Origin of the sequence: Haloarcula japonica DSM 6131 (assembly GCF_000336635.1) — an archaeon.
Taxonomy (GTDB): Archaea; Halobacteriota; Halobacteria; order Halobacteriales; family Haloarculaceae; genus Haloarcula; species Haloarcula japonica.
Window position 1 is genome coordinate 1 of sequence record NZ_AOLY01000011.1, and the last position, 51,137, is coordinate 51,137.

The following is a 51,137-nucleotide window of genomic DNA, read 5'->3' on the forward strand; positions in this document are numbered from 1 at the left end:
GCTGCTCAAGACGAGGGTGACGCTCGGAAGGCAATCGACTTGCTCAGAAAGGCAGGTGAGATGGCCGACCGCGAAGGAAGCGGGACCGTCGAGGAGCGCCATGTTCGAACTGCACAGGGGAAACTCGACGTCGACCAAGCACAGAAGACGATCAACGGGCTCTCCGCGCAGAAAAAATACACTCTGTACGCCTTGACGTCGGTCGCTGTTCACGCGACTCGTTCACTCGATTCGATCCCCGGTCCAGTCGCCTATGAGGTCTACAGCTACGTGACCGAGAGCATCGATGCGGTCACGAAATCGGACGATTCCTTCCGACGGTATGCAAAGGAATTAGCGTCGTACAACATCATCTCGAAGGATCGGAGCGGCCGCGGGCGCGGACGTGGTGTTCACAACGAGTACGCCTTCGCTATCGATCCCGAGACTGTCGAAGAGACGATTGAGCGGGACAGCCGGATAACTGAGATCGAACAGGATTCCCTCCAGCTTGTCGTGGAATCCCAGCTCGACGAATTCAATAGCACGTGACATCCTCTCCGCCGTAAACGGCGGGGCTTCCCACGACAGTGGGATTCCGGCTGTGCCGTAGGTTTCAGTCCGAGTAGGCCGCGAGCGTCATCTGCGAGTATTTCTCGCTCGTCTCCCGGTAGACTGTGGCGCTGTCACAGGCGCTCCCGTTCCGAGGCGAGTCATCGCGTTCCGGTTCCCAAGGAACGCTCTCTCCCCACGGATCTACGCGACTGGCGATATTCGCCGCCGCGTTGATGTCTGCTTGGAACTCAGTTACGTGACAGTCGTCGTTCGTACACTCGAACTCCGCTTGTGAATTACGAGATCCAATGTGTCCGCATTCATGGCACGTCTGGCTTGTATAGCGCGGGTTCACGTACTCGACCGGGACACCGGCCTCGGTGGCCTTATCTTCGACCCGGCCTTGAAGCCGAGCGAACGCCCATGCGTGAAGGCGTCGGTTCATGTACTCCCCGTAGTCCAAGTTCTCGCGGATGAAGGACAAGTCCTCCATCACAATCACGGGATCGTCGAACTGTCGGGCGTACTCGACGGCTTTTCGAGACGCCTTCTCGACGATATCTGTCAGCGCGTTCTGATAGTGGTTGAATCGTTCACCGATCCGCCACTCGGCAGCGTCGCGCTCTTGGAGCCGCCGGAGTGTCGTGAACATCTCTTTGCGAAGTGCTCGAGCACGACTGCCACTCTCGAGCATCGGCTTCGTCGGCGTGTTCCGCTTGAGGGCACAGCCCGTAATCAACGTAGATTCGCCGGTATCGAACCCGATGTACGTCTCGTCACCGTCCATCTCGGGTTCTTCGACCGAGTACGTGACGGTAATGTGCAACACCCAGCTACTCCGGTTCTGCTGGAGCCGGATCTGTCCGGCCTTGGCACCCTCGTTGAGGAGATCGTGCCACAACGATTCTTGCTCGGGGTTGATTCGCAGCGGAATCCAGAAGTTCGTCCCGTAGCCCGGCAGGGGCACGTTCCAGCAAATCTCGTGGTGGCGAGATTCATCGCGGTCGAACTTCGCGGCTTGATTTGTGAGCCGGATCGGGTGTTCGTCGTCTAACTCGCTGGCGTTGTACATTTTTCGGAGCTTCGGGACGTAGCTGCACAGTGCAGCCTTCGCCTGGTAAGGCAGGTCGAACGGCGTTACTACGTCGGACACGCCGTTCATCGTATCCGCACCGGAGTCGAACGCATCGTGCAACGCCTCGCGGTAGGTGGAGAGAAGGCGACGGAGACGCACCGCCTTCCCCTCCGTCGGTGGGGCAAGTGTCGCCTCGAGAGTTTTCGTCACCTCCCCTGCCATACCACACGATACACATCCTACACACTTTTTGGTTCCGATGCTGTAGAACCGTCTGTGAACCGAAGAAACGTTACAATCCGGGAAGAGCAAGACGAATGGATCCGGGAGAATCATATCAACCTGTCGAGCCTCGTCAGAGAGTGTATCGACGAACGTATGGAATCCAGTTCCGCCGATTAACGGCGGTTGCGTAGTCGAGTGACGCGATTCACGCCTGCCCTTTGGGGCAAGATTCTTCACTGTTTAAAAGATGGGACTGGTCGAGGCGATACGTAGCCACCCCCCGTTTGCTGATTGTATACTGTGAGAGGCCCCATGTGCAGAATGTATTCTCTCGATCTGGGGTCCGAGCATCATCGACGAACGTCTGACAGACGTCATCCCCCCATTTACTGATTGTATCTCGCTACACCAGAGGAAGTCGGAGGTGGTATCGGAGGCAAGAGAACGTTCCCGCATTACTCATCGAGGAAATATTCGATAGACCAGCCGTAACAGCCCAGAGCGGCTGTTGAGAACTGAAATCTTCCCAAGCGAACAGTCGCAACCCACCCTCTCCCCCCATTTACTGATTGTATCTCACCAAAAGGCGGGTGGGGGTTGAGAGGAGAATCACGACAAGAATATCTAAAACCGGGAAAATCGCGCTTATAGACTTTGAGATAGCTGATTTGGTGAATATCTGCAATTAGGTTTGTAGATGGAAGGTTTTATGTAAAGGGGCTAGTAACAGTATCCGTAATACAGCAAGAGCATAATGGAAAGAAAGATATAATTTCTATATGGAGAGGAATGGCTTCGGAACTGTTCTTCGTCTTTATCTCCTCTAAACGTCTTCTAACAGTTGATCTCGACATTTTGGTCATTCTCGATGTTAGGATGTCCCCGACCCTTTCTCAAGATACATTCCGCAAATGGGGGGAGGGGGAGCAATACAATCAGCAAAGCAGTCGCTATATTCTCTCCTGCTCAACGTTACCCCACGAAAGCGATCTATGATTGAATGCGTGGGGTAACTACAGGGAGAACCCTTCGAGAATATCTAGAGCAATCAAGACTCTTGGTTCGCGTTCACCGGTGCGATATACTCGTTTTTCCAGGAGTCGCCGTCACGCCATTGCCAGTAAAAGTAGTGATAGCCCGGCTTCGTCTCTTTAATCGTGATATAGGCACCACCAGCTGGGACATCATCGTAGTTTGCTGGATCAGTCGAGATGTCTCGTTCCTCGAGCTCGTTCTGTTGGGCCTCGCTGATCGATTCCTCTTCCTGTTTTTGATCAGCCATACGCTCGCGTTCGGCGCGTTTCCAAGCCGCCAGCTTCGTGGCATACGTTGCAATCGCATCGAGTCGATCGGGCGACTGCTTGTCCAGTGGTTCGAGAATATAGTTCGGTAGCTCTGGCGCTTGCGGTTCTGTTGTGGGCGGCTCTGAAGATTCGTCCATAGTTACCCCACGTCTCGCTTTGAATATCAATCTGTGGGGTAACTCAAACGGCAAGAGACCGAAACGCGTCTGACGTAGTTATTTGAAGTCACAGAAAGCACAGAACGGATGGAAGCCATGACTCGGAGAATCGGGATCACGAATCAGAAGGGAGGCGTGAGTAAAACCACGAATACAATCAACGTCGCTGGCGCGCTCGCTGCCGATGGTGTAGACGTTCTCGCCGTCGATATGGACCCTCAGGGATACCTCACGCATCGGCTTGGGTTCGAAGACGAGTACACTTCGGACCCACCGTCGCTATACGATGCGCTTCAGTCGCCCGCCGACCACGACGTCGACGATCTCGTTGTCGCTCACGAGGAATTCGATCTCCTTCCGGCCAACATCGATATGTTCCATCTTGAGCAGGATCTCATCGCGAGCGGGATGCGTCCCCGGCTGCGGTTGAAGACGGTCCTGGAGAACGCGACCGCGTGGGACGTCGTCCTGATCGATGCGCCGCCGTCGCTCGGCCCACTGAATGATAACGTCGTTCTTGCCACCGAGGAACTGCTCGTCCCGGTCGAAGCCGACGAAAGTTCCCAGCTCGCGCTCAACCATCTACTCCGCCAGCTGGACACGCTCGAGGACAACTACGACACGCACGTCGATGTCCTCGGTCTCATCGTCTCGAACGTGGCCTATCCGCTGGACAATGAACAGCAGGCGGCCATTGACTGGTTCAACGAGCGCTTCGAAGGACGCGTCGCAGTATGGACCGTGCGCAGTCGGGCAGCAATCAAGCGGGCAGTGAAAGACCAGGGGTCGGTGTTCGCAGAAGACGCCGAGGAAGTCGATATGACCGACGTGTATGCGCAGATAGCTGCGGAGGTGGCCGATGAGTGACGAAATCGACGACCGTCTGAGCCGCCGGTTTGACGACGACCAGGACGACGAGGACGAGACCCCTTCTGAAGAGTCACAGAACGACATGGCTTCTGTTCAATCAGGGAACGAAGGGAAATCACAGGCTTCACAGAAGGCACAGAACATCAAGAAGGAATGGAACGTACGGAGTTTCTACCTCGATGACGGCCTCGATAGTGATCTCACGACGGCGTTCAAACGACTGGATCTCTCACTATCAGAAGCTGATGCCGAGGTCAATCTCAAGAAGACGCGCCACTTCTACCCGCTGATCGTCGAACTCGGTCTAGGACGATTGGAGGAAATGGACGTCACAGAAGTCACAGAACGGTTGGAAGGAGAGGATTCAGTATAGAGTGATTCCGATTACTCTCCCACGACACTCTTATGTATGACTGGGACGAAGTAATGAATTGAGAGAGTATGAGTAAAGCAGAGTCTGAAAAAGTAGTGTCTGTATCGGCGCGCGGCCAAGCGACCATCCCCAAAGAGTTCCGGGAAGAGCTCGACATCGACACACCCGGTCGCGTGAAGTTCGTTCGCACCGAAGAGGGCGAAATCGTCGTTCGTCCCATCCACTCGGTCACAGACCTGCGTGGAGTCTTGGAAGGGAAAACAGACGAGCAGGGTCGTTCAGCAGTCGAACGACTGCGGGAGGACCGCGAGCAGGACAAGGCTAGTGAAGAGGAGTTGCGGCAGCGCTACGCCAGTGATGACGAGGCCGACACATGACAGAGCGGACTGACATTCCCGAGACGATTATCTTCGACGCCGAACCACTCATCGCCTATTTCTGCAACGAACCGGGAAGTGACACCGTCGAGACGTACGTCGACGCCGTCGAAGGCGCGGCTGATGGATACATCTCAGCGATCAACCTTGCTGAAGTCCACTACGTCGTGCGTGCAATCGACGGCGAGGAACGCGCTGATGCTGTCGTCGACGTCCTCGAGGAGAGCGGTATCCGCCGGGTTGACACCGAACAGACGTGGCCTGTTGCGGCCGACTTCAAGTTCCGCTACTCGCCGGCACTCGGTGATGCCTTCGCATTGGGCACTGCAGCGCACGTCGACGGGATGCTCCTGGTCGGTGCCGACGACGACTACGACGACGTCACCGACATCCCAATCGAACGGTTCCGGGCGGAACCGGCATAGATGCTGGCTCTCGTCCCATATTGGCCGCTATGAGTGATCTGCTGCCTGCTCTTCGAGAAACTCTCGCAGGTTCGATTCGAAAGATGGCGGAGTAGCCCCGAACGTTGCGGCTGCAGATTCGACCACTTCGTCAGTCTCGGCTTCCTCTTGCACCGTTCCCAGCTCATAGAATGCCGAGCGGGCAACTTCACTGTAATAGTCGTCTTCGTCGTAGCAGAACTGGCAGTCCTGTCGCCAGTAGTCGGGGACGAACTGCACACCGAGCGCGTGATGTTTGGGGCAGATTCCTTTCCGAACCTGCCCGATGTTTCGGAAATCGACTTCCCACGTACCGTCAGGTGCGATTTCGACGACGAAGTACGCGCCGAGAAGAGCATCAGCACCATGATCAGCCGTTCGGTAGAGGAACGCGGTGTTGAGCGTCTTATTCTTGTAGCGGCCGGTATGTACATGACCGGAGAAGTACGCCTTTCCCTCGAAGTGTTCCAGCAATTCGGGATACCAGTAGTGATTGACGAGGATCGTCTCGTCGTCTACTAATTCGAGAGCTTGGGTGAACGTCTCTCCAGCAACGGTAATCACGTCGTCTTCGGGGATGAACGTCCCTGGGAAATCGTAGTCTTGGAACGGCTGTTCCGGACCGATTGCTCCGTCACGATTCCCCCATATATAGAGGAGCTCTCCTCGCTCGTGGAGCGTCTCGAAATACGGCGTGACCGCATCAAGCTGTTCCCGGCCCTCGTTGACGCCGTCGAACCACGCGTTCGTGATATCGCCGACGTGAATTACGAAGTCAAATTCCTCGCCTTCAGTACCGTCGACGACCCGCTCCAGTGAGTCGACATCCCCGTGGTTGTCTCCCATACAGAGAAGCCGGAGCGTCTCATCGTCGTTAGTCGTCATTAGTTGACTCCCCGTACTCACTCAGGTGTATAGAAGACCACGTTCACCGTCAAGGAGATATCTCATAACACTCTCTCACTCCTATTCTTGCTAGTCCTTCTCTCCTTAGTGCGAAGCCCTTCCCTGGTTCTTCTGCAAGATACATACAGCAAATGGGGGGTGCGATAGACGCCAGCCGACCCCAGTACATCTTCACGCTGCCCCGCCTCGAGCTGGTGCAAATCCTGGTGGATGAGCCGGCCAATTCCGCATTTTCACCGATTTCCGCTATGCGTGATCAGTGAACCACTTGCTGTGAACTCACGAAGATGTGCCACTTCTACCCGCTGATCGTCGAACTCGGCTTGGAACGCTTGGAGGAAATGGACGTCACAGAAGTCACAGAACGATTAGAAAGCAAGGATTTGGGATAATCGCAGAGGGCGGATACCAGCGTTGTTCACCCACCACAACAACCCTCTACCATACGCTCGTTGTCCTACATGGACAACACAGGTGCCCCGATGTAGGCGTCAAAAATCCTCGAAGAGGTCGATCCCATCCATGAGCAAGCATTCGCCTGACCACCTGCACGAATCCCCGGCGGACGCCGAGTATCCCTCGACGCTCCGAATCACGTCGACGCCGTTCGAGGAGCACACGGAGAGTGCGCTGAACCGCGCTGAGCGCTGGGAGCAGGGCGAAGCGGTGCCCACGTCGTCAACTTCCAGGACGCCAGCCGGCTCCAGCGCGTTCTCACGCCGCGCCGCCTGGAGCTGGTACGGAGTCTGATGGAGGAGCCAGCCGAGAGCATCCGCGCCCTTACCGACCGCCTCGACCGGGACGTCCGCCAGGTTCACGACGACCTGCAGATCCTGAGCGAGTACCGTATCGTTCACTTCCGCGAAGCGGGCAGCGCGAAGCAGCCCCACGTTCCCTACGACACGGTGAAGATCGAGGTTGAACTCACCAAGTCGGTCGGTGACACGTCCGAGTCACCGGCATCTGCGTAGCGGGCGGTCTGGACGCCCATCTTCTCGGTCTGTTGAATAGGGTACGGCGGTGGAATGAATGAGCTACGACGAGAGGCTTCACTTATCGTTCTCGTCTTTTTCGAAGGTCAGCTCCGTCCACGCTTCAGCGCCGCAATCGCAGCCGTCGTGCATTAGCGTGTGCGAATCCTCCCATTCGCCGCAGAATGGACACTCGACGGCGATTCCGTTTCGACGCTCCTCGGTCGCCTCGTTGTCGCGGTGCAGATGCACACGACGTCTCTCGGTCATCGTTCACCGTGCTCCGCTGCCGGAGCAGACTCGATCACGGAACAGTCGCACTCGATTCGATGCGTGCTCTGGCCGTCTTTCATCCCGAGCGGCGTGTACTCGATTTCTGTCCCACACATCGGGCAGGTGTCGCCGACTCGTTCGTTCGCCCAGGTGGCGAATTCGGAACCGAGAACGGTTCGCTCACTCATCGGCACTGACCTCTTCCATATGGACCCGGTGACGGAGTCCTTCGTCGTAGTCACGGAATTCTGACGCGGCGTGGTTATCTCGGTTTCCCTTCGCCGCCGATTTCGCAGACCACTGCTCACGCGCCTTCTCGATACTTCCCCAGTAATTCACCTCTCTCTTCGGTGGCTCCTCGGAGTCGTAGATCTCGTCGAGGCCACAGTCCTCACAGTACACGCGGTACGCCTTACTCATCGTTCTCACCGTATTCGAGTGAGATGCCTTCAACCTCTGGGAAGAGGGCGGTTCGAAGAAGCCCCATGTTCCCTACGACACGTTCACGATTGAGGTCGAACTCACCAAGTCGGTCGGTGACACGTCCGAGTCACCGGCATCCGTGTAGTGGATGTTCTGGACGCCCATCTTCTCGGTCTGAACCTACTCCTTGGTTACGTTGAATCACTAGCCAGCGTTGGGCAGGTCGTAACTGTGGATATACAATATGCTCACCGTCCATCTCCCTCACGTGACTCTTCAGTTCCGATACTATTTTGGTAATAAGATCCGACTTTGTAGTCGTATGGCAAGTAAGAACAAAGACAAATACATCAAAGAGCTAGAAGAAAGAGTAGAAGAGCTAGAGGATAGAATGAGCGCCATCGAAGACATATTCGCTCCAGCTATTCTCGACCGGCAGACAGCTCACGTCGAGGCGAAACAGGGGGATGCACGAGATACGCTCTCCCAAGGTGATGTGAAAACGGTCAAAATTTTCGATCCGCCAGGTCAGGGAAGCGATCCGGATAGCGGAGTCGGAAAGATAGACGGCATTGTGACGTTTGTCAACTGTGACGGACTCGCCGTAGAGCAGGACGATGTCGTCCACTGCCGAATCACGAATGTGCTGCCGAATGCAGCTCATGGCGTTGCGACGCAGATGGCCGAGTACGACGAGTAGACATCGTGAACCGCACGTCGATTGTGATGTGCATGGGGCACCTCTCGGGTGGACACCAGAGGTGGCCCGTTCTTATGGGAGTCAGGTGCTACTGAACTATAGATGACTTTGCGCCACGATCAAGAAAGTGTGCGACGACTATGGGGAGTAACAACAGTGCTCTCCGAGACAACCCTCAGGGACGACCGTTGTTTGAGAAGCGGGTCAGCGCTCTCTCGTGCCGTTCGTTAAAGCGAATTCGTTAAAGAGAACGCCTCTAACGCCTGAAATAGGACAAAACGTCGATGTGGATTAAGTCCCCTCGTGATACACTATTCAGTGTGATGTACGACCATCATCGAACATGCGATGACAGCTACAAGGGAGGCAGCCAACGATGAGCGGGGTCGCGGATGCACTCCGTGCCGCCGGCGCTTTGGCGTTCGGCGGTTTCCTCTTCATCGTCGTCGGCGGAATCTTTGCGTCCTCCTCCGCTCTGGAACCGATGATCGACCTCCGCTTCTGGGGATTTATTTATATCCTCGTAGCAATCCTGTTAGCAGGAGGAACGGTGTACGCTGCTCTAGTGAGTATCTTTTCATGACCATGGTCCCGAGCCCGACAGATGAGGACGTTCTGAACGTCTTCCGAGAGTTGGATGAGCCGTACGAGGATACTCTCACGACTAATGAGGTCACAGAGGAGCTCCCGGTCCAACGACGAGCGGTTCAAGGCTACGTGAAGGACCTCGAAGGTGCGAACCGACTCGTACTGGACCACGAGGGAAAGCCGAACCACTGGCGGCTTGCGAGAACAGAGCCGTCGGAACCCGTGTACGACCCACGATTGGGGAAGGCAAAGCGGTGGGGGAACAAAGCGAAATTCGTCGGGAATTGGACGACCCTATTCGGAATCGCCATCTTGGCTGCTGTCGGGATCATCACCTCAAACCACGTCTTCTCTGCAGTCGCTGATATTGGGTTGCCGATGTCGAGCGCACAGAGCGCGATAACAGCCGGACTTACTGGAGTACTGGGGAGCGGTCTCTTCCTAATCGGCTTCGCAGCATACATATTTTCGTTCAGTGTACCACGGCTGGCGGAGTGGTGGATAAACAGAACCTCTTGTTCCGACGCCGAATGAACGCTTCTCGGTATCTGACTCTGTAATACCCGTACCGTTTGTGAGCGTCACCGAGGGGTAGCACTTCGAGGGAGTAGAGCAGTCAGAGGTAGTCAGTGAACCATTCGGGAGCGCCGTACGCTTCGGCCCAGCAGCGCCTGTGACACGGCTCTCCTTGGCCGTTCGGAATCGCCCGTTCGAAATCGACCATCTCGCCACAGAGGTCACACTCTGCGCGGTGGCCCATCTGCCGGGTCTCGACGTCGAGGCCCTTCGTCTCGATGTAAAGCTCGTGGAGCGCGCGTGGCGTCAGCCGGACGAGGACTTTCTCGCGGTCGTCCTCATCTCGCCGCTCCGGCGTGTACGTGAGCACCCAGTCTTGGCCGTCTTCGCCGTCGCCGCCCGGCCCGAGCGAGATCGTCTGTGCGAGGTCGTCCGGAACGTAATGCCACTCGTTATCTCTAAACCGGGGATAGTGCCCGTTCGGTCGCGGGTTCTCGGGGTCGACGTCGTCCTCGGTCATGCGAGCCCGGCCTCCTCGAAGGCAGCGTTGACGACGTCGGCGGTCGGGGCATTGAGGTAGGGTTCGATAGCCTGGAAGCTTTCCCAACCGCCGACGGCCATCACGACGCGGGGGTTCATCTGGCGGTCGACGAGGAGTCGCTGCGCGAAGCGTCGGCGGAGGTCGTGGGAACTCACGTACTGGTAGTCGTCGTCGCCGGTTTCGGCGGCCGCACGCTCGGCTGTGCGCTTCACGACATCGCGGATACCGCGCTCGGTGAGATCGATCAATAAATCGTGTGGCGCTATATCTTCGGCAGTCTGGTAGCGGTGAACGTCGCCCTCGACGTCTGCGGGGAGGTAGGCATCACGGGGTTTCCCGCCGTTCCCGGTCGTGTCCTTTCCCTCTGGTACCCGGAGTCGGTAGTGATCGCCGTCGGGCGTGCGTTTCACGTGTTCTGGGCGGATTTGCGGGATTTCGAAGGCTCGGAGGCCGACGTAGCCACCGAGTTGGATGATGAGATCGTCGCGATGATTCATAGCGGCCCGCCGCAGCTCCTCGAGTTCGGCGTCGGTCATCCAGACCTTGTATTCGTCCTGCTTTGCGGTCGCTTCCAGTCGCATAGGAGCTTCTAAAACAAGCTTACACTAAATATCTGTCGAGCATCAGAAACGGTGGTGTGTCACCCCCCGATTAGACCGCTTGAGCGGAGCATAGCAGTGTTTCAGTGACGACTTCTCTGATAAACCGGCACTTTATAGATTTGATGATTATCTTACCTCTTTTGACTACCTGAATGCCGGGAGTTAGATGTGTATCAGATAGATGGTCGCGTCAAACCGAAGTTGAGTTCGGTATACCGACAGTTAAGCCGGAATACCGAAGTACAATTTGTCGGTCTTCGTGGTGACTTCTTGGCTGGCGAGTTCGTCGATGATGAACGAACGAATTTCGGACTTGCTCATCGACTTGACCTTGTCGAACTCTGAGATGCGATAGGTTTTGACGACCTCAAGGAGTTGGTCTCTATCGTCGGTTAGGACGACGAAGTTCCCGAATAACACAACTCCATATATCTCTTTGTAACGACGTTCTCTCTCAACATTGGTATCGCCATCAGCCAGTTCGTGGAGGTACGTTCGCACGTGGCCCTCACTGTAGTTCGTCACCGCCGCAACGATATCGGCCGTGAGAAAGAGGCCCTTGTTTGCTTCCAGAACTTTACGGACTTCTTTTTTCACTTCTAATCGATCCGTCTTGTCGGGTAGTGAGGGGACACTAACATCCGTGTCGGTTTGGTCAATTAACTCAACCTCGTCTTGATGGGGTGAATCTCCTTTGGACATATTTCACTCCCCGATATGTACCCTCGGAAGGGCCGTCAGCGAGCAACATATGAACCGATCTGGCTGTGGCTCAGAGAACGAGAGGTGCCAGCAACAACCGGCATTCGCTCTCAAGCAGCTGTTTCCAGCAAGGGCTCACAACCACGGTTCTTGCTGCCGTGGACGTAGTTTGTTCACCCGTTCTGCCGCCCGATAAGTTGGACCACGCCAACGGATCAGGCGGTTGGCTACGAACTGGTGGCGGTCTTCTCGGACCATTTCAATGGTGCAGACGGAATCATAAAAACCCTTTCTCTAAGAAGAACCTCTCTACCTGCTGGATTCAACATCTACAGCGAGCTATGGAGGGTAGTACTTAAAACTATCGCCCCGTATAAACAAACGTCGCTCTTGTGAAGTACATTGTTGGTGAGTCAGAGAGCTTCTCGAATAATCTGTTTCAGTGCTTCTCGCCCGGGTTTGCGGAGGATTCGTCGCCGAAGTTGGAACGGTCTGAGATACGCTGTCAGTTTGTCCTTTGAGACGCCTCGATGTGGCGAGAGCCACCGTCGCGCAAGCGACGCGTGGCTCTCGCACGTGTTCACGTGCGCGTCTCCATCAACGTACTCACCGTCACCGTGAATTACTGATTCTCGGTGGAAGCTCTCGTCATCGTCAAGCGGATCGTAGGCCCGAAATCCGTCCGTATAGACGGTCAGCGACTCCTTCTCGTGGTTGTCGAGAAGGAGTCGCACCGTCGCTTCATCGGCGGATTTCGCCGGGATGACGTATCGCTGACTGGTGCCGCGATCAACGAGCGTGAACACCGGCGGTTTGTCCTCTTCATACGTTCCTCGTCCGCGTTTCGAGAGGGCACGCGAGCGCGACTCTCGGTCGCGCTCGCGGCCTTTCTTCCCGGCAGAGACGTAGAACTCNGTTCCTCGTCCGCGTTTCGAGAGGGCACGCGAGCGCGACTCTCGGTCGCGCTCGCGGCCTTTCTTCCCGGCAGAGACGTAGAACTCGTCGATCTCGACTGGGCCAACGAGGTTGATGGCTGGCGCGTCGAGCGTTCTGGCGAACTGCTCGACGCGCCGGCGGAGCGAGCGATACGAAACGTCGAGTTCAGCGTCTAACTGGCGGATACTCGTGTTGAACCGGAGGAACGAGTAGAACGCGAATAAGAGCTTGTCGAGGCCGATCTTCGCGTGCGCGAAGATCGTGCCGGTCTTGTCGTTGAACGTGCGGTCGCAATCCTTACAGAGATACCGCTGGTACTCCCGATAGCTGCCGTGTTTGATCACCGACTCAGACCGGCAGCGCGGGCAACAGAGGCCCTCGCGCCAGCGAACCTGCTCCAGCAGGTTCGCGGCGCTCGCCTCCGAGCTCAGCAATTCAAATGGGAACATTGCGTTCGGGTGACGCGTTCGCGTCACCCTTGCCCGCTACGCTTTCACAGCGGCAGCTCTACCCGACCAACAATCTGCTTCCGAAGAGCGTAATCATGAAGACACGCCGATTGACCGGCATAGCGCGACGTTTTCCGATGCGCACTCACTCGTCATCCTTGATGACCGACTACAGGAGTTTCCGACGGCGGTAGAGGCGATTCGCTGGGAGAATGGGACGCCCTCGCTCCCCACTTGGCCCGTCTAGACAGCGAGTTCATCGAGTGTTTCGTGATTAAGTCGCTATCGGATGGTTTGGGGGCAATTGACAACAGTTATTTGTTCCACTCCTTTTGTGCGAACTACTTGCTGATCTCAAACGGATGTCTGAAGATATCGATACGTCTCGACTGACTGCCCTCTTCAACAAGTCTCCAGACGCCATCATTCTCGTTGATTCGGATGGAGAGATTCTCCGTGCCAACGAGCGCCTCGAAGAGATGTTTGGCTACGAGCCAACCAATCTTGAAGGTGAATCCATCGAAGTACTTGTTCCGGAAGCCGATCGGGATCACCATCCCGCCCAACGAGACTCGTATATGGAGAATCCCACGACGCGTCCGATGGGTGCCGATCTCGATCTCCGTGGCCGACGAAAAGACGGCTCGACCTTTCCTGTGGATATCAGCCTCAGTCCGATCGAAACCGATGACGATCTTGAGGTGATGGCTGCTATCCGCGATATCACCAAACGTGAGACGCTCCGACGCAAATACCGGACAGTGATGGATGCCGCCCCGGATGCGATGTTCATCGCTGACGCCAAAACGGGTGAGGTTCTCGAAGTCAACCAGCGAGCGCTAGACCTTATGGAGATGTCTGAGGATGAACTCGTGGGACGTGATCAAACTGATCTCCATCCACGCGAGGACAAAAAACGGTACCGCGAACTGTTCCAACGGCACGTTGATAACGAGGAAGGAACTGTGGCACGGTTTTCAGATGGAGAGGAACTGTTCGTTGAGACGACCTCCGGCGATCGTATCCCTATCGAGATCAGTGCCCAAGCGACGGAGTTGAACGGCGACAAGAGAGTCATCGGCGTGTTCCGTGATATCTCCGATCGACGAGAGCACGAACGTGAACTCCAGCGGCAGATTGCGCGACTTGAAACGCTAGCTGAAGTGCTTTCGCATGACCTTCGCAATCCGCTCAATGTCGCGGAGGCGGGCGTCGATCTCGCACAAGAAACGGGCGACCTTGAGCGATTAGAGATGGTCGAAACTTCTCATACGCGTATGGAGAGTCTCATCGACGACGCGTTGACACTCATTCAAGAGGGATACGAAGTTGAATCAGTCGGACCGATCGAACTGGCATCGATTGCTTCGGATTGCTGGCAACACGTGCAAACGACAAATGCCACCCTACAGATCGCGGACGAGGGTATCATCTATGCCGACTCCCGTCGTGTGAAGAATCTGTTCGAGAATCTCTTTCGAAATGCCATCGAACACGGCGGAGACACGGTAACTGTACGGGTTGGCGTGTCTGAAGATGGGTTCTTTGTCGCGGATGATGGTCCCGGAATTCCTGCCGATGAGCGCGACGATGTGCTCGAACCGGGATGGACGACCGCCGCAGATGGAACCGGCCTCGGACTGAATATCGTCTCGGAAATAGCGTCCGCACATAGCTGGGATATTGACGTGTCTGAGAGCGATGACGGCGGCGCCCGATTCGACTTCACGGGCGTCAAGACAGCTGTGTACGATGATTCGTTTGATAATTCGACAGACACGTCGGATTCCTCCCACGGCTGAACAGTAGTTGCTGAAGTAGGAGAGCATCAATTGTCGTCGCTATCGTTGTCTCGATATGGTCGAGACAGCCGAGGCAGATCAGGTAAGTCGAGCGGCGTCATCACTGCTGTTTCCCGAGCTTGAGTTCGGTGTGGCCGACAACAGGACGTATCCGAGCGAGGACTTTCAGCGAGTCCTCGCTCGAATTGCTTTCGATAACGAGTTCGCTAACATTGGTGCGAAAGCCTACCAACTCGCTCGCGGTGACGACGTGGACGTAGAGACTACGGCACGGAATCCACTAGCCCGAGCATTACGCGGAAGAGGATGTCAAGGTTCGATTAGTTTGACCGCCTACAGAACCTCGTTGCACTGACTCTGCGGGATTTTCGCTGTTGCCGGACGCGAGGCGAACACGACTCACGCCGCCCAGTCATCGTATGCGTTGTCACCGAAGATGATGCTGGCCGATACTCACGTCCCAAGCGTTATTGGCTGTCTCAATCACGCGGTACATAATGAACGGGCCTCCGGACACCATTCGGATTCTCCACGTTGACGACGAACCTAACTTCGCTGATCTGACCGCTACCTTCCTTGAACGGGAAGATGATCGGTTCACTGTCGAAACAGCCACCAGTGCCAGTGCCGGGAAAGAACGACTCGAGCAGAGCCAGTTCGACTGTGTGGTCTCGGATTATGAGATGCCCGGCCAGAATGGGATTGCATTCCTCAAATCCGTCCGGGAACAGTATCCTGATCTGCCGTTTATTCTGTTCACTGGGAAAGGTTCAGAGGAGGTCGCCAGCGATTCCATCTCCGCTGGCGTGACCGACTACCTCCAGAAGGAAGGCGGTACCGACCAGTACGCGATACTCGCGAACCGTATCACGAACGCTGTCGAACACTACCGGGTGCAGCAACGCGTCGAACGAAGCGAGCAACGGTTGCGCGAGATCGTCGATGCCCTTCCCCATCTTCTCTACGTGGTTGACGAGGAAGGGAACTACCTGCTGGCGAATGCAGCACTCGCAACCTTCCACAATACTACTATCGAAGCGATTGAAGGGTCGAATATCGCTGAGGTTCTTGACGCATCTGCTGCTGACCAATTTCGACGACATCTGGACGAAGTACTCGAAGCTGAGACGACAACGCGTGTTCCCGAGGTCGAAATTCCCGCTCCAGACGGTGAGACGCACATCTTCGAGCCGCGATTACAACCGTACGAATTCGGCGATGTCGACAATCGCGCCGTCCTCGGTATTGCAGCAGATATCACCGAGCGCAAGACACACGAACGGGCACTTGAGCGCACGCGCGAGCGGATGCAACTCGCACTCGAACACACGAACTCGTTGATCTTCGAGATTGACTGCGACACGGACGAAGTCGTTCGACACGGGGCCTACAACGAGTTTTTCAATCTGTCGGCAGATGAGGTATCGACGTGGGAAAACCATCTCGTGCAGTCAGTTCACCCAGACGACCGCGACCAATTCCAGCACTTCTACCAACAACTGGTTGATGGTGAGAGGGATGGCGGCCAATTGGAGTACCGGACAACACCTGAGAGGGGTGAGATACGCTGGATCCGGGATACTGTCTCTGTTCAGAACGAATCCGGTGGTGGATCACGCCACGCGATCGGTATTGCTCGCGAGATTACCGAGTACAAAGAGCGCGAGCACGAACTCCAGCGGAAAGAACGCCGCTATCAAGCGATCTTCGACGACCCGAATATCCTCGTCGGGCTGATCGACACGGACGGTACGGTTCTCGAAATCAATGAGACGGCGATGAATTACATCGACGCCACACGAGAGGACGTGACGGGTGAACCGTTCTGGGAGACGCCGTGGTTCAATTACTCAGAGAGTCTTCAAGAAGACGTACGAGGGTGGATCGAACGGGCGGCAGACGGTGAATACGTGGTGTTTGAGACTAATCTTGTCCAGTCCGATGGTGAGCAATATACGGTGGAGGGAGTCTTCAGACCTGTCCGCGACGAGGAGGACGATGTCGTCTCGCTCATCATCTCAGACCGCGAGATCACCGAGCAAAAAGAGTACGAGCGGGAACTCGAACAGACGAACGCGCTCCTGTCGACGTTGTTCGATACGCTTCCGGTTGGCGTACTCGTCGAAGACGAACAACGCAATGTCGTCGCCGTCAACGAGCAGATGTTCGAGCTGTTCGACCTGCCGGGTTCCCCCGACGAGATTCGCGGCACGGACTGTGCCCAGCTTGCGGCGGATGTCAGTGATATGTTTGCTGACTCCAAGGCGTTCGTTGACCGGATCGACGACCTGATCGCCGGGCAAGAACCGGTGTATAACGAAGAACTGGAGCTTGCTGACGGGAAGACGTACGCACGGAGCTACCACCCGATCGAACTCTCGGAGGGTGACGGACATCTGTGGGTCTACCGTGATATCACCGCGAGAAAGACGCGTGAGACGCGCCTTGCAACCCTCAACGAAACGACGCTGGAGTTGATGGCTGTGGAGACGCGGACAGACGTCGCCGAGATTGGAGTCGAGGCCGCTGCCGACGTGTTGGGGTTAGAGGCGAGTGCGATTCATCTATACGATGAGCAGGACGGGCTCGTTCCGGTCGCGCAAACTGACGCTGGACACGATCTCATCGGCGACCCACCGACGTTCACGGGCGGGGACAGCATCGTGTGGCGCGTCTACGAACAGGGCGAAGCACTCGCCATCGAGGATATCCACGATAATCCGGAGATCTACAATCCGAACTCCCCGGTGCGGAGTGAACTCATTCTTCCACTCGGCGAGGCGGGGATTTTGATTGCCAGCTCACCGACGGCGGCAACCTTCGACGATGAGGATCGCGTCCTCGGGAAGATTTTGGCCAGCAATATTACGGCGGCACTCGAACAAGTCGAGCGGACTACAGAGATACGCGCTCGCGAGGCGGAACTGGAGCGTCAGAACGCACGTCTCGAGGAGTTCGCCAGCGTCGTCTCGCACGATCTGCGGAATCCACTACAGGTGGCCGAGGGACGACTGAAACTCCTGAACGCTCTTGTGAAGCACATTGTTGGTGAGTCAGAGAACTTCTCGGACAATCTGTTTCAGTGCTTCTCGACCCGGTTTACGGAAGATTCGTCGCCGAAGCTGGAACGGTCTGAGATACGCTGTCAGTTTGTCCTTTGAGACGCCTCGATGCGGCGAGAGCCACCGTCGCGCCAGCGACGCGTGGCTCTCGCACGTGTTCACGTGCGCGTCTCCATCAACGTACTCGCCGTCACCGTGAATTACTGATTCTCGGTGGAAACTCTCGTCATCGTCGAGTGGATCGTAGGCCCGAAATCCGTCAGTATAGACGGTTAGCGACTCCTTCTCGCGGTTGTCGAGAAGGAGTCGCACCGTCGCTTCGTCGGCGGATTTCGCCGGGACGACGTATCGCTGACCGGTGCCGCGATCAACGAGCGTGAACACTGGCGGTTTGTCCCCTTCATACGTTCCTCGTCCGCGTTTCGAGAGGGCACGCGAGCGCGACTCTCGGTCGCGCTCGCGGCCTTTCTTCCCGGCAGAGACGTAGAACTNGTTCCTCGTCCGCGTTTCGAGAGGGCACGCGAGCGCGACTCTCGGTCGCGCTCGCGGCCTTTCTTCCCGGCAGAGACGTAGAACTCGTCAATCTCGACCGGGCCAACGAGGGAGATGGCTGGCGCGTCGAGCGTTCTGGCGAACTGCTCGACGCGCCGCCGGAGCGAGCGATACGAAACGTCAATTTCAGCGTCTAACTGGCGGATACTCGTGTTGAACCGGAGGAACGAGTAGAACGCGAACAAGAGCTTGTCGAGGCCGATCTTCGCGTGCGCGAAGATCGTGCCGGTCTTGTCGTTGAACGTGCGGTCGCAATCCTTACACAGGTACCGTTGATACTCTCGATAGCTGCCGTGTTTGATCACTGACTCAGACTGGCAGCGCGGGCAACAGAGGCCCTCGCGCCAGCGAACCTGCTCCAGCAGGTTCGCGGCGCTCGCCTCCGAACTCAGCAATTCAAATGGGAACATTGCATTCGGGTGACGCGGACGCGTCACCCTTGCCCGCTACGCTTTCACAGCGCCAGCTCTACCCGACCAACAATCTGCTTCCGAAGAGCGAACAAACGTAGTAGGGAATTCCTAAATAGATCATCAAAACTACTGTGAAGTGTCACCGCCTGTGAACACACAGACGTCTCTACTAGCTGGATTAGTTAGGTGACGAGAACAAAATCTCCCGCCACCAGTTCGTAGCCATGTAATCAATAGAATTCCCTGGTGTTAAATCTAGCGTCTGAGCGTCTGACGCGCGGTGATTTATCATTATATCATTGAGGGAAGGTTCCGTGGTGATAAGTGAGTTTCCAGTAGCGCCGTGTTCTCGATGATCTAATGGCCCTCTGTCTTAATATCATTATACATATGATATATCCTCACAGAGGGGTTCGTCAGGCGTCCAGAGGCTTTTGGCCTGTGCTGATGAAGACAACGTATGCCGTTCAGCGCAAGTTGGCACACTCTTCTCGATCACGCTGAGGAGTTACCGTCTGATGCGACACTTCTCACGCCACTATCGCGCAAACGCTTTCGTCTGACCGATGTGCAGGAACACCGGATCCTCATCACGTATCGAGATGACGACGGAACCACTCCACTCCAGCGCGACCAGTTTGAAACACTATTCCAGCGTGTACAAGACTCTCGCGCTGGCTTTGAGTTAGATCGACTGCCAGCAGACGCCGAACCATACGCGACCGTACTGAGCCTCCATCCCAGGTTCGAACTCGATGACCGAGCCGGGACGCTGACAGAGACAGAGACACCGACGAGCTCCCCGCTTGTTGACGCTCACGAGGTGGCCAGTGAGACGTCTGACCGAGAAGAACCAGATATCCCAGTCTACGCTGACGCCCTCCTGCTGATTGACGCACTCGAACGCCACGACCCAACCGGCCTTGAAGAGACAGAGACACCCGCACTGGTGAACCTCTACACGTTACTTTCAGACGTCCAGCGGAATGCCAATGATCTCCGGCAGGAGGTACGTGCCATACTGCTTGACCGGCTCCATCATGATCAGCCAGTCAGCGGCCAATACGGCTCAGTACAGCGCACGTCACGCCGGAATCGATCTCTCAAAGACGACGAGGAAGTACTCTCCCTGTTGGAAGACGCGGGGATTGACCGTGAGCGTGTGACGACCGTGGATTCCAGTAAGGTCGATGAAGCACTGGAAGTAACCGAACTCGCCGAATCGGACGTGTACGACATCACGGAGAGTGAATACGTCCGGAAAGCTGAGGTGGACGAGGAAACCAAGCAGTCCCGGCTACAAGGGCTGAAAGACCAGCTTGCTGCCACGGACGAGAACACCGACGAACTTCAGCAAGAGATCGAGGAGTTAGAAGCCCGGATTGACGACCTGACGAGCTTCGATTCTGGAACGACGTTCCGCACAACCTCCCAGGAATGACTGCGTTGGTACGGACGACTCGTTTTCAGCGACAGCGAAAGTTCCAGCAGCGATTTCCCGATGGCGTGCCGGATCACAGCCGATAACTCGCTACCTCGGAACTGCCGCATGCGGGACAGTGATCCACGTCTGCTGACTCCAGATTGGCGCCACACCGTCTGCATTCTACCACGGATTCATGGGAATCTTCCGAGCGGAGCACGCGTTTGAAGAGACGTATCATACGGCGGGATCGACAACGTCGCCGCAGCCTGGGCACTCTGCCCAGTATCGTGGTTCGTCCCCCGTCTCGTACGCAATCAAGACGTGGCGGTGTTGGATCTCTTCACCGCAGCGTGGACACCCTCCAAGTCGAGGATTCTGGGAACTCATAGTGTGGCGCGTTCCAAAGGGGAGTACAGCCTTCCACGGGTGAAGGCCGAGTTCTTCGGGAGCGTGTGACAGAGGGAGTGAACCACCCTCTGCCCGAGACAAGAACTGGCAGCCCCATATAGGTCATCCTACCACGGTGAAACTGATCAGTAGACTGTCGAGGTGTATGCCCAATCTCACTAACCTTTAACTGTCCTGTGTCTATACCACCAGTATAGAAATAATACACCACAGGGATCCTGTGTCTCTCCCCCCACATACCAACCCACGTATGCCAACAATCAAAGTCAACGACTGGACCAAAGAACAGCTTGAAGATATCAAGGAGGAAGAAGACCATTCATCGTTCGACTCGGTCATCAAATCACTCCTCAAAGAACGCGAACGCTCTCCAGAAAACTAAGCCATGACAGACCACGTAATTGCCGACTATATCTCCCCAAGCGACGAAATCACCACTGAAGACGGTAATATCAGTTCGTCCGGACTGCTCGACGAGGTCAATCTGTACAACCTCTACGACGACCGCGAATCACCCGAGCAAGACGCCGAACGCATCCTTGAGATCACGTACCCAACCGACACCCTCACTACGATCATCCAAAATACCGCTCGCACTCTCCACGGTGAGGACGAATTTTCTGAAGGTGGGCAGATCATCGGCGGTGGATACGGGAGCGGGAAAAGCCACATTGAGCTAGTCATATACCACCTCTTCGATTCGCCCGAACTCGGCCAGAAATGGCTTGACCAGCAAGGCATCGATGTGAGCCTTCCAGACGAAACCAGAACCGCCGCCCTCCAGATGTTCAATCTGGACAAGGAATACAATCTCCTCTCCGAAGCTGTCGCAGACTACCTTGGAATCGAGGAGTGGGAAGGCGACACTCGACTCCCAACCGTCCATCAAATTCGGGACACACTCGAAGGAACGCCCACGCTCGTTCTGCTGGACGAATTCGAGCGCTGGTTCGGGATGAACGACCGTTCAGAGTACCAGGAGGACAACAAGGCGTTCCTGCAAAATCTGCTCGAAGCCGCTGGTCGAGACGATACGCAACTCAGCGTGTTTCTCTCCCTCCTCTACGAGGACGAAGACATCCAAGCAGTCGCCCAACGCACAAACCCATTCACCTACGACTTGTCCTCACGGCGGGACGAGAAAATTGACTTCCTCCTCCACCGGCTCATCGGCTCCGTAGACGACCCCACAGGCGTTGCTGATCTCGCCAAAGAATACACCGACGTCTACCGGCAAAACGATCAAATCCAGCTTGAGGACTACCAGCACTTCCAGGATCGCATCGAACGGTACTACCCGTTCCATCCAGTCACGCTGGATCTGCTGATGGAGAAATACTCCGAGCAACGCATCAGTTCTGATGCCCGCGGCCTCCTTCGGTTCCTCACCGAAATCCTCGCGGACAACTACTCAAAGGTAGACCTCATTCTGACTGGCGACGTTGATGTCTTCGACTATGCTGACCGGTTCCAGTACATCGACAACGAACTCGTCGGTAAATACATCAACGACTATCATCGGCTCCAAAACTCGGACGAGTCGTTCGACGAATTCATCGAAGAACTCACTAATATCGTCCTGATTCACAGTCTCGCCCGTGCAGGCGAGGAAGGAGCGAACAAACGCCAGATGCTGATGGGGACGATGCGCAAGGGCATCAACGCCCATCGTATTATCCAGACGTTCACCGAGAATGTCTACGGTCACGCCTGGCACATCCATCGCATCAACGGCGAATACGCGTTTGACGTAGACGAGAACCCAGCGGCCCGCATCGAAAAGAAAGCCGAAGATATCCACAAGCACGACGCTATTCACCGCATCGAGTCCCTCGTCCGAGACGATCTCTTCGACAGCCGCAACAACGTCTACATCCTTGATCCGGTGAACACCGAGCAGGACATCCCGGACAACAAGGCGCTGAAGATCGTCGTGATGCTGAACGCCAAGCAGAAGTACAACGACGAATTTGAGGCGCTGACGACCGGCCAGGAACGTGAATTCCACAATACGCTTGCTCTGGTCACGCCCGAAAAACGCTCTAGCATTGACTCGAACACGGGCATCATCGAACTAGCCCGAAAAGTCGTTGCTGGGGAACAACTTGACCGAGAAGAGGAAGTCCTCCCGGAAGGATTCGAAGAAATCCACGAGCAAAACAAGAAAAACCTCCGTGACCGGGTCAGCGACAAGTTCGGGACCGTTCATCGTCCAACAGGCCGTGGCCTATACCCGGAAGACCTCCCAAGCGGCGACCACGTCGATTACTACGACGCCACAGTCAGCATCATCGAACCGGACTACAGTCACCTGAAATCAGAGGTCGAGGACGCCATCGAAGACGCAGGCGCGGGCGGTATACAGTACGAGCACCTCCGAAACGATTTCTACCGGAACACCGAGTACCCGACACTCACCAGCGACGACGAACTGGAGGACGCTCTGGATGACTTGTGCCGGGAGGGGACAATCAAGGCCGGGAACTACTTCGAAGAACGGCTACCCAATATCGGGAACGACACGAACCTCGTCCACGAGAAATACATCGAAGAAGACGACGATGACGACGATGAGACTGCCGAGATAACTATCGATACGACGGGGACAACTGAGACTGACGACGGCTCAGATGGTGACGGCGACGGTGAATCCCAATCGTCAACTGACGCAGGGGAGACCAGTAGTGGAGGGGTTCTCGAATGTCCGCAGTGTGGCCGAGAATTGGATGGGAATACCTGCGAGTGCGGCTTCGAGTTTGACTCAACAGACGTGGAGGAAGGCCGGGTGACGGTCGAGGGCGCCACGACTGAGGAAATCCTTGATGAATTCGGGCTGGACGACGAGCCGTCCGGGCCGAAAACACAGTCCGTTCCAATTATGGGCACGTTGGAAGCGGATAACAAGCCCGACATGATCGACACGCTGGAGCGGAAAATCGGGATGGAGTGGGACATCCACTCCGCCACAATCACTGTCGAGGGAACGCTGACAGCTGACGACCTCGAACACTACGGGATTTCAGCTGACGCCCTCGATGAGAAGATTTCAGTCGATGAAACCCTCGAAATCGAACCGGATGAACCGCTCTCCCGGCAGTCGTTCCTGAGCCTCATCTGGGATCTGAACGTCCCCGAGAACGCATCACTCGACGTCAGCATGCAGGTGGATAAGAATGAGTAACGCGCTCTACGGTACGTCCGAACTCGAAACCCTGCTTACGGGAGACTCTGTCTTCGATGGAGTCTTCGAAACACTTCGGCGTATCTGGGGTGATCCAGCCGCGCTCAGTGACCGGGAACTAGCGCATTCTGAGTACCGGACACGCCTACTTGAGCGCGAGCTTGCGGAACTGTATCCGCCCCTGTACGACGAGTTGATCGCGGCAACTGGTGACCACCCGCTCACACAGATCGAGGACGGTACCGGCGTCATCATGGACGCGTTAAGCCTTCGTGAAGGATTCCGTCTTGAACAAGAGCTGGCTGATGAATACGATTGGGAGGTTTCCCTTTCGTGGGCACCAATCGAACGGTTACCGAGCGAAACCCAATTCATTACCCGAGAATGGTTTGATGCGCACAGTCCATCAGCGGTATCACGAGACGACTTCCGGTTCATCGGCGAAATGGAAGTCCCGAAGCTCCCCGGAACATCGCCGGAATACGTGTGGACTCGGCATCCGGACCAGCGTCTCGAAGGAGCACTGAAGGGAAACTACTCGAACGAAGAAGTTGAGGGCATCTACGAGGACGTTAAGACTCTCCTCACGGACATCATTCACGAGAGTATCCACGATGAGTTCTTGGTCACGAGCGATCACGGGTACGTGAACCACCTGGGGAACTCACCGTATTCGGTGACTGACGAACAGGAAGAGGCGTTGTCGAGCAAGTTCAGCGGCCGGTTCACCGAAGTTGGAAACGGACAGGCGTACCAACTGCTCGAAGACGCTGACATTCTTAAGCGAGTAGGTGACTACTACGTGATAAGAGGTCACTACACGTGGACGAAACGCGGTGCGACGAAGAAAATCATGCACGGCGGGCTCAGCCTTCCCGAGTGCATGACGCCTGTCCTTCGAATCAACACGACCCCGACTGGAGGTGCCTAAATCATGCAAACTTGGGATAAGCTACCCCTCGAGCTGATGGACGAACTGGCCGAGAAAGAGACCTATCGACGCGACGTTTATCGCCCACTCTACTCACTACACAAGTGGTGGGCGCGGCGGCCCGGCTCCACGTTCCGATGTCTCGGTCTTGCGGCCCTGTCAGACGATACGATCAGCAAAGACGACATCCTCACAGAGCGCAATTCCGGCACGCACGACGGGTTGTATCTTGACTCGTACCACGAACAGTACAACCCAGATGACGAGCACATTGACCGTGATGTGACCGTTCTGGATCCGTTTGCTGGTGGTGGCACCACGTTAGCGGAGTTGAATCGTCTCGGTGCTGATGTCGTCGGGTACGAGCTTAATCCGGTTGCTTGGTGGACCGAGAAGAAAATGATGGACAGCGTGAATCTGGACGTTCTTGAGAGGGAATTCGACCGGATTCTCGAAGAAACGCGAGACGAGCTGAGGGAATACTACACGACCATCGACCCGGACACCGGGCAGGAGTGCGAGGTTCTGTACTACTTCCAGTCCCAGACGATTCCATGCCTGACCTGCGAAGAGGAAGTCCAGCTGTTCCCCCGATATCAATTGGCGAAGACGAAGAAAACTCGGCCAGGGTATCTATATTGTCCGAATCAGGACTGTGAGGACCGAATAATCGAGTTAGATAGTCGGGAGAAGGGACTTGATGTCGGTACTGAGGTAACGCTAGATAGCGGTGAAACAGTGACTGTGTCGGAAGACGGCAACGAGGTGTGCCCGCACTGCGGGCACGAGTTCGATCCAAACGACGGTACCTACGGTTATGGAAAATACACTTGCTCAAACGGCCACAAACACGACGTGAAGGAGACACTTCAACGACTCGACGAACGCCCGCAATTCGAGCGATTTGCCCTACAGTACGTTGATCCGCAGGGTAACAAGAAAATCAAGGAGTTCAATGGAGACGATGCGAAGCGAGTTCACCGAGCCAATGAGAAGTTCAGTGATCTTCAAGACGCTCTTCCGATTCCAGAGCAGAACATCCCTGGTGGAGACAAGACTCAAGCCCTTCTGAATTACAACTATAGCCAATTTAATGAGTTGTTTACCGACAGACATCTTCTGACCTTCGGATTGCTGTTCGAAAAATCCCGGGAAGTACAGGAGAAGGAATTCAACAATGCGGACCCGCAAAATATCGCTGAGTTCCTAATCACGGTTGCATCCTCTGCATTGGAAAGAAATAGTAAATTGTGTGGGTGGGACTACGGATTGAGCCAAGGATGGTCTTTGTTCAAAAGGCATGCATACGTGCCACGGGTACAGCCCGTTGAAGCCAACCCAATTAACTCCTATACTACTTTAACATCTGTAGCAAATTTCTATGATAAGGTTAGTGAGGCTAAGAAGTATTGTAATCGCCCCTTCGAGAAAATTAAAAACCGAAAAAATGGGGATGTGGAACAATTCTACGTCGAGTCTGAGTCGATTACAGAAGATCGCGTCGCAGGCCTAAACTGCAAAACCTCCGAGCGAATGGAGGAAGACGACGAGTCAGTCGATTACGTCATTACGGACCCACCGTACTACGACAACGTCCAGTACTCGGAACTCTCGGACTACTTCTACGTCTGGCTTCGGGAAGTACTCAAGGACGAGTACGAGGAATTCGAACCAGAACTCGTCCCGAAGGCACGGGAGATCGTCGCCAATTCGAGTGCCAACAAAGGCGAGGACTTCTTCGTTGAGTCGCTAACGAACGTGTTTAGTGAAGCACACCGTGTCCTCAAACAGGACGGCGAACTGATCTTCACCTATCACCACAACGAAAACGAAGCCTGGTCGGTGATCTTGGAGGCAATCATCGAGTCTGGGTTCACTGTTGCCGGTGCGTACCCCGTCCAGTCTGAGATGCCGAACAATCCCCATATCTCAGATCTCGACAACGCAGAATACGACATCCTCATCTTCGCCAACAAAGAGAACACTGACGAAGACATCACGCTCGAAGAACTGCGGCAAGACCTCTATTTCGAGTTGCAGGATATGATTGCGGAAGAGCGGGAGCGGCACGAGAACCTCTCCACAGCGGACCTCGGTGTGATTCTTCGTGGGAAGTCGATGTACTACTACTCGAAGCACTATCCAAACGTCTACACCGATGGTGAGCAGGTCGGGATCGAGGAGGTCCTCGATACGGTAGACTCGGTGATCGAACAGGCGCTGGAGGGAACGGTGAACCTTCCGCAGAGCATCGATCCGATCACGCAGGCGTACGCGGCGTTCTGCCAGCGCGGCAGCGAGGACTATGACGATCTGAACAAGCACCTGCTGGCGAAGAACCTGAACGTGAGCGACCTTGAAGACGAGAAACTCGTCAAAGGTCCGCGCAACAAAAAGGAGCCAATGACAGCTGATGAGCGTATCAACTACATCGAAGGAAAGCTCAACAGCAACGGTGACAACGGCCACGACTTACTGGATATCGACCGCGTACAGTACCTCTACCACCTGTACAAGACAGACCAGAACACGACGGAGTACCTGAAGGAGTGGAAGTCGGACGATCTCGAAGACTTGGCAGAGTTCATGGCCGATGTGAGTGGTGACGAACGGTACGAGAACGTGATGGACATGACACTCCAACAATTCTAACCATGCCACTGCGACCCGGCTACAACATCGTGACTGATCCGGTTGCCGAGACAGACTCGTCGCTGGCAGCGCTTGAGTTCTTCCGTCAAGTCGCTAATGACGGCGACGTGCAGACACCGGTCACGGTGACCGGGCTCGAGGATCTGCTATATAACGCGGTTGAGGACGAACGTAGTGATGTGGTGGCTCGACTTCGACAGGTGCTGCGAAACTCTGAATCACTGGGGTCGATGGATGCTGTGCAATTTCTCGTCGACGGGCAACTCGTAGACGATGTTGAATTCCGCGTGCGGATCGAGCGTGCTGAAGGCGGCGTGTATCTCGATATTGGACAGCTGTTCGTTGAGGCGCCTCAGCAACTTTCACCGACGCACGCTGTCGCGCGAAAGTGACCCGATCACGGTGAAAAGGTCAGTCATCAACTAGTTCTTTTCCGCCTTCGACGTTTTGTCAGTAATCTCTGACGCTCATCTGTAGACACGAGTACGTGGATCAGATTAGTTCTGGACTCGGCGGGGGGCAGGATCAGTCCAGCCCTGGCGACGGTTGACTGAGACGATCTCGTTGGGTTGCTGTTTCTGAAACGTCTTGGAAGCTCGATTGTGCTGTGTCAGGTCCTGGAGATTGACCGAGACGAACTACGGTCGAGTCCGAAGCTGCTGTGCCAGATGGGCCTCTTTCAAGTTTGTCCGAGTCGGCGAATGCACCCCAGAGGAATGGCCACCATCGTCTGAGCCGGTCGTGATCATCGAAGAGGGCCTTGATGTCGTCTCCCGGTTGGATACCCTCAAGATACGCTGTCTCGAGGTCGGGTAAGTCGTAGTGGGTGATGAGGTGGCACATCACCGCACTAGCGACATCTCGTGGAAATTCAGCGTACAGTATTCCGGTGTCGGGGTCAGGGTCGGCAAATGGTTCGTCTCGATCATTCTGCGGTGTCCACCACGGTTCTAAGTGAGCTTCCCACCGACGGTGTCCCTCGATTTCGCGGGGTTCAATGATGTCCCAAGCAGCGAGTTCGTGGATGTAGCGGTCGTAGCTACTTGCGGAAATATCAGCAGTATCGATAATTTCAGACCGGCCCATCGGATCATCCGCGTCGAGTAGTGTTTTGAGGAGCTTCGTCGCTGTTGGTGGAAGCTCGGGTAAGAGTCGTTTCGTAGGGAGGTTCGACAGTCCGTACGAGATGTCTCGAACGGAGATAAAATCGTAGTTCCGGGAGGATTGAGCAATATGAAGCATTGCTTCGGCAACATCGTGAGGACATGCTCGATGTGGTCGATCCTCTGTCCCGAGGACACGCAGGAACAGCCGAACAAGTCGCTCGATATCCTGTTTTCCTTCGTGAATATCCTCCTGGTGAGCCACCTGGTAGTTCTTCGCTGAAGCGTAGTCTTCGACGAGATTACGAATCGCTGAGTAGGAGTTCCCAATCTGGACGGGGATTTCCATTACCGGTGCTGACTCCTGTCCATTAGCAATTGCTTCACGAATTTCGTTGGTCTCCATTTCAATGGCGTCCTCGATGTCATCGTGAAGATCGGTCATCGTTGGTCCGGAGAAAACCCACGATGCGGTCAGATGCATCGTTGGGTCAGTTTCGTCCACCTCGTAGGGAAGACGTCGTTTGAGTTTCTCCGGCCTGTCCTCGAGGAGCATTCTGTACCCGGAGTGGATCCCGTATACGGACTGTTTCGGGACGGTGTGCCGGGCGAAATCCAGGAAATCGTTGAGACGGCGTTCATCACTGATGAGCATGCCCGTATCGGGGACTCGAACGTTGATTGTGACATCCACGCCGGCAGCGTAGTACAGCTGTGTCGCTGAGGCAACCAAGCCGTGCAGGTCACGTAGTAACTCAGTCCGGGCTTCGACGTCGTCACTGTTTGTGAGTTCGCCAACTTGTTGCAAACACAGACTGCGAACGGCGCCAATACGCTCACGCCAACCATCGTAGTCTTCCTCGTCCTCGCTGAACCAGCCGATCTGGTGACCCCGACGAATGATTTCTCCAGCTTCTCTATCGAGTTGTTCAACGACCGCATCGTCGATTTCTTCGAACTGGTTTCCGAGACGAGAGGAGGTAAGGATCTTACTCAGTGCTTTGTCGCTGAGTAAGGTTCCCGCAATACGTCCGAGGGTAGGGAGGGGGCCGCCCCACTGAGTGGCTACGAAGAGATCATCGTCGAAGCAACTGAGATACGATACGCGACCGTCCTCGAAACGCTCGATACGGTCATCGACTAGGGTGACACCACGATCTCGACGGCCAGCAAGGTACCGTTGGTGCATTCCCCAAGCGTCGAGAACACCGGACGGCCCATCGAGCCATTGAACGTAGTCAGCACCCTCACTAGGACTGCCTGTCGCAGCTATCCAATCCTCCGCTGTCCCAGGCTGATCCCCCTCCCTCGTGTCCGATCGCGCGGGATACACTGTACTTGCTTGGGGCTGAGGGGTCGGCGTAAGATGCGTCTCCAGCGTCGATTGGGCTGGATGGATCACCCGGTAGTCCGTGGTGACATACTGCTCAACTGCCACTTGTCCTAAGCCGGTGAGGGACGCACTGTTGTATTGCCCACGACGGTCGATATCCACAAGCCCTAATTCTTCTAGATCGAGGATGTAACGGCCGACAGTCCCTGCTTGCACGTCGATCTCATCATCCTGCTTGAGATCACGATAGTCTCGAGATCCCTCTATAGGGAGGTTCCGGAGAAGACGGAGTCTCCCTGATTCCTCTGGGAGGGTCTGTATTGCTTCCCATGCTTCCTCGAGCTGCTCCGCCGATGGTTGTCCGTCGTCACCCGCTGATTCTACAGAGGGGGTCTCACGGGTTTCAGTAAGACGGAGATGGGCGTCATACCAGTCTGGATACCGACGCTCAATCGCGCTATCTAACGCTGGCGAGACGACTAAGCGGACGTCGAAGGTGGAGCCGAGCACGGCGATAGCTGCAAGTGCCCGTACTCCTGTCCCTCTATCGTCGAGTTTTGACCATGACTCGCCATCAAGGACAAGCGTGATCGGTTGAGGTGCGTCATCGAGCTCATCGTGGAGTCGAACCGGTCCTTTGGCGAGGGCTTCAAGGCCAGCGTTGAGAGGGCCACGTCCGGTACTGATCGTGGTAAGAGTATCTTTGAGCGATTTGTACCGCTGCTGGTGATACTTCGAGAGCTCGTCGAGATCATCTTCGTCGACGTCAGAATATTTGACCGCGATTTCGACAAGTGAATTCGCGTATTCGACCGCTTCGGCTTCTGCATCACTCCACGACCCCGTTTTCTGGTGGTCGAACCCCAGGGTTTCCTCTTGGAGACAGCGATAGACGGTGTTGTATCGTGCGTGCGTGAGGACTTCTGGGTCTTCTTGATGGATGAATCTTCGAACTGACTGAATACTCTGTGGCAGTAGTTCCTCGAGGAGGTCAGGTATCCACTCTGTTACCCGAGGAGTGACCTCGGTGATGGTAAGTCCAGCAGTAGAGAGGTTCCCTCCTGGAACGATCTTCCGGATTCCTTGGTGTCGATTAGGCGTGTGCATGCAGTCCGTGGAGAGGTGCGGACTGCGTGGAAGCCGGAGAATGCAAGGGTCCCGAAACCAATTTGAACCCTCGCGTCCAAATTGTGGATAGGAGCGTCCCGATAATACCGCTCCGTCCACGGCAAGGACCGGCTCTGCTGGTCCGCTGCGACGATGCTTCACAACGACATCCGGGACGAGGCCTGGAAACTTCGGACCCGGATTGTCGTTTGAATCTGTACCTGTGAGTCATTGGTCTGGAGTAGCGCCAGCTACTCGCGGTCACCTCGGTCTTGGTGTGTCTGTGTGGTTTGCATCGCTGTCACCGCCTGTTGAGGACATTTCATTTGGCAGCGCAGCGGCTACGTGGGGTAACGCTTAAGCCCACAGCGGAAGAAGGCCGAGGTAGCCAACCACGGAGGACACGAGCGGTTCGTGTCCGGGGCCTTCTTCAGGCTTCCACCGCCGACCAGTGATTACTCTGTCCTGCCTTGGCCCCCTGTTTTCACGGATGCAACTTAAAGGTAACAGTCGGTGTCTGACAACCGCCATCTGATAACGTCTGAAAATTTTGAAACTAACTCAAATAGAATTCAATTCATCAGTCTGAATATAGCGAATGACCAGCTCTTGTCCAGTTCCGATCGGCAAGAAAGTAGAACTGTGATAGATGAGCAACCCATAGGAATCCGCTTTTAAAAATGAGTAGTTTGTACTTCCCCCACAGCCACCTAGTGGGTGTAGTAGTAACTCGCCAAAGACATATGTAAATTGGTAAGTTGGAGCAAAATAAAGCATAGAAGATACACAATATATGTGATATATGCGGATTTCTATTACGATACAACGTGGAATCCCATCCGCATCGACCAGCGGATGGGGCGACTCCACCGCTACGGCCAGGAGCACACCGTCGAGATCCGCAACCTCTTCTTCGCCAACACCCGCGAGAGCGAGATTTTGAATTTGCTCATCGAGAAGACGAACCAGATCGAGTCTGACCTCGGGATGCGCTCGGACGTGCTCGGTCGTGTCCTCGAGGACGTCGACCTCGACGAGACTATCATGGCGGCCATCGCTGAGGACGAGCCAACTGAGCAGGTCGTTGCCGACGTCGAGGCGACGATCGAAGAGCGGAAGGACGCTATCCAGACCGTCGAAGACGACTTCCTCATCCGGGACCGGTTCGATCTCTCGGGGGAAGACGACGAGATCCTCGACGTCATCGAGCGGAGTCAACACGGTGAGGTGTCCGAGGACGACATTGAGACGCTCGTCAGGGTGTTCTTCGACGAGTTCGGCGGCACGATCACGGGTGTCCGTCCCGGTCCCGCACGGACGGAAGGCGACGTGTTCCAGCTTGACGTCCCCGACGTACTGAATGGAAATCATATTCAGCGCCGCTACGCACGGGCGACGTTCACCAAGGAGATCGCTATCGAGGAGGACGACATCGAGTTTATCTCGCTCGATCATCCGCTCGTCCAGTCACTCATTGAGTTTTGTCTGGACTCGGAGAGAGTCCAAGGCCAGGTAGCGACGAAAGTAGCTGCGAACGACGCTCGCGCGCCAGGCATCCTCTTCAATTACCGACTCGGCTACGTCTCGGGGGCGGGGGACGTAGTGACCGAGAAGTTCGTTCCACTCTATGCCACGCTAGACGAGTCAATTACGACGGAGGTGCCGGAGTTCGTGGAGACGATGCCACCGGAAGATGCAGCGTCCCATCCGGATTGTGAGCAGCTCGCAGCTGCGGTTGAGGGCCTCCATCAGGCGGCCGAGATGGAGGCGTGGACGCAGGTAGAATCATTTGCCCAGGAAGCTCGCAGTGAGCGTGAACGCGACATCGAGATCAAGCGCGAGCACGCCGAGCGCTACTTCGCCGAGCAAATCGAGGAATGGGAGGAACGTCTCGAAACGTATCAGCAGCGTGCGGAGCAGGGGCGGGACATGTCCGCCCCGATCGGGAATGCAAAACAGAAACTCGAGAGTCTCCGCCGTGAGCGTAAAGCGGAGCTTGCGCAGCTTGACGAGGAGCAACACGTCACGCCGGAAGAGCCTGACCTGGTGACCGCAGCGTTCGTCGTTCCATCGCCGCAGGGAGGCAACTGATGGTACAGGTCGTCAACGTCGTTGCATCGGGCGCTCTCGATGTGGAACTCGATCTTGAGGCGGTCGCCCGGGAGCTTGACGACGTCGTCGACTACGATCCCGAGAAATACCCTGGTGCCTACTTTCGATTCGGTGACGACGAGCCGCTGATAACGCTGTACCGAACTGGGAAGTACATTATTACAGGGGCGTCATCGGAAGCCGAGGCTGGCAGCCTCCGAGATAAGTTCCTGACCCTCCTGAATCGCCACGGAATTGTCTCGGATGCTGATGATGCCTGGTTCACCGTCCAGAACTACGTGTGTATGGCAGATATGGAGCGGTCGCTCAATCTGTCAGCCCTTGCGATCGGCTTAGGGCTTGAAGTGACGGAATACGAGCCTGAGCAGTTCCCCGGCCTGGTGTACCGACCCCACGACCACGCGTGTGTACTCCTGGTCTTTGCCTCTGGGAAGGTGGTGATCACTGGCGCTCAAGAGATCGATGTAGCTGAAGCAGCCTTCGCAGCGTTCCGTGAATCAATCGAAACACTGCTTGCGGACGAGTGATTCGCTGATTCGCGGCCCTGTTAACCAACAAAATCTGCGCACCGCGAACGTTGTTGGTTAATTGCCACCAGCTAGCCGAAACGTTGCAGGAGACCGATTTCGAGAAGGGCTGAGCCGAGAGGTTTTCCCGCGATACGACCAAGGACTACTATGCCCTTTACAGCGAGCTGGCGGACGCTCCTTGACGAGTGTGAGGAGCTCGCTGCGGATGCGACGCTCATTACGCCGCTATCGGAGACGCGCTTCCGCCTCACCGATGTCCAGGAGCACCGCATCGTCATCGAATTCGTCGACGCAGGTGACTCCCAACCACTGCAACGCGAGCAATTCGAAACGCTGGCCGAGCGCATTACCGACGCTGGCGGCACCTTCGAACTCCAGCGTCTGCCACCGGACGCGGAGCCATACGCGGCAGTGCTCAGTCTCCATCCTCGGTACGAGATCAACGACCAGGCGGGCACCCTCCGAAACTGACGAGCCGACGACGTCCCAGCTCATCGCCGGGACGTCTACTCAGCCCGCCGCCGACCAGGACGATGAGGCGGATCGAACGGAGCCTGACCTCGATGTCTACGCCGACATGCTCCTCTTGATCGACGCCCTCGAGCGCCACGATCCGACGGCGCTCGACGACTGTGAGACGCCCGCGCTCATCAATCTCTATACGCTGCTATCGGACGTCCAGCGCAACGCTGGCGACCTTCGCCAGGCGGTCCGAGAGGTGCTCCTCGGGCGGCTCCACCACGACCAGCCGGTGCATGGCCAGTACGGCTCGGTCCAGCGGACGAGCCGGCGCAATCGCTCGCTGAAGGACGACGACGAGGTTCTGGACATCCTCGAGGATGCGGGGATTCCCCGCGAGCGGATTCTGGCCGTCGACCGCGAGAAGGTCGACGACGCGCTCGATGTAACCGATCTTTCCGAGACGGACGTCTACGAGGTCGAGGAGAGCGAGTACGTGCGGAAAGCCGACGTCGACGAGGAGCGCAAAGAAACGCGACTGCAGGGACTCAAGGATCAATTGGCACTGAGCGACGATCCCGACGCCGAAGAGTTACGCCAGGAGGTCGACGATCTCGAACAGCGCATCGAGGAGTTGACCGAGTTCAAACCCGGGACGGAAGTCGGGTCGCGATCATAGCAACGGCGGCCGAATGGAGCTTCAGATAGATATTAACCAACGCTAACACCTCATTCTCCGCGCTGTTGGTTAAGAACACTCCACCGTTTCCAGTAAACACCCCCCTCGTGCCGAATGAAAACTGGGCTGCTTGCGGGCGATTTGTTTGGTGGTTCGATTAACCAACACCGGCGGTTGGGATCGGTGAATGTTGGTTAACAGTGGTCGCGTACCCCGTCGACGATTCGCACTATCGAACGTCATCTCGACGGAATACTAGTGAGGAAAGCCCTCGGCCGCTCGGCATCCCGCGACCACAGCTGCGCGCCTCACTTCGCTCGGTGCTTGCAGGGTCGGGGGACGACCGAGACGGCCTCGCCCTTTCTGAGTCCGCCAGGACGCCGGTTGTGTCACCGATCGTCGAGCCCGGTTGGTCAGGTGGTTCGTAACGGCCCGCCCCGCTCGCCGCTGCCGCCCTCCGCGTCGCTCGCGACCGACCATTCCGGGCGTGCGGGCGCTCTCCGCACCGCGAGCGCCCGTTCCGGGCTAAAATGAATGTGCCCTCGACGCCAGCGCTTCACCCGTTCGGGTCCTGCGGACCTCGGCGAAGCCGACCGCGACGGACGTAGTTGCGTCGCGGCGAACGGGGAATGCGCTGGCCGCTCGCTCCGGGCGGGTCGGCGCGCGGTGCTGGATGATTCTCCTTCTTGGGCGCGCTCTCGCTCGCGCCCAAGGGCGCTCGCGAAGGCGCGAGCGAGAGCGCGCAGACGAGTCTGTCGGTCGTAGTCGTTGAGAAATCCGCGATGTTGTAGCATCGCGGTGTCGGGCGCGTGAGCGCCTTCAGGTTCGGTGCAAGAACCAATGTCAAGTACGAGCTTTGTACGGTATGAATCTTCGGTCGAACAGGCATCCGAGAACAGTGAGGCGTCCGAGGAGTCGGTCGTCGAGCACGAGCCGGCGCGGCAGTCGACGTGTCCCGAGTGTGACGGCCAGGTCGTCACCAGCGATGAGGAGTCCTACTGTGTTGACTGTGGTCTCGTCGTCTCAGCGGAGCACGTCGATCACCGGCCGACGCGGGGCGTGCATGGGCCGTCGGACGGGAGCGGTCCCTCAGAGTGGAGCTGCGAGTCGATCAACCCGCTCCGGATCGACAAGGGGCTGCACACGACGTTCTTCCTCGGCAGTGATGGGTACGGGAACTCGCTATCGAGCGAGCAGATGGACAAATTCGAGCGGCTGCGGCAGCGGCACAAGCGCTTCCAGGTCGAGGACAAGCGCGCGATTCGACTCAACGAGGGCTTCCGGGACATCGAGTCGATCACCGGGAATCTAGCACTTCCCGGGTTCGTGGCCGAGGATGCCGGGCTGTTCCTGAAGCAAGCGGCCGACGCGCGTCTTCCCGGCGGGCGGATGTCCTGGGAGGCACTCGCCGGCGGGGCAGTACTCCTCGCAGCCACCGAGGCGGGGTTCCCCCGGTCGTGTGACGAGGTCGTGCAGTATACGAAGTCCTCGTACGAGCGAGTGAGCGCGGCAGCGCGGAAGTTGCGGTGTGAGCTCGGTCTGGACGTGCCCCCGGCGCGAGAGGGGGTCGTCGACGATGTGCTCATCGCGCTCGACGACAGTCTCGACGTGCAGACGTGTCTGGAGTTGCGGGAACTCAGTGACCACCTCCTGGAGATCGCCGACGAGAAACCGGTCGGGCCGGGGACGTCGCGCCTGACGATGGGGGCGGCGGCCGTCTACGCGGCGGATCGGCTCACTGACGGAAAGATCGCCACCCAGGCGCAGATGGCTGAGGCGGCAAGCACCATCGTCGACACCTCGAAAAGTCGGGTCAGCCGGTACTCGCAGGCGCTCCACGACGCCTACGTGGACAAGCACGGAAGCGATGATCCAGGCGCAGTCCTCGAACGCGGCCGCGTCCGACTGCGGTAACGGGCTCTCAAGGCCCTCTTTTTTATCGTGACCACCGCCCGGTAACGCCCCGCCTCCCCACCCACCGCTCCCGGCTTCCCTCCGGTCAGCCGGCAGCCACAACCGACAGCACTGCAACTTCGAGTATTCACCCCTGGTTTCCGTCGTCCAGTTAGTTCCCCTGTGAAGGTGAGATGTGCGTAGACGGCCGCCTCAAGCGGTTTTATGGCGGTTTACATTCCGAACATGGGGTGTTCTTCGACAAGCGGTGTATCTCGAAACTGGGTGAGGTTTGCCGGGGTATCCGTTTCGCAGTGACAGCACCAGAAGCGTAAGGTAAGATGAGGCGAAGATGCACGATTCGAAAACTGATTAACCAACAGGATAGGCAGTATAGCCCCTCGTTGGTTAATCGTATAGTCCGACTGGCATACTTTCCGGGTTCTGCCTGATCCTGGCGGCTCCCAAAGCCGGGGATAATTAACCCAGAGCGACCACGTTCAGATACTCATATGTCGAAGGATCGGTTTGAGGCGGCTGCGAACGATCTCCGACAGCTATCGGCTGTTATCGAGTGTGTTGCCTGGTCCGACAGTGTCTCTGTTCGGTATTCGGGGTCGATGCACGACCTCAGGAACCAAGCACGCGAACACGACCTGATTCCAGTGAATATCGACGGCGTCCTGTACGCCGAGCCAATGCCCGTCGAGAACGACGCCGGCGAGATCGTCCCCGATGACGACCCCGAACCCGCGTCCGTCGTCGCAGAGGCTGACCCAGTACAGTCGGCGCACCTGATCGAAGACAACGGGGAGCAACGGCTCCTCGTCACGACGACTGGTGTCGAAAGCGCGATCGATTTCATGGAACTCGATGGTCCCTACGGCTGGATACTCACCGAGGCCAAAGAAGCCCAGATCCGCCTCGCCCCATCGACGTCCGGCGTCTCGTTTCTCCTGAGCCGGAGCACGAGCCAGCTCCGTCGTCTTGATCGAGAGTAATCGACTACCCGTTCGCCCTGAACAACACACCACCTGGTCGACCTCGTGATGGCCTGTGGAGGGCCGTTATTGCGACCCTCGCCCGATGATCCCTCCACCACCCCACCCTCCGCTCCCGGCCTCCCTCCGGTCGGCCGGCAGCCACAACCTCATTGACAACCCCTGAATGAACGTCGTCCTTCAGCTGAGATCAACCGAACCGAGGCCCAGATCTTGGCAGGTTTCTGTTCCCCCAGTAGCGTGGAGGCAACGTAGCCAATGGCAACAGATCCCTCGTTCAGACTCGAACTCGACACCGCAACCGCCCTTCGCGACTGGCTCCTCGATGCAAGCCATCGCGATACAACCGGAACAGTCGTTGCTGAATCGCTCGCAGAACTCGCTGCTGGCATCGACGGGCAGCTCCACGGACAGTCCGAGTACCTCGAAATCGGTGTGTCGACGACGAAATTCCCACCGATGAACTCGTCTTCGTCACTCGATGACCAGAGCGAGATGAGTGAAACCGCTGATCCGTCCGGCCAGGATACCGACGCAGCTGACTGTCCGGCTGAACGTGGCTCAGTCGATACGGAGCACACGGGGCCGTCTCAGGTCTATGATGCCCTACCCAGCGATGCGTGGCACTCCCCGACTGGAGAGGATAGTACTTGCTCGGAGGGTTCGTCGACGTCGACGACCGGTTACGAACAGACACCGACTGCTGGACGGAGCCGCAACCGCCCCGATACCGACGAGGACTCCGGCGCGTTCCAGTTCGTTACATCGTACGAATGCGGGGTGTGTGGGGCCGTTCAGGAGATGGAAACCTCACTGCAGGTCTGTGCATTCATCGACAACTGCGCGGCCTGCGGCGCGGTCGACGTCCGGTTCAGTGCAGTCGGAATCCCGGAACCAATGTAGGGACGCTATCTTCTCGCTGCCGTCACTCTTTCGTCGCGCGTTCAAGCGCTCGCTCGAGCTGCGCTCGAATCGCTGTAAAGCGGGCGATCAGGCCGCGCATCCAACCATCGGGGACGATGACGATCGCCTCGCCATCGTCGAGGCGTTCGAGGTCGCTTTCGGCGATCGGATGTGTTTCATCCTGGAGTTCCTGGCGGCCGACTGAGCGTCCGTCACGGTCATGGACGGGGACGGACCGGCGCTGTTGTTCACGGCCGATCTGCGACCGTGCGTACTCGACGCTCGCTGCGTCGCCGACCCGCATGATTACTGATTGGACGAGGCCGCTCAGTAGCGCATTCGCGCGGTCTTTCCCGTAGGCGTCGTGGAGCTGTGCGACCGACTGGACGCCAAGCAGGAGCTGGGTGTTCCGGCCCCGTCCCGCGTTGATCAGGTCGCCGATCTTCCGGAGGCCAGGAAGGCGCGCGAACTCGTCCAGGACGAAATACGTGTCGCGGTCGTCAGCAAGCGCAAAGCGTGCCGCCCAGTCGATGAAGAACCGAAATGCGGGTTGGACCGCGTCACCCTCTGTGATCGGGAAGTCCAATAGCAACGTCCGTCCCTGTGGGTCCTGCATGTACTCGCGGATCGAGAACTCGCCTGCTTCAGCGAAGTCGCCGCGGAAGAGGTCAGCGATGATCTGCTGAAAGTTCGCGTAGACGCCCGCCGCCTGTCGTTCTGAATCCGGATCGATTGCCGAGGCCGCCGCAGTAAGATCCGAATGGTCGGTCAGCTGCTCGTGCATCTCTTGTTTATCAGTCGACTGGACGAACGCTACGAGATCGGCGTTCGTCGGCGTCGTGTCGTCCGCTTGGGCTTCCCGGTGGAGATACGTCACGACCGCAACGAACAGCTGGCGTGCGGCTGGACTGAAGAACTCAGATTCCTCCGTTTTGGGAAACAGTGCTCGGCCGATTTCGTCGATATCGGCCTCGCGTTCGATTTCGGCGAAGACGTTCCAGTGTTCGGTTGCGCCCGTCGACGAGAGGTAGATTAGGTCCTCGTGGTTGTGGTCGCGTTCGAGGATGTCTTGGTATTCGCCTTTGTAGTCGAAGACGACAAACGGATCGTCCGTTCCGGCCTGCATCTGATGGGAGAGATGTTTGATCGTCTCCGTCTTCCCTGCGCCCGTCTCCCCGAGGACGAGAATTGAACGGTCCTTCTGCAGTGGGAAAAACCGCGAGAGGCTCATGTGATCGCTCGCAGCAGAGAGTCCCCGAAACGGCAAGACGTAGTTCCCGTCGCTGATGGTCCTACGGAGTTCGCGTTCCGTGTCCCAGGTACGCAGTCGCTGGCCAGTATACGCTGTGATACCGAGTGCGACGACGAAACCGCCGACGCGGGGCAGCGTGAACTGCTCGACCAGCGGTAGGGCCATGGCGGTCAGATACCCTGCCTGATGGAGGATGAGCTCGACCACCTGCGCGAGCAGGAGGACGTGGAACGCCCAGAACAGTTTGAGGTGTGCTGGAAAGAGCAGGACAGTTCCGACCGCCCCGACCAGGTAGAACAGCGGGACGAGCCAGAGTGCGCGGCTACGATGTAGCCCCTCGAACTTGACGTCGTGGAAATTCGCGCGCTCGAGGATGGCGTACACCCAGGGAAACAGCAGCGCGGCCGCCATCACCGCCGCGATCTTGAAGAATATCTCTACCTCGTCCTCTTGCCGGTAGTCCTCAGTTTGAGACTCAGAATCGGTACGTGCGCTCACGAAGTCACTCTCCAATTGTGCCGTTGATATACTGAATGTGCAAGTGTCTTCTCAATCTGTCTGTGATGAGGGTATCATTGAACTGGTATCCAATCGAGGAGTTCTAACTCCATTCACCGCCAGCCGCCGTGAGCTTGGTAGTAGGTGTCGGCAAAGTGTCGCCAGTCCTCGCGCAGACGTTCCTCAGCATCCTCAGCATCAAAATCCGACGGGAGAGAGGTATCTTTCCCGCCTTCTTCGCTATAGAATCGGTCGATGTGTGGGCCGCCGTGCTTTCGATCGTCGATCCGGACGATGTGCTCATGTGAGGCGTCGGGTGCGTCCTCAGACGGCATCCAGTAGAACAACCAGACAGCGAAATCGGTCGTCACGGGGGCGGTCGCGGTGTCGACGGCGTCAGAGAGATCGACCGCGAGGCGAATCATCCGCCCTTTGTGTGTGCCAAGAGGGTAGGCGTAGTCATACGATTCAGACATACTCACTCATGCCGATTTTCGAAGCCTAGCATAAAACGCTACCCAAGATACCACCCTCACTGGTGGATCAATCGGCCGTCCCCGCGAAATTCAGCAGAGGGTTTATCACTATTGACTTCTAATGCAACAGTAGAGAGAGTGATATATGTGTCTGAAATAAGCCATGCGGGAGACGAGACGGCTGACCGCATTGCAGACAGGGCCGAGTTCAGCCGCACGCTCGCCCAGAGCGACTACGATAACGTGACTGTGCTCGCTCTCAGCGAGGCAGCGGACGTCCTCACAGACCGGCGACGGGAACTCATCGACGCGCTTCGCGTGGGCGAATACGGGTCTGTCCGCGACCTCGCCCGGGAGGTCGGCCGTGACAAAGGTGCCGTCTCGCGGGACCTCGCTGTCCTCGCCGAGCACGGTGTCACGACGCTCGAGGAGAACGGCCGTGCAAAGCGCCCGGTCCTCCGGACCGGTACGATCGTCGTCGAGCCGGTTGCCGTCACCCACGGCTGACGACGCTATCGCTGCGCACCACCAGCACGTGCTGTTCTCAGCTAGCTCGCCAGCTACCGACGTGGCTGTTTTTCACTCGAAACGCGGTGTGTTACAGGTCGATACCGGGTGTCGGTCGCACCAACCAACACTGGAACCAGTCGTGCGTTCGGCGGCAGAAGGGCAGAGAATCCGTAAAGGGATGCAAACTGATTAACCAACAAAAACGCGGTATAACGGGAGATGTTGGTTAATCGCTGGCCGCGTGGACGTCGTCGAAACGCCAGTCGAGAGCGTTCCTATTGCTGTCGGTCGCTCCTCGAGCCCCGCTATGGCGCCGTGTCGACCCAGCTGGGGCAGCGCGAGGTACTCAGGAACCTCGGTGTGTGCGTGTCGTCAGGCGCGGCCGCCCGCGGTCGCCGTGCTCACTCGCGCGAATGGGTCGCGCGCCAGCGGGTATGCCCGTCGGTTCCTGCGCTCCAGTTGGTGCTCGGAACTGGCCTCACTCCGCTCCCGTTGGTCGCTCCGTTCGGCGACCGGGCATACTCCGCTGGACGGTCGCGTGGCTGCGGGCGTTGCGCCTTCCTCTGTGACCCGCTCGCGCCAGGGCACCTGAGGCGCGAGCGGTAGCCCGCAGTGTCGAGGTTCAGGTCGTCGGGAAGAGGATGAATGAAGACGCGGCGTTCGCCGCGCCTCGCACCTTGGACAAGTGCAATGTCGAGTATCAACGAGAGCGGTAAGAGCGTACTGGTACAGACCGAACTCAGCGAGTTCCGAACGACGATCCCGACGGTCGTCACCGATGGCGGCCATCGCATCGAGGACGCGCGGACGCAGCGAGCGTTGACCGAAGAGATGGACGTGTGGCTCTCGCAGGAAGGCGGCATCTACGGCGTCCAGAAGGGCGCAAGTGGCAGCACCTACGAGGTCGATGTCGTTTCAGAAATGTGCTCGTGCCCGGACTGGCAGACGGGCGAGCCAGACGGTGGGTGCAAACACCTCCGGCGGGTCGACATGGAGATTCGAGCCGGTCGAGTCCCGCGCCCAGATGGACGGCTCACCGAGAGCGCGGCCGTGATCGAGATGCCAGTCGAGGAGCGCGACGGTGATGTTGGTCTGTGAGTGTGGGAGTCGACGGCTGGAGTTGGAGCGTGCAAGCCAGAACGAAGCGGCGAACGGCTTCTTCGAATTCTATCGCTGTGCGGTCTGTGATCGAACGGGAAGCTACGAGGTCGACGTCGCCGGGATCGACTGGACGAACGGCTGTGTGACGACTGAGGAGCGGGTGCCGTAGCTGCGAATACCCGGCACTCGTTTTTTCGTATCCCGAACCACCCCTCCACCTCCAGGTTCCGAGCGCTCACAGTCGTCGTGAGCGCTGGGCTTTCCCGATGGTTGTTTCGCGATTAGCTCCGGACACGACACCCACCGTTATCGATTTGTAACGAGGTCCTGTTCAGCCCCAGCTCCTCGACGGGACCCTCGTGTGTCTGTCCGGTCGAGCAACTGGTGGCCCGAGAATGCAAATCCGTGAGTCGTCGACGACAGATAGCGATGCATCGACCCGATGATAACTGAAGCGAGAGGTGGCTGGCCCTGTTGCACGATATGATGGACTGGGTAGACGCTTCCGAGAAGAGTGGGGGTAGCTGAGCTATGCGCGACGTAAATTCGGTGGTTCTTACCGCGTGGCAGGCTAAAACCCTGCTGGCACTTTCAGAGAAAACGCAAGACATCGACGGGGTATCTGTGCGGTGGTATAGCGATTCTGTGCGGTGGTTTGGGATTTGATATATTAGTGCCGTTGCGGAGGATCAGCTACTCCTTGTCGCGAGCCCCAGCTGGAAAAACGAGACCTATGTACGACAAGCGAGAAGCAGCGTACTGAGAATGACGCAGTGCCCAGTCTGTGAGAGTGAGAAGGACTATCAACGGATCGGCCAACATTGGTCGAACTCGACGTCGTGCGATTTCCCGTATCCAAGCGAGAGCGAGAGAGCGGTTTTCACTGGGCTCTGGTTAGCGGGCGCGACCGTCTCCGAGACGGGCAACAATCCGCTGCTGGTGAAGACAACAAAATACAAGCAGGCGTTAGAGTGGATCGCTGAGGAGATCGGCATCTGGCACAGCACGATCAAGCAAGATTCAGACCGTGAGACGCTCACTGAATTCACTGGCGACGAGACGGCACAGAAAAACGAAAAATGGCGATGGACATCTGTCTCCTGTCCGTGGTTACAGCACTTAGTCGAAGCCTCTCTTACCGACGAATTCGTCAATTTCTCTCCGCGAGCGGCCCAGGTCTTTACGTCGTTCCGTGGGACGCTCAATGATGGTGATCACCTGGTTCTTTGGTACCCAGACGGCTCTGCATTCGTCGATCTTCTTGCAGGCCACGGTTTTGACGTGACTGCCCATGCATACGAGGGACGCTCAGATCTGATTTGGTTTGACAAACAAACGTCGTTTGAGTATCTTGACTGGATTGGCGGCCCGATACCACCGTTGGCGATGAAGTTCGAGAGTAATTGAGAGAAGAGATAGGCAGCTGTCGTTTGTGGACTGAACGAATAACAGAGGTAGTGGTTTTAATACATCGAACTACCAGCGCTCGGGAACTGCGATCTTGTACCGAGCGCGGTTCCCGTCACGGGTACGCGTGATCAGTTCTACGCGATCACAGAGTGTGCCGAGGTACCCAGTGTAGTTGCTCGCCTCACCACCGTAGAACTCCTCCATCTCAGAGACAATCTCCTCCTTCAACATCCCATCAGGGTGCTCTCCATCCTGACGATGCTTTTCGAGAATGCCGAGGAAGGCACCCAGATGGCCATACAGCGATAGCCCTCGGTATAGCGTCTTCTCGACGGGCCGTAGACCATCGAAGTCATTGTCAAACATCTCCGCCNCTCTCCATCCTGACGATGCTTTTCGAGAATGCCGAGGAAGGCACCCAGATGGCCATACAGCGATAGCCCTCGGTATAGCGTCTTCTCGACGGGCCGTAGACCATCGAAGTCATTGTCAAACATCTCCGCCAGATCCCATCCCTGCTCAGTCAACGACAGCACGTCCTCGCCCTTGCTGTCCCCTTTCTCGACATGGAAGATGTCGTTTGAGGTGCGCGACACGAGGCCGTAATCCATTGAAGAAATCTCGCTGATCTCGTCGATAGAACTCAGTTCTTCAGCGAGTTCCTCACGTGTTACCTGCTCTTCCTCCACGAGTTGGTTCAGCGCCACCTTGAGCTTTAGCGGATCGGGCGACCATCCCATCAGAGGCGGCTTTGGCTCCTCATTCAACTTGGCTTGGAGTTCTGTACGCTGTTCTGGAGTTAGCTGCTCGACCTCATCTAATAGATGTTCAACGTCGACACCACTTGTGTTGTCTTCTTCTAAGGGCATTCCAAGACTCTCCAAGGCAATAGAAGACACCCCATATATAAATAAGTTAGGCCGTTTTACGGCATTATTGAGATAGTCGCTGAAACTCAGTTACCGTGGCAGGTGGCAGGGCACGACTCCAGTTGGTCAACACACGATATCCAAACCGGTCGGTTCAGCACAATTACGCCGGGATTTACTTCTTCGAGAACTGTTCTACGTCAGCCTGCCACATGTGGTTAGTTTCGATCAATTCAGAACCTTCTCTCGGGGAGGACAGTCTGAATTGACGCATTCAGAGCCTGAGACCACCTCACCGCAGTGGGGGCATCGTTCGTCAACTTCGTCGACCTCCCTGCCCTCGATCTCGTCGATATCGGTGATGTACTCAGCGACGTCCTCATACAGATCGATCTGTGCATCAACCCATCCATCGTTTCGGACGATGATTCCCCACCCCGGTGCGAAGTCCCCGAACTCGCCTTTGGCCATCGCGTGCTTCTCAACATCCTCAGTCGATGTTCCAGAAACCTCGCCATCAGCGTTGTATTCAGGGACATCCTGCTCTTCCCAGTACGTGCCAACCCGGCTCCGTGCGAATGCGATACTCGAGGAGTCATTGAGCCGGAGAATGATCGTCGAGAGCAGCCCAGAAAGGAGTGCATCGCCCCCGTCGCGACCATACCGATCATACAGCTGTGCAACGGACTGCAACGTGATGAGTGCCCGCGTGTCTTGCCCGGCCCCGACATTCACGAGATCCCCGATGCGTCGTAGTGGTGGCAAGCGAGCAAACTCGTCAAGAACAAAGTACGCGCTTTGATCGCCATCGTCGAGCGCAAACCGAATTGACCAGTCGATAGTAAACCGGATGAGTGGCTTCGTGGATTCGCCGAGCCGTTGCGGATAGTCGATGATCAGGACCTGGCCTTCTGGATCGTTCATGTACTGGCGAATCGACCAGCTCCCTGCCTCGCAGAGATCGCCCTGGAACATATTTCGAACCTCCTTGCGGAACGACGCCATGACGCCCTGCGACTGTTCGGACGCGTCAGGGTCGATGTAGTCAGTGATCCCCTGGAGATCAGGATGCTCCGAGAGCGTTTCAGCGAGTTCTTCGACCGTCGTTGATTCGATCCACGTTACGAGGTCCTCATTCGTGGGTGTGGTTCCATCAGGCGCGTCTCGCCGCATGACTTTGAGAACCGCAGCGAACAATTGACGTGAGGCATCGGCGAAGAAATCGGAGCCATCAGATGGAGCCGGGAATAGTTCTCTAGCGAGCTCTTCGCATTCCTGTTCAGATTCGACTTCCTCGAAGATATTCCACTGGACATCGGCTTCCCGACCTGAAAGGACAATGCGCTCATCCTCGTCGAGATGGTCCTGGAAATCCGTTTTGTGGTCGTAGATAATGAACGGCGTATTGTCATCGGCTTTGTCGCGTATCTGGTCCACAAGCAGTTTCGCCGCGTTGGTCTTCCCCGACCGAGTCGCCCCCAGAATCCCGATTGACCCCGTCACGTCGATGGGAATCATCCGCCGCAGTAGACGACCGCTCAAGTGGTCTGTCTCGTTGATGTGATTGACTGGAAGCCCAACCTCAGAGTCGTCGAGCCGCTCCGACGAGAGCGTTAGCTGCGGTGGGCGATCTCCCCAGTACCGATAGAGAATGAACGGACTTGCAAGAAATGCCAGCCCCCAGATTGAGAGAGGGATGACTGGGAATTCTGGAGTCGGGAGGTAGAAAAGCCAGACGAGGAGCAACAGAATCCACCCAACAACGAACCACGCCGGACGAACGTAGTACTGGAACCGCTTCGTCAGACTCATCGACTATGTCCCTGTCCACGGTCCTGCTCCTGCTCCTGGCTAATCTGCTCCTGTTCCTGCTCTTGGCCCACTGACTCGTCAAGGGCCTGGTCGAGGGCGTGCTCAACGCCCTGCTCCTGCTCAATTGAATGCTCGTGCGCTCGGTCACGAATTTGGTCGAGATCCTCCCTGTCGATCCAGAGCGGGTCGCCAGGCTGGTCAGCGCGCCCAGTCGCGACCACGTGCGCGTGAGGACGGTCACCACCATCGCGATGGACGGCATAGCCCCAGTCAACACCCTCGCGACTACCGATGGTCTCACGGATGGTTTGCCGTGTCGCGCGCCCGATTTCCTTGTTATCGAGCTGTTCCGCATTCTCGGGCGAGATGATGAGATGGCGACTCATCCCATTCTCCTCGGAACGGTCGAGCAGATGCTGCTGCTCGCTCTCATCCATTTCCTGGCCCGTTCGGTCGCGCAGGTTCTCCTCCTCGTGCTCGATATAGCGCATCAGCGCCCCCGTGTCTCGGCGCTTAAAATCAGAGTCGATGACCGTTGTCATTGGTTGCCCTCACGTAGTGCTTCGAAATCGAGTCCACTGCCGTCCTGATCAGAGTCATCTTCAGCAGTTGCGCTCTGGTCGTCATCCCCGCCGCTAGCGAGATCGTCAACGTCGTCCTCACGGAGTCGTCGCGCACCGGTTTGCAAGGCCTCTCGAATAGCCGCCTCGCCGTGTTGTTGCTTCACAAGTTCGAACGCAGCCACAGCATAGACGCCAGTCTTTGCATTCAAATCCTGTATCTCCCGGGCAGTGTCCTCCATGTCTGTGAGACCGTCATCGAGGAGGTCTTGCAGCCGTTCAGATGCGCGCGTTTCAGCAGAGACCGCACCCTCGCGTTCGCGACGAAGCCCCTCACGAACGAGTTCGAAAACGACGGTTGAACGAGTCGTGTCCTGGTCGTCGGCCAACTCGTCCAATTCGCGTAAGGTCTGTTCGTCGCTGTAGAAGGTAATTTCCTGATCACGCGCCATGGGAATCTCCCCCGTTTTCACAGGCATCTGTTTTGTGGGACACCGACGGGATACTGTCTTTCCAGTCTCGTTCAGTGCGTCAACTGCCCCGCGCACGGTGGCGCAGGGCTTGTCAGTGAACTCGGCCTCTCCCGACTGTGGTTAGTCGGACGGGACGAATCCCCGGTTCGGCGTCACTGTTCCTGACTTCAGGGCGAGTTGACTGTCGCCCGTCCGCCGCGACGACTGTAGGCCGCGACGGACGTACCGCCATCCAACATTTTTCGCTCCAACATAGTCCGCATTCGCTGTCGCACCACACTTCTCGCATGCGAACTCCGCCTGCCTGACGCGATTGCCTTCGCTAGTGTGTCCACACTCGGGACACCGCCGACTCGTGTTCTCCGGATCAACGTACTCAACACTGATGCCTTCCGCGTCAGCCTTGTACTCCACGAGGTCAACGAGCTGGCGGTGCGCCCACTGGTGGAACTCTTTGACCGGCGGCGCACGTTCCCTGATGTGTTTCAGGTTCTCAAAGGCGATGTACTCGCAGTTATGCTCCAGTGCTTCCTCGATGATGTTGTTGGCCACGCGGTGGAGGACATCGCGGACGTACCGCGATTCCCTGCCGCTCATCAGCTGAATCGTCCGATGTGCGGATTGTGTCCCAGTCTGTTGGAGGTTGCCACGTATCCGCTCGAACTCCCGATGGCGGTGTCGAAGTTCCCTGCCGGACGCGAAGTACGCCGTACTGGTGGTAGCGATGTTGACGATGCCGAGGTCAACGCCGAGAACTGTCCTGTCCTCGTCGTCGCCCTGTTGTTCGACCTGTTTCTCGGGCTTTGGTTTGCGAAAGCCGAGATGCAGGTAGTAGTCGCCATCACGCTGAGAAAGTGTGGATTCGGTCAGTTCCCAGTCCTCGTCTTCGAGGTACTGGTGTTGGTAGCCATCTTCGTCGTCAGGCAACGCGAGATCGCACCGAATACGGTCGTCAACCGTTGAGAGTGAGACTGTTCCGTCGTCGAATATCGTCATCGTCCGGGTGTCGTATTTCACTGTCTCGGCGGTGAACTCCGGACGTGATGTCTTGTACTCCTCGTCCAGTTCTTTGATTTCTTCGACGCCGGAGAGTGCGGCTGCGGCTTGGTGGGTGGCGAGGATTGCGTGCTGACTCCCGAGACGCGTTTCCTCTCGCACATCGCCGTAGGCGAGGTCTTGGAGGTACGTCTTCCGCGTTTCACCGTGTTCCCATCCGATCTGGCTGCTGGTGTTGCAGGCAGTTTTCCACTCGTTGATGGTAGCATCGAGCAGTTGCTTCTGCTCGTGGGTGAGGATGGGGCGGGTGATTGCGGTGCGTCTCAGGTAATCGTCCGCCACAAATTTCAATAGATAGTAAAGGTACTTAATAGTTGATAGGTTTGTGGCAGCGGGCGTCGGCTTCCTCCCCGCCCACGGTGGGGCGGGGAATCCGCCTTGCTACCTAGTTTGAGAGGGTGTCATAGAACGGCTCTCACACAACCTATGTGAGTACCCTGATTCGATAAGTACAGGATATACAGTGGTCGCGTGGAAATTCCTCAGACATGAAATACCAGCTCCGATTAGCCACTCCGGAAGATGCACCAGCCATCCGTTCTATCTACGCGCCTTTCGTCGAATCGTCACCAATTTCGTTTGAAGTTGACCCGCCAACGACTACGGAGATGGCAGAGCGGATTGAGACGACTCTCCACAAGTATCCGTGGTTCGTTTGCGAGACGGACGAAGGCGAAATTCTCGGATACGCAACTGCGAGTTCGTTGCGATCAACCCCGCCGTATGCATGGACGGCTGAACTGTCAGTATACGTCGCTGAAGACACTCACCAATCGGGTATCGGAACCGCGCTGTACACTTCCCTCTTGGAGACTTTGAAGGAGCAAGGATATTATAACGCGTACGCAGTTGTGACGCTCCCGAACCCTGCAAGCGTGAAGTTACACGAGCGAATGGGGTTCGAACCGGTCGGTACGTTCCCCGCAGTTGGCTACAAACAGGGGGAGTGGCACGATATCCAGTGGTGGTATCGACAGCTGGCAGATCACCCATCCGATCCGGAACCACCGCAGCCATTAACTGCCATCCGAGGGTCGCCCGTGCTTGAACACATTCTGAAAAGAGCAGAGACATACTTCGACATCTAATCAATACGCAGACCTACTTATCGGCCAATTCACCGTAGAAGTGGATGTAATCAACACTATGAGAAGACTTCTATGACACCCTTTAGTTTGAAGTTACTATCACTGGAGGGCGGTTAGACGGGCATCATCGCCCGTTTTCAGATCCGCAAGCCGTGCTTAATGATACGTGCTTGGCTAGTGTCTTATAAGCTACGAGTTGCGAGAATCTGCATACCATCGTCGCAACGAATCACATTGGTACAGTGGCTTAACAGCCACCACAAGCGAGGCGACCGAAGGATGGGACCCTCACACGGGTCCCGACTGACGGAGCCGAGCGCACGCCCCCGAGCGGAGCGACGGGGGCATTCGTGATGCGGTAGCGGTTCGATGCGCACTCGTAGATCTCATCGTCTTTCCAGCCATGATCGGCCCGAGACAGCTATCTTAACCAACACTCGGCGGCAAATGAGAACTCGTGTTGGTTAATACGTCTCAGAAAATCTGAGGACGCTATTCAGCAACTGACACCCGCCGTTAGCCGTTACAACCTGCAAACGGTGGATAGACGGATTTGTGCAGTGGATGGGTATTTCGAGTGTACAGTGCCAGGACTGGCAATTTAGATTCAGCATACACAACGACTTTTACCCTCGGGTGAAATGTCCGACTCATGACCCGGCCGCAGAAGGATAGCACTCCAGACCAAGCGGAAATCACTGACGACAGTGCAATACCCGATGTAGACGGCGAATCTGGTGTTGACAGTGAAACCACTACGGGATCAGATCACGAACCTGCCGAGACTGACCCTGGTTCGGACACAGAAGAGGGGAGCAGTACTAGCGGATTGGGTGGGACGATTCGTGATCGCGTCGAGAGCCAGCTGAATGAGAAGGATTCGACGACGTCAGTGTTTGCCAATAAGGACCTCGTTCACCCGGATACGATCATTGACGCCAATCGCATCGTTGGTCGCGACGAGCAGCTAGATCGGATCATCGAACTACTCCTCCCCGCAGTGAAGGGAGGGCGGCAAGACAATATTCTCCAATTCGGCCCCTCTGGAACGGGCAAATCCCTCATCATCAACGCGACTGCCGAGGAGGTCGCGACGCTCTGTGAGAATCGCGGTGTCGACTTCGGCGTCATTCGCATCAACTGCCAGCGGATCAGCTCCGAGGATAAAGCCGTCTACGCGATGCTGCAGGACGTGTCTGAGAAGACCGGTGCTGAGGTCGGCATCAAAAAACAGGGAACGGCAACCTCAGACAAGTACGACCGCCTCTACGAGATCGTCAATGAACGCTTCGAGGCGATCCTATTCATCCTGGACGAGATCGACTATCTCACCGGGAATAGCAACGACGACGAGCCGGATTACTCTCGACTGCTCTATCAACTCTCACGCGCTACCGCCGAGGGCGACATCGAAGGCCGGTCAGCAGTCGCTGCACTCACCAACGACACCCAGTTGATACAGAAATTGGATGGGCGGACAGCCAGTTCGTTCAATCCAGATACTGTCTCTTATACACAT

General features: G+C 56.7%; 44 protein-coding genes and 5 pseudogenes. 29 read left to right on the plus strand and 20 right to left on the minus strand.

All coding sequences use genetic code 11. The features are described from left to right. Positions 1-531: pseudogene (locus C444_RS07330) on the plus strand (cell division control protein Cdc6); the annotation flags it as partial. Positions 532-595: 64 nt separating this feature from the next. On the opposite strand, the gene C444_RS07335 reads toward C444_RS07330, so the two are convergent. Next, positions 596-1,831: an RNA-guided endonuclease TnpB family protein gene (locus C444_RS07335; RefSeq protein WP_004591958.1), complete on the minus strand. Its 1,236-nt coding sequence runs from the start codon at positions 1,829-1,831 to the stop codon at positions 596-598. A gap of 1,051 nt (positions 1,832-2,882) precedes the next feature. Next, positions 2,883-3,275 carry a hypothetical protein gene (locus tag C444_RS07345; RefSeq protein ID WP_004591960.1) on the minus strand — a complete coding sequence of 131 codons (393 nt, stop codon included), beginning with the start codon at positions 3,273-3,275 and terminating at the stop codon, positions 2,883-2,885. A 117-nt stretch (positions 3,276-3,392) separates the two neighbouring features. On the opposite strand from C444_RS07345, the gene C444_RS07350 reads away from it, so the two are divergent. The 4 genes from C444_RS07350 to C444_RS07365 all read left to right on the plus strand — a co-directional run bounded on the left by C444_RS07350 (position 3,393) and on the right by C444_RS07365 (position 5,341). Further along, complete coding sequence (locus C444_RS07350; RefSeq protein WP_049909258.1) at positions 3,393-4,163, plus strand: ParA family protein; 771 nt, start codon at positions 3,393-3,395, stop codon at positions 4,161-4,163. Further along, positions 4,156-4,539 (plus strand): hypothetical protein, encoded by a 384-nt coding sequence (locus C444_RS07355; protein ID WP_004591963.1) that lies wholly within the window; start codon positions 4,156-4,158, stop codon positions 4,537-4,539. The genes C444_RS07350 and C444_RS07355 overlap by 8 nt, the downstream gene beginning before the upstream one ends. Positions 4,540-4,607: 68 nt before the next feature. Next, positions 4,608-4,916: an AbrB/MazE/SpoVT family DNA-binding domain-containing protein gene (locus C444_RS07360; protein WP_049909248.1), complete on the plus strand. Its 309-nt coding sequence runs from the start codon at positions 4,608-4,610 to the stop codon at positions 4,914-4,916. Then, on the plus strand, positions 4,913-5,341 hold the full coding sequence (locus C444_RS07365) for a PIN domain-containing protein (protein WP_004591965.1): 429 nt from the start codon (positions 4,913-4,915) through the stop codon (positions 5,339-5,341). Before C444_RS07360 ends, C444_RS07365 begins: the two co-directional genes overlap by 4 nt. A gap of 27 nt (positions 5,342-5,368) precedes the next feature. Here C444_RS07365 and C444_RS07370 read toward each other — a convergent pair whose 3' ends face one another. Continuing rightward, the gene (locus C444_RS07370; RefSeq protein WP_004591966.1) at positions 5,369-6,244 is read right to left on the minus strand and encodes a metallophosphoesterase family protein; all 876 of its coding nucleotides are present in this window, start codon (positions 6,242-6,244) and stop codon (positions 5,369-5,371) included. Between the two features lie 543 nt (positions 6,245-6,787). Between C444_RS07370 and C444_RS23095 the strand changes: the two are divergent. After that, positions 6,788-7,236, plus strand: a pseudogene (locus tag C444_RS23095) (HVO_A0114 family putative DNA-binding protein). Between the two features lie 78 nt (positions 7,237-7,314). Here the strand turns inward: C444_RS23095 and C444_RS07380 are convergent. The 3 genes from C444_RS07380 to C444_RS07390 are packed head-to-tail and all read right to left on the minus strand — an operon-like array spanning position 7,315 to position 7,929. Continuing rightward, positions 7,315-7,506 (minus strand): hypothetical protein, encoded by a 192-nt coding sequence (locus C444_RS07380; RefSeq protein WP_004591967.1) that lies wholly within the window; start codon positions 7,504-7,506, stop codon positions 7,315-7,317. Further along, a complete protein-coding gene (locus C444_RS07385) occupies positions 7,503-7,697 on the minus strand; it encodes a hypothetical protein (RefSeq protein WP_004591968.1) in 195 nt (64 codons plus the stop codon). The genes C444_RS07380 and C444_RS07385 overlap by 4 nt, the downstream gene beginning before the upstream one ends. Beyond that, a complete protein-coding gene (locus C444_RS07390; RefSeq protein ID WP_004591969.1) occupies positions 7,690-7,929 on the minus strand; it encodes a hypothetical protein in 240 nt (79 codons plus the stop codon). Before C444_RS07390 ends, C444_RS07385 begins: the two co-directional genes overlap by 8 nt. 325 nt (positions 7,930-8,254) lie before the next feature. Between C444_RS07390 and C444_RS07395 the strand changes: the two genes are divergently transcribed. From C444_RS07395 to C444_RS07405, 3 genes are all read left to right on the plus strand, one after another. Beyond that, entirely contained in the window at positions 8,255-8,632 is a 378-nt protein-coding gene (locus tag C444_RS07395) for a TRAM domain-containing protein (protein WP_049909251.1), read from the plus strand. Positions 8,633-9,008: 376 nt separating this feature from the next. Continuing rightward, positions 9,009-9,215 (plus strand): hypothetical protein, encoded by a 207-nt coding sequence (locus C444_RS07400; RefSeq protein ID WP_004591972.1) that lies wholly within the window; start codon positions 9,009-9,011, stop codon positions 9,213-9,215. Next, positions 9,212-9,754, plus strand: a complete 543-nt coding sequence (locus tag C444_RS07405; RefSeq protein WP_004591975.1) for a hypothetical protein — start codon at positions 9,212-9,214, stop codon at positions 9,752-9,754. The genes C444_RS07400 and C444_RS07405 overlap by 4 nt, the downstream gene beginning before the upstream one ends. An 82-nt stretch (positions 9,755-9,836) precedes the next feature. On the opposite strand, the gene C444_RS07410 is transcribed toward C444_RS07405, so the two are convergent. The 4 genes from C444_RS07410 to C444_RS07425 form a co-directional block, all read right to left on the minus strand. Continuing rightward, complete coding sequence (locus C444_RS07410; RefSeq protein ID WP_049909253.1) at positions 9,837-10,256, minus strand: hypothetical protein; 420 nt, start codon at positions 10,254-10,256, stop codon at positions 9,837-9,839. After that, on the minus strand, positions 10,253-10,858 hold the full coding sequence (locus tag C444_RS07415) for a site-specific integrase (RefSeq protein WP_004591977.1): 606 nt from the start codon (positions 10,856-10,858) through the stop codon (positions 10,253-10,255). Before C444_RS07415 ends, C444_RS07410 begins: the two co-directional genes overlap by 4 nt. Positions 10,859-11,101: 243 nt before the next feature. Next, entirely contained in the window at positions 11,102-11,581 is a 480-nt protein-coding gene (locus tag C444_RS07420; RefSeq protein WP_239641268.1) for a hypothetical protein, read from the minus strand. A 413-nt stretch (positions 11,582-11,994) separates the two neighbouring features. Then, positions 11,995-12,966, minus strand: a complete 972-nt coding sequence (locus tag C444_RS07425) for an IS1595-like element ISHja2 family transposase (RefSeq protein ID WP_004591980.1) — start codon at positions 12,964-12,966, stop codon at positions 11,995-11,997. A gap of 362 nt (positions 12,967-13,328) precedes the next feature. Between C444_RS07425 and C444_RS07430 the strand changes: the two genes are divergently transcribed. Beyond that, positions 13,329-14,768 (plus strand): PAS domain S-box protein, encoded by a 1,440-nt coding sequence (locus tag C444_RS07430; RefSeq protein WP_004591982.1) that lies wholly within the window; start codon positions 13,329-13,331, stop codon positions 14,766-14,768. A gap of 497 nt (positions 14,769-15,265) precedes the next feature. Next, complete coding sequence (locus tag C444_RS07440) at positions 15,266-17,929, plus strand: PAS domain S-box protein (RefSeq protein ID WP_004591987.1); 2,664 nt, start codon at positions 15,266-15,268, stop codon at positions 17,927-17,929. Here the strand turns inward: C444_RS07440 and C444_RS07445 are convergent. After that, positions 17,822-18,792: pseudogene (locus tag C444_RS07445) on the minus strand (IS1595 family transposase). The gene C444_RS07440 and the pseudogene C444_RS07445 sit on opposite strands and share 108 nt — an antisense overlap. Positions 18,793-19,255: 463 nt before the next feature. Here C444_RS07445 and C444_RS07450 point away from each other — a divergent pair. Further along, positions 19,256-20,236 (plus strand): hypothetical protein, encoded by a 981-nt coding sequence (locus C444_RS07450; protein WP_004591989.1) that lies wholly within the window; start codon positions 19,256-19,258, stop codon positions 20,234-20,236. A 219-nt stretch (positions 20,237-20,455) separates the two neighbouring features. On the opposite strand, the gene C444_RS23235 is transcribed toward C444_RS07450, so the two are convergent. Continuing rightward, the gene (locus C444_RS23235; protein ID WP_004591993.1) at positions 20,456-20,608 is read right to left on the minus strand and encodes a DUF7837 family putative zinc-binding protein; all 153 of its coding nucleotides are present in this window, start codon (positions 20,606-20,608) and stop codon (positions 20,456-20,458) included. 271 nt (positions 20,609-20,879) lie between these two features. Here C444_RS23235 and C444_RS22930 point away from each other — a divergent pair, with 271 nt between their 5' ends. The 5 genes from C444_RS22930 to C444_RS07480 are packed head-to-tail and all read left to right on the plus strand — an operon-like array spanning position 20,880 to position 27,785. Beyond that, positions 20,880-21,011, plus strand: coding sequence for a hypothetical protein (locus tag C444_RS22930; RefSeq protein ID WP_004591996.1), 132 nt, complete (start codon positions 20,880-20,882; stop codon positions 21,009-21,011). A 3-nt stretch (positions 21,012-21,014) separates the two neighbouring features. Continuing rightward, on the plus strand, positions 21,015-23,810 hold the full coding sequence (locus tag C444_RS07455; protein WP_004591998.1) for a DUF499 domain-containing protein: 2,796 nt from the start codon (positions 21,015-21,017) through the stop codon (positions 23,808-23,810). Then, positions 23,803-24,741, plus strand: coding sequence for a hypothetical protein (locus tag C444_RS07460; RefSeq protein WP_004592000.1), 939 nt, complete (start codon positions 23,803-23,805; stop codon positions 24,739-24,741). The genes C444_RS07455 and C444_RS07460 overlap by 8 nt, the downstream gene beginning before the upstream one ends. 3 nt (positions 24,742-24,744) lie before the next feature. Beyond that, on the plus strand, positions 24,745-27,393 hold the full coding sequence (locus C444_RS21030; RefSeq protein ID WP_080509683.1) for a DUF1156 domain-containing protein: 2,649 nt from the start codon (positions 24,745-24,747) through the stop codon (positions 27,391-27,393). A 2-nt stretch (positions 27,394-27,395) separates the two neighbouring features. Beyond that, the gene (locus tag C444_RS07480; RefSeq protein WP_004592007.1) at positions 27,396-27,785 is read left to right on the plus strand and encodes a hypothetical protein; all 390 of its coding nucleotides are present in this window, start codon (positions 27,396-27,398) and stop codon (positions 27,783-27,785) included. A 133-nt stretch (positions 27,786-27,918) separates the two neighbouring features. On the opposite strand, the gene C444_RS07485 is transcribed toward C444_RS07480, so the two are convergent. Continuing rightward, the gene (locus C444_RS07485) at positions 27,919-30,936 is read right to left on the minus strand and encodes a hypothetical protein (RefSeq protein ID WP_004592009.1); all 3,018 of its coding nucleotides are present in this window, start codon (positions 30,934-30,936) and stop codon (positions 27,919-27,921) included. 816 nt (positions 30,937-31,752) lie between these two features. Here C444_RS07485 and C444_RS07490 point away from each other — a divergent pair. The 6 genes and pseudogenes from C444_RS07490 to C444_RS07515 all read left to right on the plus strand — a co-directional run. Then, positions 31,753-33,027 (plus strand): annotated as a pseudogene (locus C444_RS07490) (helicase); the annotation flags it as partial. Beyond that, the gene (locus tag C444_RS07495) at positions 33,027-33,575 is read left to right on the plus strand and encodes a TATA-box-binding protein (protein WP_004592013.1); all 549 of its coding nucleotides are present in this window, start codon (positions 33,027-33,029) and stop codon (positions 33,573-33,575) included. The pseudogene C444_RS07490 and the gene C444_RS07495, both read left to right, overlap by 1 nt. Positions 33,576-33,725: 150 nt before the next feature. Next, a pseudogene (locus tag C444_RS07500) lies at positions 33,726-34,716 on the plus strand (hypothetical protein). A gap of 840 nt (positions 34,717-35,556) precedes the next feature. Beyond that, positions 35,557-36,630, plus strand: coding sequence for a transcription initiation factor IIB (locus tag C444_RS07505; RefSeq protein ID WP_004592014.1), 1,074 nt, complete (start codon positions 35,557-35,559; stop codon positions 36,628-36,630). A gap of 491 nt (positions 36,631-37,121) precedes the next feature. Further along, positions 37,122-37,610 carry a hypothetical protein gene (locus tag C444_RS07510; protein WP_004592016.1) on the plus strand — a complete coding sequence of 163 codons (489 nt, stop codon included), beginning with the start codon at positions 37,122-37,124 and terminating at the stop codon, positions 37,608-37,610. A gap of 258 nt (positions 37,611-37,868) precedes the next feature. Continuing rightward, entirely contained in the window at positions 37,869-38,513 is a 645-nt protein-coding gene (locus C444_RS07515; RefSeq protein WP_004592018.1) for a hypothetical protein, read from the plus strand. A 22-nt stretch (positions 38,514-38,535) separates the two neighbouring features. Here the strand turns inward: C444_RS07515 and C444_RS07520 are convergent, their stop codons facing one another. Together C444_RS07520 and C444_RS07525 are read right to left on the minus strand one after the other, a co-directional pair. Further along, on the minus strand, positions 38,536-40,263 hold the full coding sequence (locus C444_RS07520) for a type IV secretory system conjugative DNA transfer family protein (RefSeq protein WP_049909255.1): 1,728 nt from the start codon (positions 40,261-40,263) through the stop codon (positions 38,536-38,538). Positions 40,264-40,376: 113 nt separating this feature from the next. Further along, positions 40,377-40,739, minus strand: coding sequence for a DUF7718 family protein (locus C444_RS07525; protein ID WP_152420777.1), 363 nt, complete (start codon positions 40,737-40,739; stop codon positions 40,377-40,379). A gap of 147 nt (positions 40,740-40,886) precedes the next feature. Between C444_RS07525 and C444_RS07530 the strand changes: the two genes are divergently transcribed. From C444_RS07530 to C444_RS07545, 4 genes are all read left to right on the plus strand, one after another. After that, positions 40,887-41,246, plus strand: a complete 360-nt coding sequence (locus tag C444_RS07530) for an HVO_A0114 family putative DNA-binding protein (protein ID WP_004592023.1) — start codon at positions 40,887-40,889, stop codon at positions 41,244-41,246. A gap of 693 nt (positions 41,247-41,939) precedes the next feature. Further along, on the plus strand, positions 41,940-42,347 hold the full coding sequence (locus C444_RS07535; RefSeq protein ID WP_004592024.1) for a hypothetical protein: 408 nt from the start codon (positions 41,940-41,942) through the stop codon (positions 42,345-42,347). After that, entirely contained in the window at positions 42,334-42,519 is a 186-nt protein-coding gene (locus C444_RS07540) for a hypothetical protein (protein ID WP_004592025.1), read from the plus strand. The genes C444_RS07535 and C444_RS07540 overlap by 14 nt, the downstream gene beginning before the upstream one ends. 596 nt (positions 42,520-43,115) lie before the next feature. After that, complete coding sequence (locus C444_RS07545) at positions 43,116-43,757, plus strand: hypothetical protein (protein WP_004592026.1); 642 nt, start codon at positions 43,116-43,118, stop codon at positions 43,755-43,757. Between the two features lie 69 nt (positions 43,758-43,826). Here the strand turns inward: C444_RS07545 and C444_RS21995 are convergent, their stop codons facing one another. The 5 genes from C444_RS21995 to C444_RS07570 form a co-directional block, all read right to left on the minus strand. Continuing rightward, a complete protein-coding gene (locus C444_RS21995; RefSeq protein ID WP_161607594.1) occupies positions 43,827-43,991 on the minus strand; it encodes a hypothetical protein in 165 nt (54 codons plus the stop codon). A gap of 866 nt (positions 43,992-44,857) precedes the next feature. Beyond that, entirely contained in the window at positions 44,858-46,441 is a 1,584-nt protein-coding gene (locus tag C444_RS07555) for a type IV secretory system conjugative DNA transfer family protein (protein ID WP_004592028.1), read from the minus strand. Beyond that, positions 46,438-46,983: a hypothetical protein gene (locus tag C444_RS07560; RefSeq protein ID WP_004592029.1), complete on the minus strand. Its 546-nt coding sequence runs from the start codon at positions 46,981-46,983 to the stop codon at positions 46,438-46,440. The genes C444_RS07555 and C444_RS07560 overlap by 4 nt, the downstream gene beginning before the upstream one ends. Further along, the gene (locus C444_RS07565) at positions 46,980-47,453 is read right to left on the minus strand and encodes a hypothetical protein (protein ID WP_004592030.1); all 474 of its coding nucleotides are present in this window, start codon (positions 47,451-47,453) and stop codon (positions 46,980-46,982) included. The genes C444_RS07560 and C444_RS07565 overlap by 4 nt, the downstream gene beginning before the upstream one ends. Positions 47,454-47,594: 141 nt before the next feature. Then, complete coding sequence (locus C444_RS07570) at positions 47,595-48,812, minus strand: RNA-guided endonuclease InsQ/TnpB family protein (protein WP_004592031.1); 1,218 nt, start codon at positions 48,810-48,812, stop codon at positions 47,595-47,597. A 206-nt stretch (positions 48,813-49,018) separates the two neighbouring features. Here C444_RS07570 and C444_RS07575 point away from each other — a divergent pair, with 206 nt between their 5' ends. Next, a complete protein-coding gene (locus tag C444_RS07575) occupies positions 49,019-49,618 on the plus strand; it encodes a GNAT family N-acetyltransferase (RefSeq protein ID WP_049909256.1) in 600 nt (199 codons plus the stop codon). A 652-nt stretch (positions 49,619-50,270) separates the two neighbouring features. Further along, positions 50,271-51,137 (plus strand): AAA family ATPase (locus tag C444_RS07580; RefSeq protein ID WP_004592033.1); only part of this gene is annotated, 867 nt, incomplete at its 3' end.

Coding starts and splice junctions, on each gene's coding strand:
- C444_RS07385 (WP_004591968.1), bottom strand. CDS start 7,697: ATGAGTGAGCGAACCGTTCTCGGTTCCGAATTCGCCACCTGGGCGAAC.
- C444_RS07335 (WP_004591958.1), bottom strand. CDS start 1,831: ATGGCAGGGGAGGTGACGAAAACTCTCGAGGCGACACTTGCCCCACCG.
- C444_RS07505 (WP_004592014.1), top strand. CDS start 35,557: ATGTCAAGTACGAGCTTTGTACGGTATGAATCTTCGGTCGAACAGGCA.
- C444_RS07545 (WP_004592026.1), top strand. CDS start 43,116: ATGACGCAGTGCCCAGTCTGTGAGAGTGAGAAGGACTATCAACGGATC.
- C444_RS07360 (WP_049909248.1), top strand. CDS start 4,608: ATGAGTAAAGCAGAGTCTGAAAAAGTAGTGTCTGTATCGGCGCGCGGC.
- C444_RS07390 (WP_004591969.1), bottom strand. CDS start 7,929: ATGAGTAAGGCGTACCGCGTGTACTGTGAGGACTGTGGCCTCGACGAG.
- C444_RS07485 (WP_004592009.1), bottom strand. CDS start 30,936: ATGCACACGCCTAATCGACACCAAGGAATCCGGAAGATCGTTCCAGGA.
- C444_RS07410 (WP_049909253.1), bottom strand. CDS start 10,256: ATGACCGAGGACGACGTCGACCCCGAGAACCCGCGACCGAACGGGCAC.
- C444_RS07380 (WP_004591967.1), bottom strand. CDS start 7,506: ATGACCGAGAGACGTCGTGTGCATCTGCACCGCGACAACGAGGCGACC.
- C444_RS07525 (WP_152420777.1), bottom strand. CDS start 40,739: ATGTCTGAATCGTATGACTACGCCTACCCTCTTGGCACACACAAAGGG.
- C444_RS22930 (WP_004591996.1), top strand. CDS start 20,880: ATGCCAACAATCAAAGTCAACGACTGGACCAAAGAACAGCTTGAAGAT.
- C444_RS07565 (WP_004592030.1), bottom strand. CDS start 47,453: ATGGCGCGTGATCAGGAAATTACCTTCTACAGCGACGAACAGACCTTA.
- C444_RS07440 (WP_004591987.1), top strand. CDS start 15,266: ATGAACGGGCCTCCGGACACCATTCGGATTCTCCACGTTGACGACGAA.
- C444_RS07510 (WP_004592016.1), top strand. CDS start 37,122: ATGTCGAAGGATCGGTTTGAGGCGGCTGCGAACGATCTCCGACAGCTA.
- C444_RS07350 (WP_049909258.1), top strand. CDS start 3,393: ATGACTCGGAGAATCGGGATCACGAATCAGAAGGGAGGCGTGAGTAAA.
- C444_RS07355 (WP_004591963.1), top strand. CDS start 4,156: ATGAGTGACGAAATCGACGACCGTCTGAGCCGCCGGTTTGACGACGAC.
- C444_RS07515 (WP_004592018.1), top strand. CDS start 37,869: ATGGCAACAGATCCCTCGTTCAGACTCGAACTCGACACCGCAACCGCC.
- C444_RS21995 (WP_161607594.1), bottom strand. CDS start 43,991: ATGTTGAAGGAGGAGATTGTCTCTGAGATGGAGGAGTTCTACGGTGGT.
- C444_RS23235 (WP_004591993.1), bottom strand. CDS start 20,608: ATGAGTTCCCAGAATCCTCGACTTGGAGGGTGTCCACGCTGCGGTGAA.
- C444_RS07430 (WP_004591982.1), top strand. CDS start 13,329: ATGTCTGAAGATATCGATACGTCTCGACTGACTGCCCTCTTCAACAAG.
- C444_RS07560 (WP_004592029.1), bottom strand. CDS start 46,983: ATGACAACGGTCATCGACTCTGATTTTAAGCGCCGAGACACGGGGGCG.
- C444_RS07460 (WP_004592000.1), top strand. CDS start 23,803: ATGAGTAACGCGCTCTACGGTACGTCCGAACTCGAAACCCTGCTTACG.
- C444_RS07345 (WP_004591960.1), bottom strand. CDS start 3,275: ATGGACGAATCTTCAGAGCCGCCCACAACAGAACCGCAAGCGCCAGAG.
- C444_RS07535 (WP_004592024.1), top strand. CDS start 41,940: ATGTCGAGTATCAACGAGAGCGGTAAGAGCGTACTGGTACAGACCGAA.
- C444_RS07405 (WP_004591975.1), top strand. CDS start 9,212: ATGACCATGGTCCCGAGCCCGACAGATGAGGACGTTCTGAACGTCTTC.
- C444_RS07555 (WP_004592028.1), bottom strand. CDS start 46,441: ATGAGTCTGACGAAGCGGTTCCAGTACTACGTTCGTCCGGCGTGGTTC.
- C444_RS07365 (WP_004591965.1), top strand. CDS start 4,913: ATGACAGAGCGGACTGACATTCCCGAGACGATTATCTTCGACGCCGAA.
- C444_RS07370 (WP_004591966.1), bottom strand. CDS start 6,244: ATGACGACTAACGACGATGAGACGCTCCGGCTTCTCTGTATGGGAGAC.
- C444_RS07420 (WP_239641268.1), bottom strand. CDS start 11,581: ATGTCCAAAGGAGATTCACCCCATCAAGACGAGGTTGAGTTAATTGAC.
- C444_RS07395 (WP_049909251.1), top strand. CDS start 8,255: ATGGCAAGTAAGAACAAAGACAAATACATCAAAGAGCTAGAAGAAAGA.
- C444_RS07575 (WP_049909256.1), top strand. CDS start 49,019: ATGAAATACCAGCTCCGATTAGCCACTCCGGAAGATGCACCAGCCATC.
- C444_RS07540 (WP_004592025.1), top strand. CDS start 42,334: ATGTTGGTCTGTGAGTGTGGGAGTCGACGGCTGGAGTTGGAGCGTGCA.
- C444_RS21030 (WP_080509683.1), top strand. CDS start 24,745: ATGCAAACTTGGGATAAGCTACCCCTCGAGCTGATGGACGAACTGGCC.
- C444_RS07450 (WP_004591989.1), top strand. CDS start 19,256: ATGCCGTTCAGCGCAAGTTGGCACACTCTTCTCGATCACGCTGAGGAG.
- C444_RS07480 (WP_004592007.1), top strand. CDS start 27,396: ATGCCACTGCGACCCGGCTACAACATCGTGACTGATCCGGTTGCCGAG.
- C444_RS07415 (WP_004591977.1), bottom strand. CDS start 10,858: ATGCGACTGGAAGCGACCGCAAAGCAGGACGAATACAAGGTCTGGATG.
- C444_RS07455 (WP_004591998.1), top strand. CDS start 21,015: ATGACAGACCACGTAATTGCCGACTATATCTCCCCAAGCGACGAAATC.
- C444_RS07495 (WP_004592013.1), top strand. CDS start 33,027: ATGGTACAGGTCGTCAACGTCGTTGCATCGGGCGCTCTCGATGTGGAA.
- C444_RS07400 (WP_004591972.1), top strand. CDS start 9,009: ATGAGCGGGGTCGCGGATGCACTCCGTGCCGCCGGCGCTTTGGCGTTC.